Source organism: Bradyrhizobium sp. LHD-71 (genome assembly GCF_031157255.1).
In the GTDB taxonomy this organism is placed as follows: Bacteria; Pseudomonadota; Alphaproteobacteria; order Rhizobiales; family Xanthobacteraceae; genus P52-10.
Genome location: NZ_JAVIFX010000044.1, coordinates 1 through 49,068, shown reverse-complemented (window position 1 = coordinate 49,068; position 49,068 = coordinate 1). Strand labels below are relative to the sequence as shown.

Below are 49,068 nucleotides of genomic sequence, written 5' to 3'. Positions count from 1 at the left end.
GAATTTCTGATCCATAAACGACACTAGAATCATAAACTTGCTAGTGTCCTGATCGAATCCGAAGTTCGCTCTGAGCTCGCTGCAAAGTATAGCGAACTTCGGATTCGGGACACTAGTGTGCTATTGTCGGGATCAATCGCTTGATGAAGGGTGCCGTGCTTCGACATGACCTCGAAGAGTTGCGCGCACCACGCGGCGGAGTTCAAGTCGGCTGCTTATCGCCGGCTGCTCGCAGACCTGCGTCAGACATTCCGCGAGATGCCTCCAATCAGCGTCGGGCCCACCAGTTCTGAAGCCGGTGCCACCAGTGACGGAATGTCGCCACAGCAACGACCGCGGCGAGCAGCGCGATGGCGACCGGAATCCAGATCAGCGCCACGCTCAGCAGCACGATCAAGAGCAGCAGACCGATCAGAACTAGAACCGCCAGGGCGACAATGATGGTGAGCGGGCCGGGCCGCGCGATATAAACGCGGCGCGCGTCGCCATTCTCGTCGATCGAAATGAAGACATGCCCCGAATCGCGCTCCTGCCGGCCTGGCGGGATGATTTCGGGCTCAAGATGCGGCCGATCAGGCTCCTGGTCGCGGCGGTCGGTCATGCGTGAAGATGTATGACCGTGACGCCGAAGCGCAACACTTCTGCGGCATTGCGCCGCCGGGATCAGCGGTTCACGAACCAAGAGGACCAACGTAATCAACAAGCCCACGATCCGCGACGTCACGATTGGAACGTCGCCGCATTATGATTTCGTGGGCGTCGCGAAGTAGAGCATTTTCACGCGAAGAGCTGCAACGCTTAGGATCACGCCGATGATCGCAGGCGCAATGCCCTCGTGCAGGCATCGCGATCTCAGACGGAATCGAAACAATTGGCCAATCCGAACTGCTGTCCGCGCTCAATCAGGCGTGCGCCAGGACCGAGCTCTTCCGGACCAGCTGCTCGACCGTCTCTGCCAGCGGCACGGCGACGGCGGATTTCTGAGCGGTCCGCAAAGCGATCTCCATATCTTTGATAGACCACACCATCTTCTTGGCGTTGTCCCAGTTCTGCAGCGCCCAGTTGTTGGCGCTGCTTGTCATGAGTGCGCGGCGCAGGGCCCCTTGATCCAATTGCCAATCGGCAGCCAATCGAAGTCCCTCTTCGTTCGCCATCGCACAAGCCCAGAGGATCATGTTGTTGACCGTTTTGGCGATTTGCGCCGCACCCAGCCGTTCACCGACGATCTCGATATCCGCACTATAGGGTCGCATCAGTACGGCTGCTTCCCTGCAGTCACTTTCAGGCCCCGAAAGGAACGCGAGCAAGTTGCCGGCGATGGCGCCCATTTCCGCCCGGCAGACCGGTGCATCGACGAGGCGCAGGCCGTGGGCCGCCGTCGCTTCGCCAAGCCGTGCTACGAGATCCGGTGCCACCGTGCTGACCACCAGCACAAGTGTCCCCGGACGGCAGCGCTCAACCAGGCCGCCGGGACCGGTGACAATCTGCTCCACCTGCGCTTCGGCGCCGACCATTATGACGACGGCCTTTGCTTCCTGCAGAAAAGTGGAAGGCTCGTCGCAAGCGGTGCCGCCCTGCTCGATCAATAAGACCCGGCGGGATTCAGAAGGATCACAGCCGACGACAGCTTGGCCGGCCTTGAGAGCGTGTACGGCCATCGGCAATCCCATCCGACCTAGACCGATAAACAGAATCACCTGCGTACTCCGTGACATGAGGATCAGTAATCGACGGCTGCGTTAGTCGTGTCGGGGAAGGCCCACGCGATCATGGACAACAACACCATCAGCACGACGGCCCCGATGATCAGCGGTGGATAGCCAATGCTGGGGTAAAGCGCGCTGGCCAAAAGCGGCGCCGCGAACGTGGTTCCGCGCGCGAATTGCAGTGCGCTGGACATACCTGTTGCACGCTGCGCCACCGGAAAGATCTCGGAGAAGAGCGAGCCGAAGACCGAAGCCGTCGCACCAAATCCTGCGTAGAGCATGAAGAACGGAACCATGATCCCAGTCAGCGATTCCAATCGCGACCAGAGACTGAAGACCAGCAGTCCACCGACCGCTCCAAGGATGGCAAATGCGGACAAGGTTGCACGCCGGCCGATACGATCAATCAGCACCGCTGCGGCCACCGCGCCGGCCAACCCGGCCAGCCCAGTAAAGAAGACCCACCACGACGCTTTGCTCAGCGAGAAGCCAGCCACGCTGACGAGATACGTCGGCATCAGCGTCGTGATTCCGTAATAGGCGAAGAGTTGGAGGGTAGCCGTGACATAGCAAAGCAGCAGCGGTCGCAGAAAGGCCGGGCTGCGATATTCCGACCAGGGAACGATGTGCTCGCCGCGGCGCTTGCGCTCCTCCCACAACTTCGACTCGGGCGTGCCGGCGCGGATGAAGACGACAAGGATGATCGGAAGGGAAGCCACGATCAGCGACCAGGACCAGCCGATGACCGGTACGATCAGCCCGCCGGCGACGGCTGCCATGACAATGCCGATGAAGATGCCGCTGTACAGCATCGAACTCCACGCACCACGCCTCTTGCTGCCCACAGTCTCTGTCACCAGCGTTTGGCCGACGCCGTACTCGCCGCCGATGCCGATGCCGGCGAAGATCGTAAAGAACAGCATGAACTCGAAATTCGGTGTGAAGGCGCGCGCCAACGTCCCGATGCAGTACTGCAAGATGCAAAGCTGCAAGGCCCAGCGACGGCCGAAGCGGTCGCATAGATAGCCCCATATCACTCCACCGACAGCGATGGAGGCAAGCTGAGCGGAGAGAATGATTGAGACCTGTCCGGGTGTCCAGGCGAACTCGAGCGCCATCGGCACGATGACGATGGTCAGAAAATAGACCTCGAAATAATCGAACACCCAGCCGAGATACGCGGCGAAAAAGGCCCGCCACGCTGCACGCTTTTCGGCCGGTGTTTGCTGCTCCACCTCGGCCTCTGCGACTGCGGATATAGAAGCGATTTCAGCTTTCGTCATTTGTCCCCGCCCCGGCTTCTGGCATCTGGCCTGATGCTTCGGCCAGACTGGTTATTGCTCGCGGCGAGAGTACCAATCCCCGTCAAGCGTGATTTAGGGAGGAGACAGCAAATGATTATTGTGCATAAAGAAATAATATGGACATCCTGAAGAGTATCCAGGTGTTTGCCCGTGTCGCAGAACTCGGCAGTTTCACGCGCGCGGCCGATCTTCTATCCATATCCAATGCCGCCGCGACGCGCCATGTGAGCTTCTTGGAAGCGCGCTTCGGCGTGCGACTCTTGGAACGCACGACGCGTCGCCTGCGATTGACCGAGGCCGGACAGATCTGCCTGGATCACTGCCTGCGTGCTCTGTCGGAACTCGAGCTGGCCGAGTCTGCGGCCAGTCATGGTGTCCTGGCGCCCGAAGGGACACTCAGGGTCAGCTCGACCTCGCTATTCTGGATGTTCCGTATCGCACCGCGACTACCTGATTTTCTGCGTCGGTACCCGAAGCTGACCTTGCAGGTGAACCTGACCGAGCGTCAGCCTGATTTGGTGGAGGAGGGTTACGACGCGTCGGTGCAGTTTCTGGATCCGGTCGGCCAGACGATGATCGTGCGACGGCTACGGCGGCTGCATCGAGTGGTCTGCGCTGCGCCCGACTATCTGGCGCGACGAGGCCGGCCGGAGGAAATCGCGGACCTAACCGGTCATGACTGCCTGCTCTATGCTCAAGGCAGCGAGGTCGTCGAATGGGAGTTTGACACACCGGAAGGTCGCGTGGCCGTTGCACCGACCAGCCAGTTGCGGTCGACCGACGCCCAAACCTTGCGCCTTGCGGCACTGGCCGGTCTTGGAGTCGTCCGTAGCCCACACTTTCTCATCGAAGAGGATTTGCAGGCCGGCCGGCTCGTGCCGCTGCTGCTGCAATGGCGCTCGGTCGATCCAGACCTCTATGTCGTCTTGCCGAGCCGCAAGTTCATGCCTGCCAAACTTCGCGTCTTTCTCGACTTCCTCAGTGAAGAATTCGGCGAGCGCGACGACTCCACTCCAATCAACCCGTAGATACTGGCTGACGCAGCCCCGCGCGTTGCAGTCGCGGCAGCACTTCCTGCACAAAGAAAGGGATTTCCTTCAGGTAGTCGAGGAATGCGATCGCACTGCCTGCCAATCCTCCCTCGCTCATCGCCACCAGCTCGGCGGTGATGTCGTCGGGGGTTCCGACCAGCGGAAAGGCCCCTGGATAGGCACCGGCATAGCGCTTGCCCGTTGCCAGATGAAAGCGTGTGTCGAACGGACGGGCAACGGTGGTCTTGCCGCTGCCGGCGGTGGTGCCTCGCTTTTCGCGGTAATAGTTCTGGCCTTCCTCATCCGCCATCTCTTCGGCGAAGTAATGGAAGAATTCCTCCGCCTCGCGCCGTGTCGGGCGGCAGACGACATGCGCCATGGTGAAAACCGAGATATCTCGGTTTCGCGACGCCATGTAGTCGCGAATATCGCCGACCACTCCGGGTATCTGTCCCAGTTGCGTCACGTTGGTGAACAGAACATCGGCTGCCTGAGCCGCGAAGTCCCTCCCCTTGGGTGAAAAGCCGGCCGACATCACCGCCGGCCAAGGCCGTTGAATCGTAAGCGGGTCAGTGTGCAACCGCTTGAGGTGAAAGAACTGCCCGTCCCAATCGAATTCGGGCCCGCCTTCCAGCAGTTTGGACCAGATTCGAAACCATTCCAATCCGTGATCGTAGCGTGCGTCCTGGTCGATGGTCACACCATGAAGATCAAATTCTTCCTGATTCCAGCCGCAGACGATGTTCAGGCCGGCACGCCCATTGGTAACGTGATCGATCGTCGCCATGGCCTTTGCTGCGAATGCCGGCGTAACCAGCGGCACGTGCACGGTGCAGAAGATTGCGATGTTGCGCGTCAATGCACCAAGAGCCGCTCCGTGGGTCAATGTTTCGAACGAGCGACCATAGATTTTTGCTTTACCTTGATAACCGCGCCACTTCGCAACCGGCAGGATGAATTCAAGTCCGGCGTCGTCAGCAATGCGCGTCATTGCGACGATGTCGGTCCAATCTGCCTTCCAGCGCTCGGGCGCGAGGCTCATGGTCAACCCGCCATCGCAATTGGCACTGAAGACACCCAGCTTGAAGCGATTTGGACCGAAGAGCGGATTGCGGTGACGATCTACTGCCATGGATTCCTCCGTTTGATCCGCAGTAGCAGGCCCGGTCTGGACCATCGAAAAAAGCTGCCCGAACGCAAAACAATTTTGCCACGTGGCGAAAAAATCTGACCTCGGTGGATCAGTGGCGAAGAGTCATCGCACGCGGCAAGCCGACGAAAGAAAGATGAGCATCGTAACGAAAAACAGTGTGCCTTAGCGGCAGGTCAGGTCACTAGGAAAATTCGGATGGCGGTCCCGCAAGAAAGTTGCGATTTTCCAAGTGTTTGATTTCGCTGGTGGGCCCGGCAGGACTCGAACCTGCAACCAGACCGTTATGAGCGGCCGGCTCTAACCATTGAGCTACAGGCCCTTTTCAGGAGCGCCGCCGCAGAGCGTGCGGCGAGACTGCACCCTTACAACGACGCTGCTGCGCAATCAAATGCTGGTCGGCGTCGCTTAAGGGCATATTTCAGGCGAACGCCGGCCGGCGGCGTGATCGGAACAGGAGCATCAACGCAATGCCGATGTTGAGCGCGTTCCAGCCCACGCCATTGAGAAAGGCAGCGCGGTAGGAGCCGGTGGCGTCGAAGATCAGGCCCGAGACCCAGCCGCCGAACGCCATGCCCGCCACCGAAACCATGATGACGATGCCGACGCGCGTAGCAGCTTCGTTCGCCGGCATGGTCTCGCGCACGATCAGCGCGTAGCTCGGCACGAGCCCACCCTGAAACAGGCCGAACAGGGCCGAGACGACGTAAAGCGATGTCAGCCCATTGAAGAAGATATAAAGGATCAGTGCGATCGCCTGGGCGATCGAGCCGATCAGCAGCGTCACCATCCCGCCGTAACGGTCCGCGATGAAACCTGAACCGATCCGGCTGATGATGCCGAAGGCCAGCATCAGTGCCAGCATCTCTGCGCCGCGCGCAACGCCGTAGCCGAGATCGCCGCAGTAGGCGACGATGTGCACCTGCGGCATCGCCATCGCAACACAACAGGCGAATGCGGCGATCGACAGAATCACCGTGAGCGCATTGGTGCTGATGCCCACGTTCACGCTCGGCCGCATCGCCGCCTGTGTCTGCCGCGCCGTTCCACGCATGCTGAAGCGCAGGATCAGCAGCAGGATAGCCATGGCGATCGCGCAGAAGATGCCGATGGCCACATGCGTCGCGCGCCACCCGTAGAGTGCGGTCCCGCGTTCGACGAGGGGCGGCCAGATCGCGCCGGCGAGATAGTTACCGCTCGCAGCGATGGTCACAGCAATGCCTCGCCTCTTGACGAACCAGTGCGAAGCTTCCGCCATCAACGGCGCAAACGTCGCCGAGGCGCCGAGGCCGATCAACACATGGATGATCGTGAACTGCCACAGCGCAGTCGACAGGCCCGCACCGACGTAGCCGCAAAACAGCGCTGCAATACCGATCGTAATGGCAGGCAGGATGCCGAGCCGATCGGCAAGCCTGCCCGTCGCGACACCGCCGACGCCAAAACCCAGCATTGTCATGGTGAAGGCGAGCGAGGCATCAGCCCGGCTTGCTGCGAATTCGCCCTGCACGATCGGCAGCACGACCACGACCGACCACATGCCGACGCCGCCCACCGTGCCGATCAGCAGCGCAAGCGCGAGCCGCCGCCATGCGGCGGCCGAGTCGGGCGTAAACGCGACGGGAGCTAGGGGGGAATCGAGCACGGGCATGGGCCGCGGACATTTGACCCGGGCTGCCTAAATATCAAGCACTCTAAGAACAATATTCTCTTGAAGCCGGACGTCGAAGCAAATCAGCGAGCAAACGCAGCGCTTTAACCTTTTGCTAACCATAAACTGGGCAAATTTTGCCGGGTGAAGTCGAGTGTCGTCGGCCAACTGAAGCGGGGAGCCCCGTGGACGCCAGCACGGTGCCTCACTTTCGAGCCGGCGGCCTATCGGCCGCTGCGCACATCTTTGGCGCCAAGGCGCGCCATTCGCGGGAAGATGCGGCGACGATGGTCGATGTCACGGCGGGGCAAGGCGGCGCAGCCGCAGGCGGTCTGAATCTCAAGGATATCGTTGATCTTCTCCGGCGCGGCGATATCGCGCTCGCGATCGGTGTCCTGACCATCCTCGTCGTCCTGGTCCTGCCGCTGCCACCGCTCGTTCTGGACCTGCTGCTGGCCGTCTCGATCATCCTGTCGATCCTGATCCTGATGACGTCGCTGTTCATCCAGGCGCCGCTGGAGTTCTCGTCGTTTCCGACGGTGCTGTTGATCTCGACCATGCTGCGGCTGTCGCTCAACCTCGCCTCGACACGGCTGATCCTCTCGCACGGCCACGAAGGCTCGGCCGCCGCTGGTCACGTTATTGAAGCGTTCGGCAACTTCGTGATGGCCGGCAACTTCGTGATCGGCCTCATCGTCTTCATCATCCTGGTCATCGTCAATTTCGTCGTCATCACCAAAGGCTCCGGCCGCATCGCCGAAGTGGCGGCGCGCTTCCACCTTGATGCGATGCCCGGCAAGCAGATGGCCATCGACGCCGACCTGTCGGCGGGGCTGATCGACGAAAAGACGGCGAAGGAACGACGCAAGGAGCTCGAAGACGAAAGCGGCTTCTTCGGCGCGATGGACGGCGCCTCGAAGTTCGTGCGCGGTGACGCGATCGCAGGTCTTCTGATCGTGTTCATCAACGTGATCGGCGGCATGATCATCGGCATCGCCCAGCAGAATATGGGTTTTGCGGACGCCGCGCGCGCCTACACCCTGCTGACCGTCGGCGACGGCCTCGTCACGCAGATTCCGGCGCTGATCGTCTCGACTGCTGCAGGCCTTCTGGTGTCGAAGGCTGGCGTCACCGGCGCCGCCGACAAGGCACTGATCGGCCAGCTCTCCGGCTATCCGCGCGCACTCGGCATGTCGGCCGGCGTCATGCTGATTCTCGCCGCCCTGCCCGGCATTCCGATGCTGCCGTTCCTGGCGCTTGGTGGTGGTGCGGCCTACCTGGCCTGGGCGTCGAACAAGCGTCTGCGCACAAAGGCCGCAACCGACGCGAAGGCCGCCGTCGACGCGCCGGCAGCCGCAGCAGCCCAGGCTGCGGCGGAAGAGCCGATCGCGTCCGCGCTGAAAATCGATGATCTGAAGATCGAACTCGGCTACGCGCTGCTGCCGCTGGTGAATGCGCCGGACGGAACCGACCGGCTCACCGAGCAGATCAAGGCGCTGCGGCGGTCGCTGGCGATCGAGATGGGTTTCGTGATGCCGTCCGTACGCATCCTCGACAACGTCCAGCTGGAGGCCAACACCTACATCATCAAGATCAAGGAGGTCGACGCTGGCCAGGGCCGCATCTGGCCGGCCAATTACATGGTCATGGATCCGATGGGCGGACAGGTCTCGGTTCCAGGCATTCACACCACCGAGCCGACATTTGGCCTGCCTGCAACCTGGATCGATGCCGCACTGAAGGAAGAAGCTTCGCTGAAGGGCTACACGGTCGTCGATGCCGCGACTGTCCTGTCCACGCATCTGACCGAACTGTTGAAGAACAACGTGGCCGACCTCCTGTCGTATGGCGAGGTTCAAAAACTCCTGAAAGAGCTGCCGAAAGAACAGGCCGAACTCGTCAAGGATATCGTCCCCGCGCAGATCACCGTCTCGGGCATCCAGCGCGTGTTGCAACTCCTGCTCGCGGAACGGATCTCGATCCGCGATCTGTCGACCATCCTCGAGGGCATTGCCGACGCGGTCGCGTTCTCGCGCAATCCGTCGACCATCGTCGAGCACGTCCGCGCGCGTCTGGCGCGGCAGATCTGCGCTCAACACACCTCGATGAACGGCTATCTGCCGCTGATCGCCTTGTCGGCAAAGTGGGAGCAGGCATTCGCCGAGTCGATCATCGGAACCGGCGAGGAACGCAGCCTCGCAATGCAGCCATCAAAACTGTCCGAATTCATTTCGCTCGTGCGCGAACGTTTCGAGCAGGCCGCGCGTGAAGGCGAAGCGCCAGTGCTGGTTACGTCGGCGGCGATCCGGCCCTTCGTCCGCTCGCTGGTGGAGCGGTTCCGCGCTCAAACATCTGTGATGTCGCAGTCGGAAATCCATCCGCGCGCCAGACTTAAGACTGTTGGGAGCATCTAGCCGATGGCGGTCGGCAAGGGTGCCGATCGGGTTTGGGAACCTCATCGTTGCCGGGAGCCGGTTCCGACACAAGACCGCAAGTCATTCATTTCGTTAGGCTTTTGTTTTGCGAACGTTGCGTAAATACAACACGCAAACGGCGTTCATCGAGTTTCACGAAATCTCACGTGCTTGTGAGGTCCCCTTTGGAACGTCGTCTCCTCGGCCTACGTTCATCCCCACGACAATGAACCTGCCAGGTGGCTGCGCTTACAAACCATTAACGCAGCGGCAAGGCAGCGGAGGCTCGGAATGAACCACTCGCTTTACAGTGCAGATCGAGCGACCCACTTGAAGATTGTTGTGGTTGCGCTCGTGGCGGCGACGGCGATCGCTGGCATCGGCATCACCGCGCGCTTCAACGCCGGCGAAGCCTATGCGCAGACGGACCGAATTCAGGTGATCAAGGCCGGCAAGCCGGTGATGGTGACGAAGACCGATCAGTCGGTCGTTCGCTAGCACGGAGAAAGGAATTCGAATTCCCGAGGCTTCTTGCGCCCCCCAACGGTTGCCTCGGGTGGTTAGGCGGACCCCCAACGCCTAGAAAGTAAGTAGACGACCCCCAAGTGACTCTACGGAAAACGCCCCCTCCCCCAGGGGCGTTTTCTTTTTTGGGATCAGGAAGCGAATAGGCTCGCAGATCAACGCTTCGCCGGCGGTGGTGTCGAGGCGGCAGGCACCGTCTCGATCAGCTTGCCCGCATAGATCGGCGCCGAGGTCGGCGCGCCGCTCGGTGAACCGCCTTCCGGTTCGACCGTGACAGCGTAGATCGCCGCATGGATCGTATCCTTGTCGAACGCCGACACGGGCTTGGTGGTGAAGTCGGTCGGACCGATCACGCCGAGCGAGCGTGGCTGGGCGAAGCGGTCGGACACCATCCAAAGCTCATAGGAGCGGCCTGCAGGAGCCTCTGGACCAGCTCTGCGCACAGTGAACTCTTTCGCGCCCGTATCGATCGTCATGATGAAGGCCGGCGGTCCGCCATCACGCTGCAACACGGCGACGAATTGCGCAGCCTGTGGCGCCTGGACGAACTCTGTCTTTCCTTGCGGCCGCAACCGCTCCGGCAAGAGATCGGGCCGATAGGCCTGCACCGCTATGAAGGCTGCAAGTCCGGCGGCGAGCGCCGTCGTCAACTGTGCCAGACTGCGCCAGCGCCTGGTGCGATCCGATAACGGCACGACGTTTCCGCCATCCGGCGTATTCTCATTGACCGACGGCGGCACAGCAGCCGAAACCGAGGTGACCTCCGGCAGCCGCATCGCAGCTTCGGGTTTGATCGCGGTTACCGCCGTCCTGATCTTGCGCCAAACCTCGTCAGCGGGCTCAACCGCACCGACCATCGCATGCAATTCGCCGAGCCGACGCTCCCATTGCTCGACCAGGAGCTTGAACTCCGGATCGGCGCTCATCATGGTTTCGACCTGCGCGCGCTCTTCGCCGTCCAGCGTCCCAAGGACGTATTCGGCAGCCATCGCGATATGGTCTTCGTCGTAGCTCATCATGCCAATCCCAGGCACTCGCGGATTTCAAGCATGCTCCGGCGAAGCCACGTCTTCACGGTATTCACAGGCGTGTTGAATTTCTCGGCCAGTTGCTCGCGGCTCCATCCGTTGTAGTAGGCAAGAAGCACAAGACGCTGACGTTCGGGCTCCAGCTTGCCTACGCAGCCCAACAGCCGTTTGAGCTCTTCGTTCATTTCGCGGCGCGCCAGCGGGTCGGGCGTGTCGGACGCCACCTCGATGGCTTCCGGCTCGTCTTCCAGCGAGGCCTCGCTGCGCTTGCGCACCAGATCGATCGCACGGTTGCGGGCGATCGACACCATCCAGGTGATCGGAGACGACAAGCTCGGGTTGAACTGCCCAGCGCTGCTCCAGATCTTGATATAGCACTCCTGGATGACCTCCTCGGCGAGATCCTGTCGCCGCAAGATACGCAGCACGACGCCGTAAAGTTTCGCGCGGGTCGCCACATACAGGCGCTCGAACGCCACTTCGTCACCCTTGGCGACAGCCGCGATCAGCCAGACCAATTCTGCCGGCGTCAGCATTTCGAGATCTACCCCTCCGCGGCCGCGGGCCGGCCAGCCGATTTCGCCTGCTCCCTCGAAGGAAGCGGTGAATTTTCGTTAAGCATACTGCCGCACTTCGCGAAGTCCAACCGCCAGAAACGACGAACCCGAGCTTTTCGCTCGGGTCTTGACCCTTTCGGTAGATTTTGAGGACTAGCGAGCCGTCAGGCCAGCGCGGTCATCCGCGAACGCATCAGGCCGATGTTATCCATTTCAGCCTGTTCGCGCGCACTCTCCTCGGCCCGTTCGCGCGCCTGGTCGCGCTCATCCAGCAGCTCGACTTTCTTCAATTCCTCGAAAGCCTCGGCAAGATGGTTCTTGGCATCTTCGAGCTGGCTCTTCAGTTCGTCGGCTGATCGCTGCAGGTTCTCGCGCCGCTGGATCGCAGCCTTCGCGTAAGTCGGATAGGCGAAATGCGACGGATCACTGATGCCCGCCCGCTCCTGCTCCGTCTGGATCTCTCGATCGAGTTCGTTGATCATGCGCTGAAAGTCGGCGATCATTCCCTCGATTTGGGCAACTCGCCGGCGCTTCTCATCGACCTGAAATTTCTTCAGACGGATGAGCGTTTCTCGTGACTTCATCGACTCATACTCCCCCGAAGTCCCTTGTGAAACGGGACTGTGTTGGCGGCCTTCCAAGGCCCGCCGACGCTACTTCGCGCGGGATGATGGGCCGACAAAGTTAGCGTTCCGTTTCCACAGGCCCTAGAATTTGTGCCAGCAGCTGATAACCAGCGATTAACCCGGTCGCCTCGTCCTTGGCCTGGCCAAGAAAGCCTTCCAGCGGTTTGTGCAGGCGAATCGCCTCATCGACCTCCTCGCTGGAGCCCGCACGATAGGCGCCGAGTCTGATCAACTCTTCCATGTCGGCATAGGCCGCCATGATCTGACGGGCGCGCGTGATCACCGGCCGATAGTCCGGATGCGCCGATCTCGGCATCGTGCGCGAGACCGACTTCAAGACATTGATCGCCGGATAGCGTCCACGCTCGGCGATCGCGCGCTCCATGACGATGTGACCGTCGAGAATACCACGAACAGCATCGGCAACCGGCTCGTTGTGATCGTCACCGTCGACGAGCACCGTGAAGATGCCGGTGATGGTGCCGTCGCCGGTGCCGGGGCCGGCACGCTCGAGCAGCTTCGGCAGTTCGGTGAACACCGTCGGCGTATAGCCTTTCGCGGTCGGCGGCTCGCCCGCAGACAGGCCGATCTCGCGCTGGGCCATGGCAAAGCGCGTAACCGAATCCATCAGGCACAGCACATCCTTGCCGTCGTCACGAAAGGACTCCGCGATCGCCAGCGTCAGATAGGCCGCCTGCCGCCGCATCAATGCCGGCTCATCTGACGTCGCGACGACGACCACAGAGCGCTTAAGCCCTTCTTCGCCGAGATCGTCCTGCAAGAATTCCTGCACCTCGCGGCCGCGTTCGCCGACAAGGCCGATCACGGAAACATCGGCGTCCACATTGCGGGCGAGCATCGACAGCAGCACCGACTTGCCGACGCCGGAGCCTGCGAAGATGCCCATCCGCTGGCCGCGGCAACAGGTGAGGAAGGTATTCAGCGCCCGAACACCCAGATCGAGCGGGCTCCCCACCCGCTTGCGTGCGTGCGCCGCCGGCGGCGAATTCCGGAACGGGACTGGCGAGGCGCCTTGCGGCAGCGCTCCCTTGCCGTCGATCGGCTCTCCCATGGCGTTGACGACTCGACCGAGCCAGGCTGCAGACGGCCGCACCTGACCGGCCGCCGTGGCAAGGCTCGCGCGGCAGCCGCGACGCACGCCATCGAGACTGCCGAACGGCATCAGCACGGCGTTGGCGCCGGCGAAGCCGATCACCTCACAGGGGATGTAGCGGTTCGTGCTGGTCTCGATCACCAGTCGAGCGCCGACTGACATCGCATGGATGGGTCCTGCAACCTCGACCATCAGGCCGCGCACGCCCACAACGCGGCCATAGATGTTGACGGAATCGATCTCGGCGATCTGTTCGGCCAGCGCCTTCATTGCGAAAGCCTTAAGTCTCCGACAATTGGCGCAGCTCCCTTAACCCCGTGTTTACCCGCATCGTTAATCATTGCGTCACTGTCTTTGATGACTGAAGACCCGTGCCTTCAGAACAGGGGTGCGAGTCGGGTGAATCGGTTACCGCCGAGTCCTAAAGCGGGGTCTGAATACGAGTGGGGAAGAAAAACTGGTTTGCTGCAACATCTTAGTGCGATTCGGAAGAATTAGCACGCAAGACTCTTGCGGACGGGAATCAGGATTTGTTAACCATCTCCAGTCAGGGTCCGAATCAGTTGTTTAAAGGCGTTATTCCACGGCGCGGCTTTTATTCGCGCCGACCTGACGCCCGGAGCGGCGGATAGAGGGGACTGGCATGCGCGTTCTGCTGATTGAAGACGATAGCGCCACCGCGCAGTCGATCGAGCTGATGCTCAAATCGGAGAGCTTCAACGTCTACACGACTGACCTTGGCGAAGAAGGCGTCGATCTCGGAAAGCTTTACGACTACGATATCATCCTTCTCGACTTGAACCTGCCGGACATGTCCGGCTACGACGTGCTGAAACAATTGCGCGTCTCCAAGATCAAGACGCCGATCCTGATCCTCTCCGGACTCGCCGGCATTGAGGACAAGGTCAAGGGTCTCGGCGTCGGCGCCGACGACTACATGACGAAACCCTTTCACAAGGATGAACTGATCGCCCGCATCCACGCGATCGTCCGTCGTTCCAAGGGTCACGCCCAGTCGGTCATCCAGACCGGTGATCTGGTCGTCAATCTCGACACCAAGACGGTGGAAGTCGGCGGCCAGCGCGTGCACCTGACCGGCAAGGAATACCAGATGCTGGAGCTGCTTTCGCTCCGCAAGGGCACCACCCTGACCAAGGAGATGTTCCTCAATCATCTCTATGGCGGCATGGACGAGCCTGAACTGAAGATCATCGACGTCTTCATCTGCAAGCTGCGCAAGAAGCTGGCGAATGCTTCCGAAGGCCGCAACTTCATCGAGACGGTGTGGGGCCGCGGCTACGTGCTGCGCGAGCCGCACGAGGAAGAAGAGCGCATACCCGCCTGAGCCTTCTGAAGGCTTCCTCCGAAACCCCGCCCAAACCGGCGGGGTTTATTTTTTGCCGCGGCAATACGGAAGATAGGTGCGTTGGCTGCGCAAATCGCCGCACCGTGTGCTCCCGATCCGGAGCTCAAAAACACTCAAATCCAGAACGTAACGAAAATCGTTTTATTACGAATTGGCTGCAGACCGGGGCCTGCGTCGCATCACGTAAGGAGGAGAGTATGAGGACGCTCGGGCTGGCCGCGGCCGTCGCACTCGGCTCTGTGTCCGGCGCACTGCTTGGATACGCGGCGCTCGCTGGCGGCGACAAAGTCGCGTTCCCGGAAGGCTTCGACAAGGGCGTGCGCTACGCCACCCTCGATCGTCATGACATCAAGCAATATCGTGAACTCTACGCGGCACCTGCCGCGGTCGAGGCCGTGCGCAAGGGCCGGCCCATCCCGAGCGGCGCGGTGCTGACGCTCGTCCAATACAAGGCGCAGCTGGACTCTGCGGGCAATCCGATCAGGGACGCGGACGGCCGCTTCCGAAAAGGAGACCTCGTCGCTTACGCGGTGATGGAAAAGCGCGACGGCTGGGGCGGAGGATACAGCGACGACCTTCGCAACGGCGAATGGGAATATCAGGTGTTCGGCCCGGACAGGCAGGCGAGCGTCACGGCCAACCTGACCGGCTGTTTCCAGTGTCACAAGCCGCATGCGGGGCAGGATTTTGTCATTTCGCTTGCAAGCTTGAAAGGCACGCCCGAAAGCGCGGCAGACCAGTCCGTGCCCGCTCCCAGGGACGTCTCGATCGCCGACTTCAAGTTCGGCCCCGCGACTGTCGTCGTCAACAAGGGCCAGCCCGTCACCTGGCACAACGTTGACACCTCGCCGCATCAGATCACCATCACCGGAGCCAAGCCGCAGCGTTCGTCGATCATGCTCAAGGGCCAGACAACGCAGCTGACGCTCGCCGATGCCGGCATCTACGACTACATCTGCAGCCTGCACCCGGCGATGAGGGGTAAGATCGAGGTGAAATAGCGCTGGTGTCCCGAAGCGGGCGCCTCAGAATTCGCTCCTCGGATTCGCGGCAGAGAGCGAATTTCTGAACCACACTAGCGCCCGGCCTGCGCGAACCGCGCGTTCGAGATCATTGGCACGATCGACGGCGATTTCGCTGTCGGCGCTGCCGGATGGTAGAGCCCGCGCCGTTCGGGATGGGGATTGAAGCCGGCGCTCAGGCCGACCACGGTTTCGGCCGCGCCGAGCACGAGGAAGCCGTCGGGCTCGATCACTCTGGCGAGGCGATTGAACACGTTCACCTTGGTGTCCTGATCGAAATAGATCAGCACGTTGCGGCAGAAGATGACGTCGAACGTGCCGAGATGCGAGAAATCATGCAGCAGGTTGAGCTGCCGGAACTGAACCATCGCACGGATTTCAGGCGACAACTGCCATGTCTCGTTGATCTGCGTGAAATGCTTGACCAGCATCTGGATCGGCAGGCCGCGCTGCACCTCGAACTGGCTGAAGATGCCCGATTTCGATTTCTCCAGCACTTCCTGCGACAGGTCCGTGGCAACGATCTCTGTTCGCCAGCCGTGCAGCGATGCGCTCATCTCCTTCAGGATCATCGCCAGTGAGTATGGCTCCTGCCCCGTCGAGCTCGCCGCGCACCAGATGCGGATCGTACGGCGGTGTTTGCGCGCTTGCAGCATCGCGGGCATGATGGTGTCGCGGAAATGCTCGAACGGCACCTTGTCGCGAAAAAAGAAAGTTTCGTTCGTCGTCATCGCCTCGACCACGGCGACGATCAGCGGCTCCCCGCCGAACTTCATTTTCGCCACCAGATCGCTGATGCCTGTCAGGCCCTTGCGCCGCGCGAGGGGAATCAGCCGGCTTTCAACCAGATATTGCTTGTCGGCTGAGAGAACGAGGCCGGAGCGCTCTTTCAGCAATTTCTGCAGGTACTCGTACTCGGATGGCGTCACGAACGATCTCCGGAAAACACACGCACCAGCTTCGGGCCGATCTGGCCGAGCGGTAGAACTGCCGCACAAATACCCGCCTGGGCCGCTGCACCGGGCATTCCCCACACCACGCTCGTTGCTTCATCCTGAGCGATGATGTTGCCGCCGGCCGAGACGACATCCTTGCCGCCGCGCATGCCGTCCGTGCCCATTCCCGTCAGCACCACCGCCATGACGCCTCCGCGCCAGACGGCGGCGGCGGACTGAAACAGCGGATCGACTGCCGGCTTGCAGAAATTGATCTGCGGACCGTCGTCGAGCGCGACGACGATGTCCGCGCCATGCCGGGCGACCCGCATGTGCTTGCCGCCGGGTGCGACATAGATCTGTCCGGCCTTGACGGTCTCACCGTCGACAGCCTCATGCGCGGGGCGCTTGCTTGCGCGCGCCAGATGCTCGGCGAGGATGGTCGTGAATGTCGGCGGCATGTGCTGAGTGATCAGCACCGGAAACCGATCGATCACCGGGCCAATCTCTGTAACCAGCGCCATCAATGCCTGCGGTCCGCCGGTAGACGAGCCGATCGCGAGCACGCGCGGAGCCGTCGCGCCGAACGGACGCCGGGTGAACTGCCCGGCTGACACTGGAGCCGGCGGACGGGGCGACACGTGCGCGCCACCAGGCGCCGGCACCAACGGCGGGCCGTGCGGCACGGGTTTGGCCCGGCGGCGACGGGCGCCGAGGTGGCGGATCTTCTGGATCAGGTCGCGGCGGAAGGTCTCTGCGGCGCCGATCTCGCGTGCGCTTTCCGGCTTCGGGATATAGTCGGCCGCGCCGAGCGACAGCGCCTTGAAACTGATCTCTGCGTTACGGCGGGTCAGCGTCGAAGCCATGATGACGACCAGGTCGCGTTTCTTCGCCAGCATCAGTGGCAGCGCTGAGATGCCGTCGAGTTCAGGCATCTCGATATCGAGCACGCCGACATCGGGATCGACCCTCGCAACGTGCTCGACGGCCTCGCGCCCCGTGCGCAGGGACGCCACGACGAACATGTCAGGCTCCGCCTCGATCCAGCGCGAGATCAGGCCGCGTATCACAGCCGAGTCGTCGACCACCATGACGCGCAGACGCTCGTCCCGCGCATCGATGGCGCCGTTCGGCGCCGCTAACGCTACACTCATTACTCACCAACACAACGCGATTGCGTGACGCCGGAACGGGACGTCCCGGCCACCTTGGGCCAGCTAGATCAGGCCGACTTCATGAAACTTGGCGGTGACAATGTCCTTGTCGAACGGCTTCATGATGTACTCGTTGGCGCCGGCATGCAGAGCGCGTGCGATGTGGGCAACGTCGTTCTCGGTCGTACAGAAGACCACCTTGGGCGTGTTGCCGCCCGGCATCTGCCGCAGATTGCGGAGGAAGTCATAGCCGTCCATCACAGGCATGTTCCAGTCGAGCAGAACCGCATCGGGCAGCACATGGCGGCAGGCTTCCAGTGCCTTTTCGCCATTCTCGGCCTCAGTGATCTGAAACTCGAGGCCTTCGAGAATCCGGCGCGCGACCTTTCTGATCACGCTTGAGTCGTCGACAACCAGACATGTCTTCATTGCACTGCCTCTGCTTCTTCTCGAAATTTCCGGCAACTCCTTCTAAGTGCCGGTTGCTTGCTTCGTTGTGACGCACGTGCGCGCTTCAAGCTGCCATAGCGTCCGACGACATCTCCAGGATCTGGTCGACATCGAGAACGACCATCAGGTGCCCGTCCAACCGATGCACGCCGGCGCTCATTTTCGCCATGCGCGGATCCATGTTGACGGGATTTACCTCACAGCCGTCGTCGGGCAGCTTCAGCACTTCGCCGATCGAATCGATCAGGAGCCCGTACGACTCGCCGCGCAGATCGACGCCCACGGCCATGGACTGCGCACCGTCGCTACGTTTCGGCAGGCCGAGGCGGGCGCGCATGTCGATCGCCGTGACGATCCGTCCGCGCAGATTGAGCACACCGGCGACTTCGGCGGAGGCAAGCGGGACGCGCGTCAGCCGCTCAGGCATGAACACATCCTGCACGCGCGAGATCGGCAAGCCGAACAATTGTCCGCCGATCATCGTGGTGACGTATTCGGTGGTGTTGGCCACAGCGCCCGTATCGTTGGCAGTCATATCTCAAGTCCTCAGGCGGCGCGATGAAGCTCGGTTGTCTGTTCTTTTAACGCGGCAATCAGCCCCGGTCGGTCGAACTTGGCGACATAGTCATGGAAACCGGCCTGCCGGCCGCGCTCGATCGCCGCCGGTGAAACCATCGACGAAAGTGCGATAATCGGCACTTGGCCGAACTTCTGGTCGGCGCGGATCGTCTCGGCGAATTCGAAGCCGTTCATTTCCGGCATTTCGATATCGGTGAGGATCGCGTCGAACTGGTTGCCAGCCCGCAATGCGCCAAGGCCTTCCCTCGCATTGGTCGCGATCGAGACGCGATACCCCGCAGCCTTCAGCACCGGCGCCAACATGTTGCGGAAGAACGCCGAGTCGTCGACCAGCAGCACCGATTGCGCCTGCATCGACGGCCGCATCTCCTTGCGGCTGAACCAGTCGGCGAACGCCATCGGCAAGAAGTGGCCGATATCGATGACTTCCGTCGCCTGCCCCTTGATCACGGCCGAGCCGAGGATGCCGTCGCGGCCGCTCGCGACTTCGATGTTGAGTCGCTCCTCGACGATGTCGACGATCTCGTCGACCACAAGGCCCATCGAACGCCCGTCGTCGGCAAACACCAGGATCGGTTGAACGCCGTCCTTGCGGACGCTGACACCCTCCATTTCGACTAGCGGCATGAGCTGGTCACGGTACTGCACCATGTACCGACCGTTCGAAAGCTCGATCTTGCTCGCTTCGATTTCCTCCAGCCGGGTAACCAGCGCCAGCGGCACCGCCTTTGGCTGAGTTGATCCGGCCCGGAACACCAGAAGCGACGTCATCTGATCGCTCGACGCGTTGCGCATCGCCTCATGTTCATCGGACAGATCGCGGGCTGCATTGGCGACTGAGGTGCCGATCGCTTGCACGATACCGTTCGGATCGATGATCATGATCACCGAACCGTCACCGAGGATCGTGTTGCCCGAGAACATCGTAATGTGACGCAGCTTGCTCGACATCGGCTTGACGACGATTTCCTCGGTGTGGAAGACGCCGTCGACGACGATGCCAAAGGTTTGGCTGCCAACCTGGGTCACCACGATGAAGCCGTTCTCGTGATCGATCTCCGCGCCGTCGTCGATCCTCAGCAGTTTCTTCAGATGAATCAGCGGCAACAGCTTGTTGCGCAGTCGCAGCACCGGCGTGTCTTTGATGCGCTCGATGCGATGCTCCGAGTTCGCGCGCGCCCGAACAAGCTCGACCACCGAAAGCTGCGGAACGGCGAAACGGTCGCCGGCCGCCTCGACGATCAGCGCCGAGACGATGGCGAGTGTCAGCGGGATCTTGATGATGAAGCTCGAGCCTTCGCCCAACACCGACTTCACCTCGATCGTGCCGCCGATCTGGTCAATATTGGTGCGCACCACGTCCATGCCGACGCCGCGGCCGGACACGTTCGTCACCTTGGCCGCCGTCGAGAAGCCCGGCGCAAAGATGAATTTGTGGATCTGCGCTTCCGTCATCTTCTCGAGCTCGACCTCGGAGACGATGCCGTTGGCTAGCGCTTTGGCCTTGATCGCCTCGGTATTCAGCCCGCGGCCGTCGTCGGCGATGCAGATGATGATGTGGCCGCCTTCATGATAGGCGGACAGGCGAATCGTGCCCTGCTCCGGCTTGCCGGCATTGACGCGATCGGCCGGACTCTCGAGCCCGTGATCGGCCGAGTTACGGACCATATGCGTCAGCGGATCCTTGATCAGGTCGAGCACTTGGCGGTCGAGTTCGGTGTCGGCCCCATGCATCTCGAGCTCGATCTGCTTGCCGAGTTCGGCTGACAGGTCGCGCACGATGCGCGGCAGCTTCTGCCAGGCGTTGCCGATCGGCTGCATCCGCGTCTTCATCACGCCTTCCTGTAACTCGGCGGTGACATTCGACAGGCGCTGCAACGGCACCTTGAATTCGGAATCCTCGTGACGGCGGACGATTTCAAGAAGTTGATTCCGCGTGAGCACCAGCTCCGACACCATCGTCATCAGGTGCTCGAGCGTGTCGACGTTCACGCGGATCGACTGGTTCGCGATCTTGTCGGCGTCGCTCATCGGCGCATCCATCTCGATGACGGACTTCTTCGCGGCCGGCCTGGCGGCGGCTTTGGCGGCCTGCGGCTCGGCCTTTGCCGGCCCGGCCGCGACGACAACGTCCGGCACCGTCTCGCGAAAGGCCCGCTCCAGTTCATCGAGCGAAACCTCTCCGGGCCGCAGCGCGCGTTCGAGGGTTTGCGAAACGAGCATGCCTTGCGTTGCGTTAACGACCGCGTCCAGCACCGCGGCCACCGCCGCTTCGCCCTGTTGCACCATGCGCTCGAGTTCATCGATCAGATCGCGATCGCTTCCTTCGGGCTCGGCTTCAGTCTGCTCGAGCCTTGCGAGAATGTCCTTGAGCCGATCGATCGTCGACAGGATGAGTGTAACGGCGTCCCCGGTCACCGCCTTGCCGTCACGAAACCTGCCCATCAGCGTTTCGGCGGCATGCGCCAGCGCCTCGAGGCGTGGCAGCCCAAGAAAGCCGCAGGTGCCTTTGATGGTGTGAACGAGACGGAAGATGTTATCGAGAATCTTCGCGTTGTTGGGGTCCTGTTCGAACTTGACCAGTTGAACGTCCACGAGATCGAGGCTCTCGTGGGTTTCGGTCAGGAATTCGCGGAGAAGATCGTCCATGTAACACGTGCCCCGGAAACGCGCGCGAGATGCCGCTGGCGCGGCTCTCTGCAATTCGGGCAGTTTGTGGGCAAAGCATTTATATTTGGTTGAGTTAAGCGTCGCCCGACCGCGAAACCGCGGTTATCCCAATAGGATGCAGTCGGGCGCGAGTGTCGCCTGCGAGAGCCCTCAGTTAAGAGAGCTTAAACGACGGCCAGCAGCACGCCTATTCGGCCGTCACGACCACCGCGTCGCCGTCCATTGCCAGCGACGCGCGCAGGCCCGATGCCTGCGCCAGCAGGCGCGTGTAATAGGGCTGGACCGCATGCGCGTCGACCGTGCCCTGATGAACGCCTGCCAACTGGTCGGCAATGTTTTGTGGCAGCCGCGCGTTGAGCCCGGCCGCACGAATACGAAGACCTCCGGTGTCGCCCTGACCCAGGGCGTCGATCGTCAAGACGCCCCCGCGCGGAATCGTCTGCTGGGCAATAATCAGCATGTTCAGCAGAAGCTTGACGCGGTTCTTCGGCTGCAGGGTTCGCGGCAGGTTCCAGGTGATCCGTGTCTTTTCGTCTTCAAGGAAGCCGCGCGCCATGCTTTCGGCGTCGCCGGTGTCGATCTGCGCCCCGGCCGATCCGGCGGCACCGAATGCAAGCCGACAAAACTGCAGCCTCGCGGACGCATTTCTGGCGCTCTTGCGGATCAGATCGAGGGCGAAATCCCGATCATCGGCGTTCTTCGCGTCATCCAGCACTTCGAGCCCGTTGACGATAGCCCCGACCGGGCTGATCAGATCATGACAGACCCGCGAGCACAGCAGCGCCGCAAGATCGAGCGCGTCTACCGCAACTGGAGTTGCGCCGGAATCAAGGCTGGCAGACGAGGACGAGCCGGACATGAAGGGTTGTTCCTCGCAAGAATGAGCCGCATAGAACAGGAACGGCGAATCAGGGCATCCAGATGCGATTCATAGCAGGATACCGCGATCCCGAAACCGCCACCGTCCGCAAGCCGGAAGATAACGTGCGAGGTATCTCGAAGATGCAGGCGAACAGCAACAACAAAATGCCGGCAATCGGCATTGCCCGACGCCCATGAGCGGTTCCGCAAACGGATTCGTGATTGATCGCGCGGCCGCGGAAACGCTGCTCGAGCCGCTGACCGATCTCGTGGCGCGCGCATCCATGGCCATCCTCGACGTCAAGCGGATCAAGACCGTGGACAAGCCGGATGGCTCCCCGGTGACGCAGGCGGATCTGGCGGCCGATGCGATCATCGTTGATGGCTTGAAGGCGTTGCTGCCGAACATCCCGGTCGTGTCCGAAGAACGGGTCGATCGCGCGACGGGGCCCTATCTTGCGAGCTTCTTCATTGTCGATCCGCTCGATGGCACCCGGGAATTCATCGCCGGGCATAACGACTACACGGTGAACGTCGCATTGGTCACTGCCGGCCGGCCACTGCTCGGCGTCATCGCCGCACCCGCACTCGGCCTTATCTGGCGCGGTGTCGTCGGATCCGGCGCCGTGCGGATGAAGCTCTCGCTGGACCCCAGCGAACGCAGCGCGAGCCAGACGCCGATCGGCGTCAGACGATGGCCGGACGGACCGTGGATCGCGGCCGTCAGCCGCTCCCACCTCGACAGCCGGACGGATGCTTTCATCAGGCAACACGCCGGTGCGACGCGCCTGCCGATCGGTTCGGCGCTGAAATTCTGCCGCGTCGCCGAAGGCACTGCCGACATCTACCCGCGCCTGTCGGCGATCTCCGAGTGGGATATCGCCGCAGGCCACGCCATCCTGGAAGCAGCCGGCGGCCTTGTCGCCGACAGCCGCGGCCAGCCACTGCGCTTTGGTGAACGGAAAGGAGATTTTTCCGTGACGGAATTTATCGCCTGGGGCGATGCCTCCAAGGCGGCGCCCTGACTATTGCGAAAGCTCCTGCTTCAGTTTCGGCCAGCGGCGGCCAGCCGAAGCCGCGAAGCCGTCCGGATCGGCGGCGAAGGCAGCCTTGCTGGTCGTGCTCGCAAACAGATAGAGCCGCCGGCCATAGACCGTCCAAAGCTGAGGCAGGCCTTCAACCGCCTTGCCGCGGCCGACATCGACCGGGTCGTAGCCGCCGAATTGCGGCGCGTAGACCTCCGGATGACCGAGGAAGGCCGCGCGATTGCCCTCGTTGCGGAAACGCCAGACCGCGCCGTCCTGCACCGCTTCGAAACGTTCGAAGCCACGCGCGGCCGCCGCCTCGGTGAAGTAAGCGACCGGGTCGAACCCGGAGATCGCCAGTCCGGTAAAGCGGTTGACCACCACCCGCTCGGTCGTCGCCTGCGCATGGACCGTACCAGGCGCGCAGAGTGCGACCAGCAAGGCGACCGCCCGCAGAAGCCCGTATCCGGAACCTTTTCTTTCCTGCCGCCGTAACGTCATAGTTGACGCTGATAAAAGCTCGATTCGGGACGTTTTGTGCATTGTAGACGGGGCGACGTCAGCATCCGGTTAAACGCCGGGTCTTTGGCTGGTATGTTACACGGGGGAACCCCTATGAGAGTCGTCATGCGCCTTGCCGCGGTATTGCTTCTCGCAATCATCGCCGGGACGCTGCCTGCTGCGGCCCAAGGAGCGCCGCGGCCAGGCCAGAATCCAAACCAGACGTTTTCGCCGGACGAGATCGTCAACGCGGGTCACCGCTTCTTCGGCAACGTTTCACGCGGACTGGCTTCCGTCGTCGAGCGCGCGGTCAGCACCTGGGGCCTGCCGAACGGCTATATCCTCGGCGAGGAAGGCAGCGGCGCCTTCGTCGCCGGCCTGCGCTATGGCGAGGGCACACTCTACACCAAGAACGCCGGCGACCTTCGCGTCTTCTGGCAGGGACCGTCGGTCGGCTTCGACTGGGGCGGTGATGGCGCCCGTACCATGATGCTCGTCTACAACCTGCCGGCGACCCGGGCGATCTATCAGCGTTTTGCCGGCATCGATGGATCGGCCTATTTCGTCGGCGGCTTCGGCATGACGGCGCTGACCGCCAACAATGTCGTCGTTGTGCCGATTCGGTCCGGGGTAGGGTTAAGGCTCGGGGCGAATATCGGCTACCTGAAGTTCACGCCTACCGCGACCTGGAATCCGTTCTAATCGGCTCGGCCGCTCCGCCGGAATGCCCCTGGCCGCGAACACCGCGGATTCAGGTTAACGCGCCGTGCTGCTGGCGTTCGGGGCGTGCTCCATGGCATGGTAACGAAGTTCTTAATTGTCGGAGTGCGCCATGGTCGAGCCGATCATGTATTTCGCGATCGGTTTTCTGGTCTCCACCCTGCTTGGGCTCGCGATCATGCCACTGGTCCACAACAGGGCTGTGCGGCTGACCACCAAGCGGCTGGAGGCGTCGACGCCGCTGTCAATGGCGGAGATCCAGGCAGACAAGGATCAGCTTCGCGCAGAATTCGCCATGTCGGCGCGCCGCCTCGAGCTCAACGTCGATCAGCTCAAGGCCAAAACCACAAGCCAGCTTGCTGAGCTCGGCAAGAAGTCCGACGCCATCAATCGGATGAAGTTCGAACTCGGTGAGAAGAATGCGGCGATCTTCCAGCTCGAGGCGCGCGAAAAGGCCGCCAAGGAGCAGTTGGGCGCAATCGAGGACGAATTCGCAGTGAAGACCCAGTCGCTCCGCGACGCCGAGGCGAAGCTCCTGGAGAAGCAGAACGAGCTTGCAAAGCTCAGCCAGGCATTGTCGGACCGCTCGCACCTCGCCGAAACGCGGCAGGTCGAGCTTTCGACCGTCAACACCCAGGTCATCGCCCTGCAGCACCGTGTCAACGACGCCGAGCGTGAGTTCACCGAGACGCAGCAGAAGCTTTCGCTGACACGCGATGAATCGAGCAGCGCGACCCGCGATCTGAAAGCCGCGCGCGAACGCGTCGACAATCTCGCACAGCGTGTCAGCGACCTCGAACAGCAGCTGGCCACACAGACAAAGGAGGCCGAGACGCTCAGCGCGCGCGCCACCGATCTGGAAAACCGTCTCGCCGTGCAAGGCAAGATGTTGGCCGAACGAGGCATGGAGAACCACGAGCTTCGCCAGCAGCTCGAGAGCCTGCAGACGCCCGGACTTAATCCGCGTCCGCTGTCCGCCGTCGCGGCGGATCCGCCAGCCCTGTTGCGCGCAGAGAAGGCAGTGCTGGAACAGCAACTTGCGGCAGCGCGCGAGGAACGCGCGGCCATGCAGCGCGAGCTGAACGCGATCAAGGGCCAGACGGAATCGTCGTGGGCTACCGAGCGCATGGAAAACGCGGTGCTGCGCGAGCGCATCAACGATATCGCCGCTGAGGTCGCCAAGCTCGCGATCGCGCTCGAGGGGCCGGACTCGCCGATCGAGGCGATCCTGGCAGTCGAGGCGCGCTCGCCGGAGGAAAGTTACGCGCAAGGGAAGCCCGCAGCCGCGAACGGCACCGTCCCGAACGCTGCGAACGCCAACAAGCCGGCCGCGCCGGAGCCGGCACCGAGTATCGCGCCGACCGCGACCAAGGGGACGCTGGCAGACCGGATCCGCGCCCTGCAGAACCAGGCTTCGCGCGCGCAGCAGGCGCGGTGAGGCAGCCTTTTGCGGCTCTTCCTTGCTTGACACCCCACCCTGCGCTTCGTAAATCGCGGACCATGCGTCCGGGCGCTTAGCTCAGCGGGAGAGCGTCCCCTTCACACGGAGAGTTCCATATTTGGAACTTTCGTCTTGGCGCATTTTCCGTCTCATAATCAAAGCGTTAGCGAAATCAGCTTAGCGGTTATGTGCATCAACGTGCAGGACAAAGCATGAACCTGCGTGAAAAAATGTGAAAAATGTGTGAGGTTTAGCCGCGCCATAAGCCACCGCTGCACCTAGCCTACTCACACGATCCCGGTAATCGTGTTTGCCGTTTCTGTTTGGCACCATTGGCTTTGAAGGCTAGATATTTTGTACGTACGGATCTGGCGATTTGGGCAAGAGCTTTAAACTTCGATACGAAGGGGCACGCTTTAACGGCACGCGCTTGCCTGTTGACGTGCTTACGGATTTGCCAGCATTCCGAGATTTGCTCGTTGCCTATGCGAAAGACGAGTGGCGAGCACTACACGCTGATCGGCAGCGCGTTCCAAAGGGCTTCGACAAAAGCATTTCGCTCGACCTAATCGCAATTGAAGACGGTAGTGCGATCCCCAATCTGGACTGGGACCGATCTACCGCGCAGGCGGCGCTTCCAGGCTTTGTCGATCAGCTTGAGTCCATCGTCGACAGTTCTTTCGGTCAACTGGTCGCCCTCATTGACGGAGCAGGTCATGGACAGTTCCCAAAATCTTTGGGATCGGAACACATTCGCGCTCTCAACAAACTCGGCTCAGGTTTACGCAACAGCGAACGCATCGAGTTTGTTGGCACCAAAGGTGCCGATGGCGGCGTCGTCTATCTGGATAGCGTTCGTCGCAAGGCCCTGATCACTCGCGTCAGAGAAACGTATCAATCTCGGATTGAAAGTGTCGGCACCTTGCGGGGTACCCAAATCGACGATGTTGGCGTTGGGGGGCACATACTCGTTTCGACAAGCACTTACAAAGAAATCAAGATCCCGCTTGAAGCCGATCGGGTCAAAGATGAGTTTGATGGAAACATAGAATCAGAAGTCCAGTTCGATCTTCAAGTCGAGATGGACAACAACGATCAGCTCAGGAGTATCGTCGAGGTTTTTGACGTCGGCCTAATTGACGCAGAGATCGGCGCACACGTTCAACGGTGCCGGACGCGGATTGAGGAAATTGGCAGATTGGAGCCGGGCTGGCACGACGGTTCAGGCGACAAGATCGCGCCAGCTGCGCTTGAGAATGCCTTCCGGTTTCTCTCGAGAAGACCAAGTCTATCGAGGACGTACAAGGTCTACCCGACGCTGGAGGGCGGGATCACCTTTGAGTTTGAGGTTGAAGGTTGGGATCTCACTGTCGAGTTTCTCGGCAGTGGAGGAGTCGAGCTGTACGGTGTCGAGATTGAAGGCAATAGAGAGATTGCACCAACGCCGTTTATTGATTTGAGCGCCGACTTTCTCAATGAATTTGATAACAGAGTAAAAGGCCAAAACTGATGCAGCCTTTGTCGGACCATGACGAGGTCTTGTTTCGGCAGATCCATCCTGGATTCGTTGAGGATGGAGTGCCGTCAAGCCAGCCCTTCAGGCCCACGCCCAAGGACCAGAACAAATTATCGGTTGACCGATCCAGTGCCATAACGCCCGAGGCGTCGTTCACCCTGTTCCAGGAAAATGGCGGGGCAACGATAGCTGTATACGGACTAAGCGTCGGAGACTTTGCGAGCGAGGCGATCATCTGTCACCCAGACCCGCTGCCCGAGCTTAATAATCCAGCCCATGCAATCGCCGACTATTCCCCACACAAGACCAGTCAGCATAAGACGATCGCGAAAAGGTTGAAGCGCCTCGCGATTGCCCGAGGGTGCTTTCACCCGCGTGCTTCAACCAAAGCCGAGGAAAAAACTTGAGCTTGCGCCGAGGCTGGGCTAGACCTCCGAAAAGTGCATAGAGGCTCAGGGCGCATAGCTCAGCGGGAGAGCGTTCGCTTCACACGCGAAAGGTCCATGGTTCGATCCCATGTGCGCCCACCACGCCCGGCATTGAGCAATCCGCTGGACCACCCGCGGCTTTTCCATCGCTTGGGCGTGTACTCATAAATTGAGGCGATGCGGGTCAAGGCGCGTCCGTTAAGCCCGAACAGCGGCGCGAAACCGGATAGAGTCACGAGCGAACGATTAACGAGCAGCAGTCCAAAAACTGTCCCGATCATCGGAGACTGCTCCTTGATCAGCGCCATCTCGGTATCTTGAATCGGCGATCTCGATCGCGCCCTGCCCTTCGATGAACTTGACTTCTGCCTCCTCGCTAACGGTCAATAGTAAGAGGTGAATTGGCCACCGCGAGCAAGCAGGGCCGAGTTCCGAGCGGACAAAGGCACACCCATCGCTCGTCTCGCAAACCACCAGAAGGTCGATGTCGCCGACTGGCCGCCTAGCCGTCGTGATCGATCCAAATAGGAACCACCGGCTGCCGGGCACCAAGGTTCTGAGCCGATGCACCTCCTCAAGCAAAACGTTGAAAGCGGCGTGTTCTGGCATTCAGTCATTTCTTGTTGATGCGTCCGAAGAACGGACCCCACTTGAGGATTTCGATGCCCATGGCATTCGCAGCATCTAAGGCAGAACGAGTGATCGTACCGTTCGGATTGGTGTTCACGGCAACGTCGAACTTTCCGTAACGGTCACGCGCGGTGCGGATATGATCCGTTGTCAGTTCGTATTCGTTCAGCATCGCGGCCGTCAGATCAGGCAACCCTCCCTTGCGGCTGAGGCGATAGACCTTGTCGTAGTCGCGCTCGAAACTCGTGACACGGTCGTGCTGGCGTAGCCCACGCTCGATGAACGCGATCTCCCTCTGCTGAAAGCCTCGCACGTTCGACTCTCCGAGCACGCGGTAAAGATCACCGAACACGCCGGTCGCGACGCTATTGTTCTGAGCCAGGCGAATTGCGTCTCCGGTCCAGACGGCCTCCTTCGGAACGTTGGCGATGATCTCCACACCGTGCGTAGACTCGACCAATGGTCTGATATCGTCGGCGTGCACGCGGGTCTTCGAGACAATGCCCGCAACGAAGGGCGCGTATTTCGTGCGCTCGACGCGCAGCACCTGGTCATCCAACACATCGACATTGGACACTTCATCAGTTTTTCGCAGAGCCTCAGCGACCCATTGGGTCGTCTCGACTGGGGTGTGATTGGCCATGCTAAGCGCCCGACAAAATGGTATTCATGCCGGCAGGAAACTGGCTGGCGACATCGCCAGTCCCTTCGCCGATGTGCTTTGCTTCCAAGTCGTCTATGTGCTGGCGAAAAGCTTCAAGGGTCTTCCGCTCATCGCCGGTGAGATGACGGCTGTTGGCGTCCAGAACGGTCAATACCTTGCGGTTGTTGGGCAGTATGATCGCACGCATCTTCCGCTGCCAGACCTTCGCCAGCTCGCTCTCCGGGTCTGCGCGATAGTCATTGTTTGGGCCGTACTGATCGAACACGGCACGGTTCTCGGCAAGCGCGGGCTCAATCGCCCCACGCGCCGAAACGCGGTCAGCGTACTCCATCGCGCCGAATAGCGACGCGATGCGGTCGACGTGTTTGCGTTTCCAATCTCTGACCACCACGTCAGGGAAATCTTTAGCGGCCTTGTCGATCGTCGTGTGGCAATTGGCGCAGAGCAGGATCAGGTTATCGTATGAGCCTCTGTCCACTGCCGAGACCTTGGCGTCGGCGCGAGGTCCACTATCGCTAGCCGCGATGATGTGGGCCATTTCCGCGACATGGACGTTCTCGGTGCCGGTATCGACAAACAGCCGATTGCTGCACTTCGGATTCTGGCAGTAACCGCCGGAATCCGCAAACAATCTCAACGTCGTATGACGATTGGGGTTTGCTGGCCCACGACTGCAGGACATTGGAGGATAATATGCGAAAAGAATTAGAGTGAAAGGAATGCAAACAACGTACTACTCGGGCTGCGCCTGTTCAAGGAACCGACGGGGACAGTCCTATTTGGAAAAGCAAACGATCTCAATACGATAATTGTGAAGAGCTTCCCCTTCTCTAAATAATTGATTTTGCTTGCGGTCTCTGAAGTACGCGCATCATCTGGTGGTGTGAAAAATGTGTGAGGTCAGATGTGAGAATGCAGAAAAGCCTATAAAAATAGGGGTCGCAGAATAAGGGCCAAGCCTTCACACGGGGAAGGTCGAAGGTTCGATCCCTTCAGTGCCCACCAGTCTCCCGCTTGATTTCCTGCGGTTTTTGGCCAGGCGGCACTGCCTCATCCGGCAGCTCAGAACAGAACAAAACGCAAAGACGACGCTATGATCCGTGGAAAATCCGTGGACCTTGTTCGTGCCATGTTCCCGATAGTATTACCCGCGGCCCGCGTTTGATTACGCAGCGATTGGTCTTGACCGCCCCCCTCAGGCACCGACGCTTGGCAAGACGCCCGGACCAGTGGGACCGCGCGGCAGGCGATGTTCCGATACGGCAACGACACGATCCGCACAGTGAATATTTCGAACGATCCAGAAAGCGGCGGTCGCCCGGCTAATCGTGTGATGCTGTCGCCGGGCGCGCCGAATTGGCGTTCTTGAAGCGCGCTGAGCAGCAAACGACGTGCGTCAACCTATTCACGAATATGGGAGGTCGCGTGGAGCTCGGCGGCCTAGCGGAAAGTTGTCAGATCGCTCAATGGTTGCTCGCCCGGCATTTGCACGAAGAACGGAATGAAAACTTCTTCCGCTCTAGGCGCGCCTCGAACCTCTAAGACTTGGTCGCAAATCATCTCCTGACCGAATTTACGCAGCCAAATCGCCTTAGTGAACGCCGCAGAAAATCCTTTGATGTCGTTTGCGGCACGCGTCACTTCGTCCATGATTTTTTGCTGTCCGTTCTCCCAATCAGTTTCGCCAAGCTCCTTAAAGATGCCGTGGACTACGACAATGTCCGAGATGAGATATAGCGAATTGTAGCTGGCTAACCTGCGGCGAACTTCCCCGGTCGGGAAGTTCGTTGTTGTGCTTTTGGCGACGAGTTGGTCGTGGACCCATGCCGGTTACTCTGCCGCGATGGCGACGGACTCACGCACCTCCGTGCGGTTCTCCGGTTTGCGGATGGACCAGATGCTGTCGGCAGGGCCGAGCTTGACGCGTCGCGCGGTGGAGATCGCCATCCAGGCCAAGCAGAGCGCGCCGATGAAAGCGACGACATCGACGCCGATCGTTGCGGCGCTGCCATGCGCCCACATGCCGAGCGCCGGGGGCAGCAGCGCGGTGAGCGTGGTCAGCGGGATCGCCATCGTGGCGGCTGCGCAGAGCCACAGCAGATGCACCGCCGAGCGCGCCACACCCCATGCAAAGGCCCATGCGACCGAACCGAGGAACACCGCATAGTAGATATATGCGTGCCATGCATTGAGATCGGCGACGCGGCCGTGCAGCCACTTGGCCGCCACGATGGTAAGCGAGATGCCCGCGACGCAGCCGAGGCAAACGCCTACGGTCGCGCTGCCCAAAAGGCGCGTGGAGCGCGATTGCTCGACCTCGCCGCCTTTGCGAGCCTTCCTCCGCCGCGTCTCGATCCACAGCAGGTTGCCGCTATAGAACAGCCATGCGCCGGAGAGGCCCAGGAAGAAGTAGGCCCACCTGATCGTTGCGCCGTCATACTGCCCGGTGTGCAGGCCGTAGAACGTCTCCGACGCGCGCCGATCCGGGTCCTGACGCGATGGACGTGTGCCGTCCTTGAGCAACTCGCCAGTCACGGCGCTGAGCATGACGCTTCCGAGATGAGAATCTCCGACATAGCCACGCTCGGCTCCGGCGACTCTCACCACAGCGGCTCTGTCTCCAAAATTCCTGAAGATCATGACCCTGGGCTCATAATCGGGTGCCTGCATCTTGAGCTTTTGAAGCAACTGCGAAGGGGCCATCATTGCACCCGCCTCGCCGATCGGCTTTGGCGACTCAAATAGCTCATCATCGCCTGCCATCAGGATCGCTTGCTTGCCGCCAAAAACAACACTTTCCTGCACGGACCAGAGTGGGCCGGTGAAACTCAATGAGGTCGCCGTTATTGCCATCGCAATGTGAAACGGGAGCGCTGTAACGCCGACGACGTTGTGCGCGTCCAGCCACATGCGTTTGAGGCTCTTGCCGACACGCAGCGCAAGGAAATCCTTGGCGAGCGACGGCAGTAGCACGATCACTCCAGCGATCAGCGCCACGCCGTAGAGCAGCGAGACCACCCCCATAAAATACGATCCCCACGATCCTGGAATCCCGGCGCGCATGTGGATTGCATTGATGAATTCCGCCAGTTCGGACGGCTCCTGCTGCTTGGCCAGCAGCGTGCCATCAAGTTTTAGCGTCGCCCACCAATGGACGTGCTCATGCGCCTGGCCTTCTTGATACGGCGCGTCCTCGAGCCACGTTACCCGCGCGGGCTCGTTCTCGTGTCCCCACAGATGCAGCGTGATGCCTTCCTCCCGCGCTTCAGGATGGGCGGCGGCTACTAATTCGAGAAGACGAAGCGCATCGTCCAGCGGCACGGCCGCCACGCCCACGGCGGGCGGTGACGCCCAGCGTGCGATCGGCTCCTGAAACATGGTGAGCGCCCCCGCATAGAAGGCGATGAACAGCGCGAAACCACAACTGATGCCAATCCAGCTATGGACGGCTTTGTAGAGTTTGACGATATCGGCGCGGATCATGTCGCCCTCACGCGAAAAAATAGAAGCGGCAGGCAAACAGCGCCGCGAAGGCGATCAGGTTCGCCGCGCCGAGCCATGTCCAGGCAGCGCGACCGCTGCGAAACAGGAAGCAGAAGCCGAACACCGCGATCCAGATGATAGCTTCCAGATGGCGCATCAGCGAGTAGCGCCCGCCCGGCGCATTGATGCCGCCCGGTCCCAAATATGCGTAGAGGCCGACCAGCGAGAGCGCCAGGCCCAAGCCAAGGACTGCGCCCGCACTGGCCTTGCCCCACCAGTCAGGACGCATCTCGCCCGGCATGTCAGTTCCTCCGCCCGAAGCTGCGGAGGGCGGCCGAACAGGGAAAGACGAAGAGACAAACCATCGCCACATGCAGGGCTACGAAGAACCCGGACAACGGCTGCAATGCCGCAATCCATGCAGCAAGGCCGGCCGCCAGCAGCAAACCACCGGCAGCCCATAGTGGCGTTCGGGGGAGAGGCCGCGAACGCCATTTTTGATTCGGGCTGGCGAGGTAGAGGCACAAACAACCGGCTATGGTCAGTGCCAGTGGCAGAACCACGACCATGGCTCAAAAGTTGAATGTCGTGGAGAGCCGGTAGGTGCGCGGCACGCCGGCATACATGTAGTTGCCTTCTGCGGTCTTCCAGTAGCTCTTGTTGAAGACGTTATCGACATTGAAGCGGATGGTGATCGGTGTGTCATTCCACGGCGAGGCGAAGGTATAGCGCGCCCCGAGATCGACAGTCGTCCATGAGGGAATTGCAAGGTCCGGCTTGGAATTGTTGATCACCTGACTGCTCGTGTAAGTGAAGCGGCCGGCCAACGTCAGCCCGTCGATGAAAGGCGTATCCCATTCGCCGCCAATCACCGTCCGGACCCTGGGCGCCCCATGCGCTCTCTCTCCGTCATTGATCCCATTGGCAGTTTGGGTTTGGCGAGCGTCGAGAAAAGTGACGCCACCGAGCAGGCGCACGCCCGGCATGAGTTCGCCATAGGCGTTCAGCTCGATACCGCGATTCCGCTGCTCGCCGTCGAGCGCAAGCGTCGGGAGTCCGCCCGACGTAGAGGCAATATCGACTGTGCTTGGCTGAGCGATCTGGAACACCGCCAGGGTCGTCGTCACCGTGCCCCAATCAACTTTGACTCCAGTTTCATACTGCCTGCTGACATAGGGCGGAAACACTTCGCCAGCATTGGCGTAAGTAACCGGAACCGTCGTTCCTATCTCCAGCCCCTCAATATAGCTCGCATACAGCGACACGTTCTGCCACGGCTTGACGACAAGGCCGAAGGCCGGGGTCCATGCGTTGCTGTTGTATTCCGAGGTGAAAAGATTGGTGTTCCTGCTGTAGTTTGTGGAATCTATTGTCTGGTAGCGAACTCCGGCAATAAATTGAAAACGATCGTCAAACATGGAGATGATGTCTGCGATACCAATGCTGGAGGTTGTTGTATCGCTACGTCTATTGAGTGGTCCAAAATCGGATCGCGCGGGCTCCGCGCCAAAAACCGGATTATATATAGAACCCGGGAATAGCTCTGCCTCTGTGAAGGGATTTTGGAAACGCTCATATCGGCCGCGGGAAACATTCAGATTGAGGTCGTGTTTGACCAGGTCGGTCGTTACCTTCGCCCTGAGGCCGCCTTGCATCGACAAGACGTCGGTCATCCCGTGTTCCCGCCACGTTTCTACTCTGTAATTTCCGGTGGAGTCCAACAGAGCTGCCGGGCCGATGCCGCGTGATTTGAACTCGCTTCGCTGAGCGCCGATTGCACCATAGGCCATGATGTCGTCGGTAATATCGAGCTCGCCGCGTATCATACCGACAGTGGATTTCACCGAGCTTTCGGCCCAATACGGAAGGAGGCTCCTTGCGGAATTCGGCGCCTTGACAGGGAAACCATCAGCGGCGGGCCGCAGGTAATTTGGCCCCGCGCCGGCATCCCGAGACACATGCGCAATGTCGGCGGACAGACGGAAACGTTCGCCGCGATAGTCGAGATTGAGTGCCGCCGTGCCATTTTGCGCATGCTCCGGACTGATCGGCGTATCCCCCTTGTCGAATGATCCGTTGAAGCGAAGGCCAAACTCCTTGTCGACGCCAAAACGCCGGCCGACATCGACATGTGCGCCAGGTTGCGACCTGGACATGTAGCGCGTCGTCAATTGCGTCAGCGGCTCATCATAGGCTTGTTTGGTGACGAGATTGATCGTGCCTCCGATGTTGCCGGACGCCACCGCCATGGCGTTCACCAAAGCGCTCGGCCCCTTGAATATTTCGACGCGCTCAATGAAATCAATCGAGGGCGAGAACTGTGGTGCCAGGCCGGGCAAACCATTCAGACTTCGGCCCGCAGAATACGACCAGGTTCGAAAGCCTCGAATAGAATCATTCTCCCACAGGTGTGTGGTGCCGCTTGCCGTCGCCATGACCGATGGATCATTGTCCATGACTTCCTGCACCGTCCGGGCCTGCTGGTTCTGGATTGTCTTGTTCGTGTAGCTGGTCTGACTGAACGGCGTGTCCATGACGTCGCGATTGCCGAGCATGCCGATCTGTCCGCCGGTCGCAACCTGCCCGCCTGCATAAGGCGGCATCGGCGTCATCGTCGAATTCGGATTGTTATGCGCCGGCGCGTTGACCGTAATCTCCGGCAGCTCTGTCGCCTGGGCGCGGGTGTTTCCCGGATCGAACACGCTGACCGTTTGCGCGCCGGTCACGGCGTATTTCAGGTTCGTCGAATCCAGCAGCTTTGCCAGCGCCTGCTCCGCCGTGAATGCCCCCGACACTGCTTCCACCGCAATCGACCGGACGTCGTCGGCCGATGCGAGGATCTTCAGTCTGGTCGTCGCCGACCACGCCTGCAGCGCGTCCTGCAGCGATCCGGCCGGAATCTCGAACTGATGTTTTGCGGACGTGAATGCACGCTGCGCCTGCTTTGACGGCTTCGGCGAGCCGGACGCCGCGGCGGGATGGCCGTGCAACGTGGCCAGCGCCGCGGTCCCGCACAGCAGAAACGCCCTGGCGCAACCCCAGAGCGACGAACGCGCACCATTCCCCACTATCTTGCAACCCCCATCTCGCGGTCGACGCGACATTGCGTGCACCCCTCGTCTGGAGAAACGGACGGGAATGCGGTTGCATCGGCCGGCACCGGAATTTTTCTACGGATGGCGGGAAGCGTCCCTCCGGATCACCACCAGACCCGGCAACTGCGTCACGCTGACAGGCAGGACGATCTCGAGCGAGGCCAGAAATTCGCCGGTCTGCGCGAGGTTCACGGTGCCGGTGACGGGCAGCTTCCGGACGGCCTCCTCGAGAATGAGAATCCTGCCGCGGCGATAGCGCTCCACCTCAGCGACGACCTGCTCAAGCGGACGATCCTTGAACACCAGCCCGCCCTGCCGCCAGGCGGTCAGTCCGGTCACATCGGCCCGCTGCGGGATGCCGACGCCCTCGGTGGGCGTGCCGCGCACCAGCCAGCCGGCATCGACCCGAACCGGAGTTCCGTCGGCTCGCATTGTGTCCGTCACCTGGACAGAGCTTTCGGTCACGATCACCGTCGCGGCATCTTCGTCGCGCCGCACCGCGTAGGCGGTGCCGAGCGCCCGGGCGTGCACGTTCCCGGCGATCACCTGGAACGGCCGGCCTTGCCCCTGTTTGACATTGACGAAAACCTGTCCGGTGTAGAGCGTGATCGTCCGGCCACCATCGCTGACGTCGAAGCTCGTGCCGGTGTCGAGATCGACCGTCGAGCCGTCGCGCAGCACGACCTGGCGCACTTCGCCCGTCGCCGACCGGTAGTCGGCAAGGTAGGAGCGCGGCGGACCAAACAGGCCGAGCGCAAACGCCATCATCGACAGAGCGATCGCCAGGAGAATGACGACCGGCAGCTTCGGGGTCTTCGGTTTGGGGGGCGGCACCAGCGAGGTGCCGATCTGCCGCCAGATCTTCCTGGCTTCTCCGGCGGCGCGCCGGTGCTCCGGCGAACTGTCCTGCCATTGATCGAAGGCAGCCCGGTCTTCTGGCCTTTCCTGACCGGAATGAAGGTGCGCCAGCCACAGCAGCGCCTCCCGCGTCAGCGGGTCGTCGATCTGCTCCTCGGACTCCGGGATTTCAAACGGCGGCTTGGGTGGTGTCGGCATGGACCCGGCGTGGTCTGTCGGCTCTCATCGATATAACGAGTGAGCCGCGCCTTGCATCGGAGCGCCCGCCCTTCGAACATAAAAATTCTCAGCGGGGGCCCGCGGCAAGACGCACGAGGCAGCGATCCAGCACCTTGACGATGTACCGCGAGACCTGTTGCGGGGACAGGCCCAGCTTCACCGCGATCTCGGCGTGGGTCAGGCCTCCGATGCGATTGAGCAGGAGAGCTGCGCGCTGCAACGGAGGCGACGCGTCGAGCGCTTCCTTGACGAGGCGATACGCCTCGCGGCCTTCGAGGAAGCGGTCCTGTGTGGGATAGGGATCGGCGATGGGGCCGGCCAGGTCGAGCGGATCGTGGAAGCCGCGCGACTTCTTCTGACGTACCAGGTCGATGGTCAGGTTGCTGATCACGGTGCGCAGGACATTGCGGGCATCGGCCACTCCGACCGGCTGCGGGCGGGACCTGTTCCAGACCAGGAAGCGAAGAAAGCCGTCCTGGACGACGTCGGCCGCAGCTTCACGATCCCTCAGCCGGCGGAACGCGAAACTGTTGAGATCGCACGCATAGGCGCGAAACAACGCATCGAGATCGACCGGCAGGTCCTGCTGGTTCCCACCTTCTGAAACAACGGCAGCCCGAACCGACACCCCAATCCCCATTACATGGTACAACCCGGCGTACCGTTGTTAGCGGAGCAGGCAACGGGGGCCAAAGCCTATATTTTAGAGGAGTTATAAGGCGGCGGCGGCAAGGTGGCGCCAAAGGCGCGGTGGACAACCTCAGAGCACGTCAATCGTCGACCCACATCCGCAACAGATGAAGCGGCGCGCAGTTGTTCGCGCACGGGCTTTCCGAGATTGATGCCGTCATGGAAGACTTGTTCAAGAAGCTGGAGGTGGCGTCGCTCGGCCCGAGCCTTGAGGCAACCGTGGCCGATGCTGCCGCCATCAAGCCCCTCAAGGACCCGTCGAACTCATCGAGCGCACCGCGGCACAGTACTCAGCGGCATTGAAGGCCGATGCTGGCGTTCCATTTCTCAAGCGTTCGCCTAATGCAAGGCTATTCCGGTTCACCCCGAGCGGCCACCTTCGCGACATGCTGGGTGAGGCAATGCGCCGGGCGAGCCTGTCATTCCTGCGGCGTGAAGGCGGCTTCCACATCTTCTGTCACACCTACGGCACATGGATGACCCGCTACGGCAAACTCGACACTGAGGGGCTGGTCCGAACGAAGCGATGGAAGAATGCCGAATCGGCCGCTCGCTACGCGCACACTGTCGCCAGCAGTGAGGCCAGACGGGCCGACGAACTGCCAACGCCAACCCGTGGAAAATCCGCGGAAAACACCCACTCAAAGAAGAAAGCATAAACAAATCAAACAGCAAAATTTCCTTCACACGGGGAAGGTCACAGGTTCAATCCCTGTAGCGCCCACCACGCTTCGCCTTCGTGGCGCGGGCTTCACGACCTCTAACGAACGCCCTAGCGCGAAGGCGGGCCGCTTCGCCGAAGCGCGTGGTGCCGCTGCAGCCGAAAGCGCAAGACGGATCGCCTTCAAATCGGCACTTCAATTCGGCACTTCAATTCGGCACTTGGCGACTATCCAAAAATCGCGGAAGTTAGAACTCCGATCGGCCTGGCGTCCGAGATCTGACGCTGCTGTCGAAGCTGGACCCTTATCGGAGGAGCCGCGCAGGCGGCGTCGCTCCGCGCTTGGAGCAGCCTGGTGCATGGCGATTCCCGCCCGTCCGCGGCGTCTATTCAAGGTGGCCTGACGTGGCCCGCTGCGGCTTCGCCGGGCGCGGAGCGCATCGGCTGCTTTGATCTGCTGCGATTGATCGCGGCGCTTCTTGTGCTCGGCTCGCATCAACTCGCTGTCGCGGGATTACCCGAAATCGGAATAGCCGGGATCGGGACGTTCGGCGCGCTCGGCGTTGGCATCTTCTTCGCGATCAGCGGATACCTGAATACGCTGAGCATCATGCGCTCCAAATCGGCCACCTCTTTCTTGATCAACCGGCTCTTTCGCATCTATCCAGCCTTGTTCGTGTGCGTATGCGCCTGCATCGTTCTCGGGGCATTTCTGACGAGCAGGCCGATTGAAAACTATCTGTTTGCGGCGGGCGATGGTCCCTGGCGCTTCTTCTGGAAGAACGCCATCGCCATGCGAACTGAGTATGTTCTGGCCGATGTCTTCGATGCGAACCACCTCAAGGGAATAGTCAACGCATCGCTTTGGACGCTGCCGATCGAAATCAAGCTCTATATCTGCTTCGCAGCCCTAGCCTGGCTGGCCCGCTTCAAAATGGCAGTTGTTTGCGTGGCGGTCGTCGGACTGCTGGTTGGCGCAGCGCTGTCCACGACGGTCCGGGACATGGTGAGCCCTCTCGTCTCGGGCGAAGCTTTGCGCTTGACGACCCTGTTCGCTGTCGGTGCGACTGTCGCTGTCATCGAGGCCAGATTTGGCTTTTCGCGTGCCACGATCGCCGTCAGTCTGATCGCCTTGCTGCTTCTGTGCTTCTCCAGTCTGAACTGGGCGCTCACATTTGCGATCCCGGTTGCGGCGATCGCCGCGGGCAAGCTCAAGATCCCGCTTTTGACACCGAAGATGGACATCTCCTACGGGATGTATCTGTACGCATTTCCGGTCCAGCAACTGTCGGTGCTCCTGCTCGGGAGCCTTTGGGCCAGTTCGGCTTTTGCAGTGGCCGTGACGACAATGGCGGCAGTTCTGTCCGCGCTGTTCGTCGAGCAACCGGCGATGACCCTCCGGCGCAGCTTCCCGCAAACTGCGAGAGGCGCTTCGGCCAGGCCGTCGCTCGGATGAACGCGATCGCCGGAGCCGGCACGGGCTTCAGCTAGAAAGCAGAAGGGCCGGATCACTCCGGCCCTTCGTTACTCAGCTATTCACCCCAAGCAAATCAGAAGCGGTAGTTGATGCCGACCTTGCCGGTGTGGATGCCCGGATCGCTGTGAGCGTTGGTCCAGGTGAAGCCCGCCGCCGGACCCGTGCCGCCTGCGATCGCGGACTGGGTCGTGTCGTCGCGCGTGGCGAGATACAGGTATTCGCCCTTCAGGCTCCAGTTCGGCGCGAAGGCCCACTCGACACCGCCACCGACGGCCCAGGTCGTCTGCGTGTCGCTGTTGGAGAGGAGCAGCGTCGAGGCGCCGCAAGGCGCGACCACGCAGCCGTCCACGTAGCTGTATTCCTTGTCGACGAAGGCCACGCCGCCCTTGGCGTACACGAGCACGCGATCGAACGAATAGCCGAGGCGGCCCGCGATCACGGCGTACCAGTCGCCCAGATGGGTGCTGTCGAAGCCGTTCGCCGCACCGATCGGCGCGTTGATGTCGAGCACGCTATCCTTCATCTGCAGATAGCCTGCCTCGGCCTCGATACCGATCACCCACTGGGAGCCAACCGGTTGCCAGTTGTAGCCGATCGTGCCACCGCCGATGAAGCTGGTGCCCAGCTCGTAGCTGTTGACCAGGCCGGTGCCGTTGTAGAACGCGCCGCCGCTGGCGGGTGCGGTGGACTCTGCATCGCGATCGGCCACAGCGCCACCAACGAAGCCGCCGATGTAGAAGCCGGTCCAGTTGAAGACCTGCACGACTGGCGGCGGCGGCAGCGCCCTGACCGGCATGCGCATGTCGGCGGCAACGGCCGGTGCCGAAACCGCGACCACTGCTGCGGCAGCACAGAGGAAGGTGGAAATCTTGTTCATGAAGCGACCTCGAAGTTCAGTTCACTCGTCAGTTGACTGGCGCGATTACTAATCCCTGTGCGTCGCTGCCGCTATTGCGTGCAGGCCACAGTCGGGGCCTTTCGAAAAAGCAAAAAATGGACTCCCGTCGCGGCGCGAAAATTCGGAGGTCGAAAAATTTTTCTAATAGATCAATAGCTTGCCCGGGGAAAACGAACGCTCGCAGTCGTCGAATACGGCGATAATTAGGCAGGATTTTTCACCTAATCTTTACCGTATTTGAAAGCCTCCCGATTCAGGTTGCCGGGAGCATGGGCAAGTCTGAACTCTTTACGCGAGAGCAACGCGTTGCGCTCGCTCGGCGCAACGCGTCAGAGCTGCATCCGCAGCTTTACATCTGCACTTCGATCAGCCGAGGCCCCGGCGTTGCCACCGAGTTGGCCAGCTCCTTGTAAAAATCCTCAGCGTTCGAAACGGATACCCCTGGCACCCCCATGCCCTTCGCCATCGCCAGCCAGTCGAGCGCAGGCCGGTCGAGGTTGAGCATGTCGACCGCCTTCTTGCCTGGCGCACCGGCCTCCACGTTGGCGAATTCGCCCTTCAGGATCTCATAGGTGCGATTGGCGAAAATAACGGTCGTGACGTCGAGTTCCTCTCGCGCCTGTGTCCACAGCGACTGGATCGTGTACATCGCGCTGCCGTCACCCTCGAGCGCGATCACGCGCCGGTCCGGGCATGCAACGGCGGCGCCGGTCGCCACCGGTGTGCCATAGCCGATCGATCCGCCCATGTTCTGCAGCCAGTCATGCGGCTTTGCAGCTGCGGTCGGCGCAAAGAACGCACGGCCGGTGGTGATCGCCTCATCGACCACAATGGCGTTCTCCGGAATCGCCGCTGCGATGGCCGCCGCGATGGACGCATGTGTCAGCGCCCCCGTCGGCTTGACGATCTCTGCAAGCTTCTGCGGCTTGACGTCGCCGGGCTTCGCGCCGACGGCGTCGGCCAGCGCCTGCAGGCTGCCGATGCAATCGCCGCCGATGTCACACAGCGTATGCATCTTGGCGCCGTCGGCCTTCAGGAGGCTCGGCTTGTTCGGATAGGCGAAGAATGCAACTGGTTCGTCCGCCTCGACCAGGATGATGTTGCGGAAGTCCTTGAGGGTATTGACCGCCAGGTCGACCACGTAAGGCACCCGGTCGATCGAATAACGACCTGCACCGCGCGCAAGGCGCGGGTTCGACCCTTGAGCCATCACCTTGCAGCCGGTCTTACCGGCAATCTGCTGGGCCAGCGCCAGACCGTCTTCGCGCAGCGCGCGATGCGACATCAGGATCAGCGTCGGTTCGCCGCTCTTCAGAACGTTCGCGGCATTGTCGACCGCGGAAGCCGACATCGCCGCGCGTTGCGAGATCGCACCGACCTCCGCAATGCCATCCGCTTCGTTCCAGGCGGTATCAGCCGGCAAGATCAGCGTCGCGATCTGCCCTGGTGATGCGCTTGCGGCAGCGATAGCCGCAGCGCCGTCACGCGCCACTGATTTGGCGTTCGGCGAGGTGCGAACCCAGGACGAGACCGGTCGCGCCAGACCCTCGATATCGGAGGTCAGCGGCGCGTTGAAATCGATGTGGTAGGTTGCGTGCTGGCCGACGATATTGACGATGCCGGATGACGCTTTCTTGGCGTTGTGCAGGTTGGCGATGCCATTGCCGAGACCCGGTCCAAGATGGAGCAGTGTCGAGGCTGGCGTACCCTTCATGCGGTAGTAACCATCAGCGGCGCCAGTGACTACGCCCTCGAACAGACCAAGCACGCAGCGCATGCCGTCGACGCGGTCAAGCGCGGAAACGAAATGCATTTCCGATGTACCAGGATTGGTGAAACAGACATCGACCTTGCCCGCGACCAGCGTTCGCACCAGACTTTCTGCACCATTCATGGCTGCACCGTTGCTTTCATTTGTTGTTAAGGCTTCCACTCGCGAAAAGATCATCCTTCGAAAGCTCCGTCAAACGCTTTGCCCGACTTGAACATCCGAATTCATGGCGTTTTAACCGAAGGATCGCGCGCCGCGCGACCAAGCGAAGCAGTTGGCGTAAGGAGGTCTCGCGCTTCTTGCGAAACGTGGCAAATTGTGGCCTTTCTCACCGGCAACTTTGCCGGAACCGACGATATCGAAAGAGGATCGAATGAGGGGGCTGCTGCGCGTTCTGACGATTTCAATTGGCTCCATCGCACTTGCACAAGCTGCGCAAGCTCAGGTGGATGACCCCGACCTGCTTTTCGGTGGCTCACCGGTCAACAAGCGGTACCAGTTCTTCTCGGGCGGCTATTCTGGCGGGTACTCTGGCGGCTATTCCGGTGCAGCCACGCGAACCACCGTTACCATTCCCGGCAGCTACAAGCCGGGCAGCATCTTCATCAACACGAGCGAACGCCGGCTGTACTTCATGCTCGGTAACGGCCAGGCGGTTCGCTACGGCATTGGCGTCGGCCGCGATGGCTTCCGCTGGTCCGGCGTGCACCGGGTCACAGCCAAGAAGGAATGGCCGAACTGGACACCGCCCGCGCAGATGCTGCGCCGGCGTCCCGATCTGCCGCGCCACATGAAGGGCGGCGAAGACAACCCGCTCGGCGCGCGTGCACTGTATCTTGGCTCCACGCTCTATCGCATCCATGGCTCGAACGAGCCGGAAACAATCGGGCAGGCCGTGTCGTCGGGCTGTTTCCGCATGACCAACGCGGACGTGATCGACCTCTACGATCGGGTGCAGGTGGGAGCCACGGTCATCGTCAAAAACTGACCTGTTGCTCGATCCTGGAGAATGGAAGGCCGGCGGTAAGCCGGCCTTTTTTGTCTGGCTCCGCGAATGGGTTAAGGTAGCGCATGCGCAGCAGACAAACATGCATCGTCCTGGCGGCAGCGCTGCTTCTTGCGCCGGCCGCCGAGATCGCGTGCGCCCAGAACGTCATTACAGCGAAGCGCGAGAGGAAACAGTTCACCGACGCCGAGATCGCCGACGGTTTCTTCAAGGTCGCGTTCGGTGCCGAGTTTCACCTTGCCGGCCACGTCGATCGGATCCGCAAGTACGATCGCCCGGTGCGCGTCTTCATCGACAACAAGGCACGCCCGGACCGCAGCAAGCAAATGCGCGAAGTCGTCGCCGACATCGGCCGACGGATCGAGCATCTCGACCTCGCAGTAACCGATCAGCGCGAGACCGCCAACGTCGTGGTGACGCTGGTGCGCGACCGCGACATCCACCGGACCATCTCGGCCTTCTATGGCAGTGACCGCGCCAGGGAAATCCGCGACGCGATCGATCCGCAATGCCTGTCGAGCTTCACCAAGAACGACAACTTCGCCATCGCAAATTCGAACGTCATCCTCGCGGTCGATGCAGGAAACTTCGTTTTCGCAGACTGTGCCTACGAGGAATTGTTGCAGGCGCTAGGGCCGATCAACGATACGGATTCTGTGCCGTGGACAACCTTCAATGACGACGTCAGCATGGGGCATTTCGGCATCTACGATCAATATCTGCTCAACATCCTCTACCATCCCCGGGTGCGGCCCGGCATGTCGGCGGCGGATGTCAGACTGCTGCTGCCCGAGATACTTCCCGAGGTGAAGAGCTGGGTCACAAGGAGCAACGAGCTGCCGAACTGATGCACCGCGATCAACTCTTATCCGGCGTCTTGCAGATCGATTTCAGTGCTGCCCATTCTGCCGCCGTCAGCAATGGCGGCGCGGACGGCGAGATATCCTGCTCGCTCATCCGCACCAGGCGATCTTCCGACAGTGGATGGCTCGAGATCAGCGCGAGCCCCTTGCCCTTTTCCTTGCCCGTCACGCGCAGCAAAAATTCTCCCATCGGCTTCGGCGACCTGCCGAGCTTGCGCATCACCTCGATGGTGGTGGTATCGGCGTTGCGCTCCGCCTCCCGTGAATGCGACGCCTGGAACAGCTCACGGCTGGTAAAGATGATCGCGCTCGAACCGGTGATATCGCCGAACAGGAGACCGATCAGGAACGACGTGCCGCCGTTGTAGATCAGGTTCCGCAGGCCATCGCGGTTCTTCACATGGCCAAGTTCGTGGGCGAGCACGCCGGCAAGTTCGTCGACGCTTTCCGCCTTCGCGAGCAGGCCCTCGAACACGTAGATCTTGCCGCCCGGCAGCGCGACGGCGTTGGCGATATCGTTGGAGATCACCGCGGCATCTGCCGTGACATCGACCCCACCTGCGCGACGCAGCGTGTCCATCAGCTTGGCGAAAGCGGCCGTTCCGTCGGGGCTTGCACACGTCTTGCCGTCAAAGACGACGTTCACCTGCTTGTCTGCGACCTCACCGATGCGCTTCTCGATCGAATAGGGAATGAGCGGCGTCAGCCGGTCGGCTGCGAACGGCACGACGAACAGCACCATCAGCACGATCGAGACGAGCGCCGCAACCGACCATCCGACGATGGACATGACGCCCTTCGCGCCCGGCAGATCCGCATCGAGCGAGGGACAACGGCGTTCGAGCTCAGCCGCCAGCGTTGCGTCGCGAATCTCCAGCCGCGCCAGCACCGGCGCGGACACACACATGGCCCGCAGGATGCCGGAAGGACCATCAGCGCGCCGGATGTCCGCATAAGGCCAGGAGGCGACGACCGCGTCGTCCTGGAGGATTTCGCAGCGGTCGGCGAGCCGCAGCATGACATTGCGTCTGCGGCTCGACGTGCCGTCGAGGTAGGTAACAGGCGCGCGGGCCGGCGGCACCGCCTCGATCGACGCGTCCGCCTGCGTGGAATTCGCCGGATCGGTCAAGCGTCAGAATCCTCCGACGTCCAGGCCATCAGCGAACCCTTCGCCGATGGCGCTCGCCAGATCGCCTTTGGCGGAAACGTTCGCCGCGGTCTCGATGCCATGGACAGTGATCGACGATACAGCCCGCTGCCAAAGGTCGCGCATAAGGTAGAGACGAATGAAGATATTCAGGACCATTGCCCAAGCCAGGTAACCGACGACAGCGAACGCGATGAACGGCACACTGGTGAGGAGGTCAAGATTGCTGAACAGCGTTGTGTCCAGTGGATGACCGGTCATCGTCGCGGCCATCACGGCAGCAAAAGCCATGTAGGCAATCAGCCCGATCGATATCAACAAGGTCCAGCCGATCGTCTTCCAGTAAAGGCCCATGAGTTGGCCGGCACCGAGATTCGACTCCAACCGCACGCCGCCGAGACGCAATCCGCTCAGCCACCAACGCATCTGGATCGCTTTGAATGCACCGTAGACGAAAGGAATGCCGACGTATGTGACCAGGGCAACCGGCGTTAGCAGCCACAACCACCAGCCGCGCTTGAAGAACTCCCACCCACGACCCTCGAAGCTGCCCTGCAGGTCGCCATAATGCGTATTACGCATCTTGTAGCGCTCGAGGGCGGCGTCGCGCCACGGCAGGATGAGACCGAGTGTAAGCACCATGGCCGCCCCCCAGAGGGTGGCGCGGAGCGCGTAGCTCCAGCCGGAGCCGGTCATCCAGAATCGGACGCCACGCCAAACGGTACGCGTCATGCGGTAACGCCGCGCGCGATAGATTGCGAACTGCGTGAACACGTAGAGCAGGAGCACCAGCGGAATGCTCGCGAACGCCTGCAGCCGCTCCGCCTCGAGGCCTAGGATGAAGTAGGCGATGTAGATCGGTACCAGGATCGCCATGGCGACCAGGAAGCCGATCAGAAGCTCCCTGCCCCGGCCGGTGTATTCGGCGCCATCACCATCGACCACAGTGTGCGACCAAAGATGACGGCGGATGTCGGTGGTCAGCCAGAACCGGTAGAAGCCGGCGGTGATCATTTCGAGCCCTGCGCCGCGCGCGACGAGCCCGAGGAAACTGCGACGATCGCCGGTAAACGCCACCCTGGCGCTGATCGGCGCCGGTTGCAGCGGTGCGGTGGTCATCTGGTTCATGGGATTGCCCGAGTGTTGGAGAACGTCCGATTTGAGCCTTAGTCGCACGGGTCCTTACACGGGTTCGACCGCTGCAAGTGTGACCCAGGTCGCTGAAGCCGCTGCTTTCTCCACGACGCCTGTGCGCCGACAGCCTTACGCCTGCTTTTCGAACAATTCCCGGCCAATCAGCATCCGGCGGATCTCGCTCGTCCCGGCGCCGATCTCATACAATTTCGCGTCCCGCAACAATCTGCCGGTCGGATAGTCGTTAATGTACCCGTTGCCGCCGAGCAGCTGGATCGCATCGAGCGCGCATTGCGTCGCCCGCTCCGCAGCATAGAGGATGGCACCCGCCGCATCCTCGCGGGTGGTTTCGCTGCGGTCACAGGCCTTGGCCACCGCATATACGTAGGCGCGCGCCGCATTCATCGTCACATACATGTCGGCGACCTTGCCCTGCACGAGCTGGAACGTACCGATCGGCTGACCGAACTGCTTGCGCTCATGCACGTAAGGCATCACCACATCCATACAGGCCTGCATGATACCGAGCGGACCTGCCGCCAGCACCGCGCGCTCGTAATCGAGACCCGACATCAGCACGTTGACGCCGTTGCCGACCTTGCCCAGCACGTTGCCTTCAGGCACCTCGCAGTCCTCGAACACGAGTTCGCAAGTATCCGAGCCGCGCATGCCGAGCTTGTCGAGCTTCTGCGCGGTCGAAAATCCTTTCATGCCCTTTTCGATGATGAAGGCGGTCATACCGCGCGGACCAGCATCGGGATCAGTCTTGGCATAAACAACGAGCGTCTCGGCGACGGGACCGTTTGTGATCCACATCTTGCCGCCGTTGACGATATAGCGGTCCCCTTTCTTATCGGCGCGCGTGCGCATCGACACGACGTCGGAGCCCGCGCCCGGCTCGGACATCGCAAGTGCGCCGACGTGCTCGCCGGAGATCAGCTTCGGCAGGTACTTCCGCTTCTGCTCATCCGACCCGTTGCGACGGATCTGGTTCACGCAGAGGTTCGAGTGGGCGCCGTAGGACAGTCCAACCGCCGCGGATGCGCGCGAAATCTCCTCCATGGCCACGCAATGTTCCAGGTAGCCGAGGCCGGCGCCGCCATATTCCTCTTCCACCGTGATGCCATGCAAGCCGAGCGCGCCGATCTTCGGCCACAGGTCGCGTGGAAAGGTGTTGCTCTTGTCGATCTCGTCGGCCCGCGGTGCGATCTCGTCGGAGGCAAAACTCCAGACGGTGTCCCGGATCGCATCGGCGGTCTCGCCGAGGTCGAAGTTGAAGGCCCGTGGGGTGTTGGCGGTCATGAATGTACCTCCGGCACGGTCGGTCTCAGGCGACCAGATCGAGCCCGGTCAGCATATCATAAGCCAGCAGGTCGTCGGCGCCGTGCGACACCATGATCCGCTTGCCGATCAGGTCGCGCAAGGTTTCTGAGGTACCCCCGCCCAGTGTCCCATAGCGCGCACCGCGGTAGAGGCGCGACACCGCATACTCGTCGGTGAAGCCGAAACCGCCATGCATCTGCACGGCATCGTTGGTTACGCGCAACGCCATCTCGTTGCAGAACACCTTCGCCACCGCCGCCATGAACGGATCGGGGAACGGATCGGCGGTCATGCAGGCCCGGTAGAGGATGCTGCGGCCAGTCTCGATATCTTTGTACATATCGGCAAGCTTCCAGCGATTTCCTTGAAAATCACCGATCGCCTTGCCGAAGATCTCGCGCTCGCGCGCATATTTGACCGCCTCGGCAAACGCCCCTTCGGCGAGCCCCAGCGAAATGCTGGGATTGAGACAACGCTGGGTGTTGAAGGCGGTCAGGAGTTTGCGAAAGCCGTCCTCACGGATGACGAGGTTCTCCAGCGGCAATTCGCAGTTGTTGAACTGGATCTCGTGCAGATTCTCGCCACCCATGGTGTGGTAGGTTCCGGTCACTTCGAAACCGGGCGTGTCGGGCTCGAGCAGGACGCAGCCGATGCCTTCACGCCCCGGCTTCTTGTCGATGCGGCTGAAAATGACGAACATGCCGGCCTCCTTGGCTCGGCTGATGAGCGTCTTGACGCCATTGAGGATGATGCGGTCGCCCTTGATGTCGGCGTTTGTCCGGTAATTGGCGACGTCCGTGCCGGCGTGCGGCTCAGTCATGCAGACGGCGAGGATGCAGTCACCGCTCACCACTTTCGGCAGGATACGCTGCTTGATCGATTTCGGCGCGTAGGTGGAGATGACCCGCGTCTGCACGCCAGCCTCACCCAACGTTGCCATCGCCGTGACGTAGCATCCCTTGGCGATTTCCTCGAGGATCAGCGCGGTCTCGAATATCGACAAGCCGAGGCCGCCGTACTCTTCCGGAACCGACATGCCGAGCACGCCGATTTCGGCGAGCTTCTTCATGTTCGGCCACGGGAAGGTACCGTCCATGTATTTCTGCGCGTTCGGCCTGAACTCCCCTTCGACGAGGTCGCGCACGGTAGAAACCATGCTGCGTTGTTGTTCTGTCAGCTTGAAGTCCATCGCCGCGGCGTCTCCCTGTCGCGTTGCCACTCTTGCATCTTCACAATGGCACGGCAGAGCCGCCAAATGAAGAGCGGCCGACATGGCCGGCCGCTCCCTATCGTTCCGAATATTGGACTAGTGTCGTGGATCAGAAATTCGCGCCATCGTTGCCGCGAGTCCATCGTGCGAATTTCTGATCCATAA

At 61.2% G+C, this 49,068-nt stretch carries 45 protein-coding genes and 2 tRNA genes; 16 read left to right on the top strand and 31 right to left on the bottom strand.

The window, feature by feature from the left end:
• Positions 1 to 268: 268 nt before the first annotated feature.
• The 3 genes from RCO31_RS32305 to RCO31_RS32295 form a co-directional block, all read right to left on the bottom strand.
• Positions 269 to 601 (bottom strand): hypothetical protein, encoded by a 333-nt coding sequence (locus RCO31_RS32305; RefSeq protein ID WP_308972485.1) that lies wholly within the window; start codon positions 599 to 601, stop codon positions 269 to 271.
• A gap of 301 nt (positions 602 to 902) precedes the next feature.
• Entirely contained in the window at positions 903 to 1,697 is a 795-nt protein-coding gene (locus tag RCO31_RS32300; protein ID WP_308972484.1) for an NAD(P)-dependent oxidoreductase, read from the bottom strand.
• A 23-nt stretch (positions 1,698 to 1,720) separates the two neighbouring features.
• Positions 1,721 to 2,989 (bottom strand): MFS transporter, encoded by a 1,269-nt coding sequence (locus RCO31_RS32295; RefSeq protein ID WP_308972483.1) that lies wholly within the window; start codon positions 2,987 to 2,989, stop codon positions 1,721 to 1,723.
• A 137-nt stretch (positions 2,990 to 3,126) separates the two neighbouring features.
• Here RCO31_RS32295 and RCO31_RS32290 point away from each other — a divergent pair, with 137 nt between their 5' ends.
• Positions 3,127 to 4,038 (top strand): LysR family transcriptional regulator, encoded by a 912-nt coding sequence (locus RCO31_RS32290; RefSeq protein ID WP_308972482.1) that lies wholly within the window; start codon positions 3,127 to 3,129, stop codon positions 4,036 to 4,038.
• Here RCO31_RS32290 and RCO31_RS32285 read toward each other — a convergent pair.
• From RCO31_RS32285 to RCO31_RS32275, 3 genes are all read right to left on the bottom strand, one after another.
• On the bottom strand, positions 4,028 to 5,218 hold the full coding sequence (locus RCO31_RS32285) for an LLM class flavin-dependent oxidoreductase (protein ID WP_308972481.1): 1,191 nt from the start codon (positions 5,216 to 5,218) through the stop codon (positions 4,028 to 4,030). The genes RCO31_RS32290 and RCO31_RS32285 overlap by 11 nt on opposite strands.
• Positions 5,219 to 5,437: 219 nt before the next feature.
• Positions 5,438 to 5,513 (bottom strand) — tRNA-Ile (locus tag RCO31_RS32280).
• 99 nt (positions 5,514 to 5,612) lie between these two features.
• Entirely contained in the window at positions 5,613 to 6,842 is a 1,230-nt protein-coding gene (locus tag RCO31_RS32275) for an MFS transporter (protein ID WP_308972480.1), read from the bottom strand.
• A gap of 185 nt (positions 6,843 to 7,027) precedes the next feature.
• On the opposite strand from RCO31_RS32275, the gene flhA reads away from it, so the two are divergent.
• Complete coding sequence (flhA, locus tag RCO31_RS32270; RefSeq protein ID WP_308972479.1) at positions 7,028 to 9,256, top strand: flagellar biosynthesis protein FlhA; 2,229 nt, start codon at positions 7,028 to 7,030, stop codon at positions 9,254 to 9,256.
• 291 nt (positions 9,257 to 9,547) lie between these two features.
• A complete protein-coding gene (locus RCO31_RS32265; protein WP_308972478.1) occupies positions 9,548 to 9,754 on the top strand; it encodes a hypothetical protein in 207 nt (68 codons plus the stop codon).
• A gap of 182 nt (positions 9,755 to 9,936) precedes the next feature.
• On the opposite strand, the gene RCO31_RS32260 is transcribed toward RCO31_RS32265, so the two are convergent.
• The 4 genes from RCO31_RS32260 to fliI all read right to left on the bottom strand — a co-directional run bounded on the left by RCO31_RS32260 (position 9,937) and on the right by fliI (position 13,376).
• On the bottom strand, positions 9,937 to 10,797 hold the full coding sequence (locus tag RCO31_RS32260) for an anti-sigma factor domain-containing protein (RefSeq protein WP_308972477.1): 861 nt from the start codon (positions 10,795 to 10,797) through the stop codon (positions 9,937 to 9,939).
• Positions 10,797 to 11,345, bottom strand: a complete 549-nt coding sequence (locus RCO31_RS32255; protein ID WP_308972476.1) for a sigma-70 family RNA polymerase sigma factor — start codon at positions 11,343 to 11,345, stop codon at positions 10,797 to 10,799. Before RCO31_RS32255 ends, RCO31_RS32260 begins: the two co-directional genes overlap by 1 nt.
• Before the next feature lie 185 nt (positions 11,346 to 11,530).
• Entirely contained in the window at positions 11,531 to 11,950 is a 420-nt protein-coding gene (gene fliJ / locus RCO31_RS32250; protein WP_308972475.1) for a flagellar export protein FliJ, read from the bottom strand.
• 100 nt (positions 11,951 to 12,050) lie between these two features.
• Complete coding sequence (fliI, locus tag RCO31_RS32245) at positions 12,051 to 13,376, bottom strand: flagellar protein export ATPase FliI (protein WP_308972473.1); 1,326 nt, start codon at positions 13,374 to 13,376, stop codon at positions 12,051 to 12,053.
• A gap of 373 nt (positions 13,377 to 13,749) precedes the next feature.
• Between fliI and ctrA the strand changes: the two genes are divergently transcribed.
• Positions 13,750 to 14,451 (top strand): response regulator transcription factor CtrA, encoded by a 702-nt coding sequence (gene ctrA, locus RCO31_RS32240; RefSeq protein ID WP_308972472.1) that lies wholly within the window; start codon positions 13,750 to 13,752, stop codon positions 14,449 to 14,451.
• 218 nt (positions 14,452 to 14,669) lie between these two features.
• Positions 14,670 to 15,473, top strand: coding sequence for a cytochrome P460 family protein (locus RCO31_RS32235; protein ID WP_308972471.1), 804 nt, complete (start codon positions 14,670 to 14,672; stop codon positions 15,471 to 15,473).
• 74 nt (positions 15,474 to 15,547) lie between these two features.
• On the opposite strand, the gene RCO31_RS32230 is transcribed toward RCO31_RS32235, so the two are convergent.
• The 6 genes from RCO31_RS32230 to chpT all read right to left on the bottom strand — a co-directional run bounded on the left by RCO31_RS32230 (position 15,548) and on the right by chpT (position 22,141).
• A complete protein-coding gene (locus RCO31_RS32230) occupies positions 15,548 to 16,423 on the bottom strand; it encodes a protein-glutamate O-methyltransferase CheR (RefSeq protein WP_308972469.1) in 876 nt (291 codons plus the stop codon).
• Complete coding sequence (locus RCO31_RS32225; protein WP_308972468.1) at positions 16,420 to 17,583, bottom strand: chemotaxis response regulator protein-glutamate methylesterase; 1,164 nt, start codon at positions 17,581 to 17,583, stop codon at positions 16,420 to 16,422. Before RCO31_RS32225 ends, RCO31_RS32230 begins: the two co-directional genes overlap by 4 nt.
• Before the next feature lie 63 nt (positions 17,584 to 17,646).
• Positions 17,647 to 18,012, bottom strand: a complete 366-nt coding sequence (locus tag RCO31_RS32220) for a response regulator (protein WP_308972467.1) — start codon at positions 18,010 to 18,012, stop codon at positions 17,647 to 17,649.
• Positions 18,013 to 18,097: 85 nt separating this feature from the next.
• Positions 18,098 to 18,568, bottom strand: a complete 471-nt coding sequence (locus RCO31_RS32215) for a chemotaxis protein CheW (protein ID WP_308972465.1) — start codon at positions 18,566 to 18,568, stop codon at positions 18,098 to 18,100.
• Positions 18,569 to 18,579: 11 nt separating this feature from the next.
• Entirely contained in the window at positions 18,580 to 21,261 is a 2,682-nt protein-coding gene (locus RCO31_RS32210; RefSeq protein WP_308972464.1) for a hybrid sensor histidine kinase/response regulator, read from the bottom strand.
• Between the two features lie 208 nt (positions 21,262 to 21,469).
• Entirely contained in the window at positions 21,470 to 22,141 is a 672-nt protein-coding gene (gene chpT / locus RCO31_RS32205) for a histidine phosphotransferase ChpT (RefSeq protein WP_308972463.1), read from the bottom strand.
• Positions 22,142 to 22,337: 196 nt separating this feature from the next.
• Here chpT and cysQ point away from each other — a divergent pair, with 196 nt between their 5' ends.
• On the top strand, positions 22,338 to 23,168 hold the full coding sequence (cysQ, locus tag RCO31_RS32200) for a 3'(2'),5'-bisphosphate nucleotidase CysQ (protein WP_308972462.1): 831 nt from the start codon (positions 22,338 to 22,340) through the stop codon (positions 23,166 to 23,168).
• Here the strand turns inward: cysQ and RCO31_RS32195 are convergent, their stop codons facing one another.
• Positions 23,169 to 23,669, bottom strand: coding sequence for a YHS domain-containing (seleno)protein (locus RCO31_RS32195; protein ID WP_374991565.1), 501 nt, complete (start codon positions 23,667 to 23,669; stop codon positions 23,169 to 23,171).
• 114 nt (positions 23,670 to 23,783) lie between these two features.
• On the opposite strand from RCO31_RS32195, the gene RCO31_RS32190 reads away from it, so the two are divergent.
• The 5 genes from RCO31_RS32190 to RCO31_RS32170 all read left to right on the top strand — a co-directional run bounded on the left by RCO31_RS32190 (position 23,784) and on the right by RCO31_RS32170 (position 27,876).
• Entirely contained in the window at positions 23,784 to 24,371 is a 588-nt protein-coding gene (locus RCO31_RS32190; RefSeq protein WP_308972460.1) for a DUF1134 domain-containing protein, read from the top strand.
• 130 nt (positions 24,372 to 24,501) lie between these two features.
• Positions 24,502 to 25,827: a hypothetical protein gene (locus RCO31_RS32185; RefSeq protein ID WP_308972458.1), complete on the top strand. Its 1,326-nt coding sequence runs from the start codon at positions 24,502 to 24,504 to the stop codon at positions 25,825 to 25,827.
• A 379-nt stretch (positions 25,828 to 26,206) separates the two neighbouring features.
• Positions 26,207 to 27,340 (top strand): hypothetical protein, encoded by a 1,134-nt coding sequence (locus tag RCO31_RS32180; protein WP_308972456.1) that lies wholly within the window; start codon positions 26,207 to 26,209, stop codon positions 27,338 to 27,340.
• Positions 27,340 to 27,753, top strand: coding sequence for a hypothetical protein (locus tag RCO31_RS32175; protein ID WP_308972455.1), 414 nt, complete (start codon positions 27,340 to 27,342; stop codon positions 27,751 to 27,753). Before RCO31_RS32180 ends, RCO31_RS32175 begins: the two co-directional genes overlap by 1 nt.
• A 48-nt stretch (positions 27,754 to 27,801) precedes the next feature.
• Positions 27,802 to 27,876, top strand: a tRNA-Val gene (locus RCO31_RS32170).
• 511 nt (positions 27,877 to 28,387) lie between these two features.
• Here the strand turns inward: RCO31_RS32170 and RCO31_RS32165 are convergent.
• The 8 genes from RCO31_RS32165 to RCO31_RS32130 form a co-directional block, all read right to left on the bottom strand.
• Positions 28,388 to 29,047 carry a hypothetical protein gene (locus RCO31_RS32165; protein WP_308972454.1) on the bottom strand — a complete coding sequence of 220 codons (660 nt, stop codon included), beginning with the start codon at positions 29,045 to 29,047 and terminating at the stop codon, positions 28,388 to 28,390.
• A 1-nt stretch (position 29,048) separates the two neighbouring features.
• A complete protein-coding gene (locus tag RCO31_RS32160) occupies positions 29,049 to 29,699 on the bottom strand; it encodes an HNH endonuclease (RefSeq protein WP_308972453.1) in 651 nt (216 codons plus the stop codon).
• 809 nt (positions 29,700 to 30,508) lie between these two features.
• Positions 30,509 to 30,718 carry a hypothetical protein gene (locus tag RCO31_RS32155; RefSeq protein WP_308972452.1) on the bottom strand — a complete coding sequence of 70 codons (210 nt, stop codon included), beginning with the start codon at positions 30,716 to 30,718 and terminating at the stop codon, positions 30,509 to 30,511.
• Between the two features lie 180 nt (positions 30,719 to 30,898).
• A complete protein-coding gene (locus RCO31_RS32150) occupies positions 30,899 to 32,551 on the bottom strand; it encodes a PepSY-associated TM helix domain-containing protein (protein WP_308972451.1) in 1,653 nt (550 codons plus the stop codon).
• A 7-nt stretch (positions 32,552 to 32,558) separates the two neighbouring features.
• Positions 32,559 to 32,852, bottom strand: a complete 294-nt coding sequence (locus tag RCO31_RS32145; protein ID WP_308972450.1) for a hypothetical protein — start codon at positions 32,850 to 32,852, stop codon at positions 32,559 to 32,561.
• Between the two features lie 271 nt (positions 32,853 to 33,123).
• A complete protein-coding gene (locus RCO31_RS32140; RefSeq protein ID WP_308972449.1) occupies positions 33,124 to 35,253 on the bottom strand; it encodes a TonB-dependent siderophore receptor in 2,130 nt (709 codons plus the stop codon).
• Between the two features lie 468 nt (positions 35,254 to 35,721).
• Positions 35,722 to 36,702: a FecR domain-containing protein gene (locus RCO31_RS32135; RefSeq protein WP_308972448.1), complete on the bottom strand. Its 981-nt coding sequence runs from the start codon at positions 36,700 to 36,702 to the stop codon at positions 35,722 to 35,724.
• Positions 36,703 to 36,790: 88 nt separating this feature from the next.
• On the bottom strand, positions 36,791 to 37,351 hold the full coding sequence (locus RCO31_RS32130; protein WP_308972447.1) for a sigma-70 family RNA polymerase sigma factor: 561 nt from the start codon (positions 37,349 to 37,351) through the stop codon (positions 36,791 to 36,793).
• Positions 37,352 to 37,572: 221 nt separating this feature from the next.
• On the opposite strand from RCO31_RS32130, the gene RCO31_RS32125 reads away from it, so the two are divergent.
• From RCO31_RS32125 to RCO31_RS32115, 3 genes are all read left to right on the top strand, one after another.
• Positions 37,573 to 37,716 (top strand): hypothetical protein, encoded by a 144-nt coding sequence (locus RCO31_RS32125; RefSeq protein WP_308972446.1) that lies wholly within the window; start codon positions 37,573 to 37,575, stop codon positions 37,714 to 37,716.
• Positions 37,713 to 38,072: a hypothetical protein gene (locus RCO31_RS32120; protein WP_308972445.1), complete on the top strand. Its 360-nt coding sequence runs from the start codon at positions 37,713 to 37,715 to the stop codon at positions 38,070 to 38,072. Before RCO31_RS32125 ends, RCO31_RS32120 begins: the two co-directional genes overlap by 4 nt.
• A 357-nt stretch (positions 38,073 to 38,429) precedes the next feature.
• Entirely contained in the window at positions 38,430 to 39,530 is a 1,101-nt protein-coding gene (locus RCO31_RS32115) for an acyltransferase (RefSeq protein ID WP_308972444.1), read from the top strand.
• 94 nt (positions 39,531 to 39,624) lie between these two features.
• On the opposite strand, the gene RCO31_RS32110 is transcribed toward RCO31_RS32115, so the two are convergent.
• Together RCO31_RS32110 and RCO31_RS32105 are read right to left on the bottom strand one after the other, a co-directional pair.
• On the bottom strand, positions 39,625 to 40,428 hold the full coding sequence (locus RCO31_RS32110; RefSeq protein WP_308972443.1) for an outer membrane beta-barrel protein: 804 nt from the start codon (positions 40,426 to 40,428) through the stop codon (positions 39,625 to 39,627).
• A 370-nt stretch (positions 40,429 to 40,798) separates the two neighbouring features.
• Positions 40,799 to 42,343 (bottom strand): acetolactate synthase large subunit, encoded by a 1,545-nt coding sequence (locus RCO31_RS32105; protein ID WP_308972442.1) that lies wholly within the window; start codon positions 42,341 to 42,343, stop codon positions 40,799 to 40,801.
• Positions 42,344 to 42,602: 259 nt separating this feature from the next.
• Here RCO31_RS32105 and RCO31_RS32100 point away from each other — a divergent pair, with 259 nt between their 5' ends.
• Together RCO31_RS32100 and RCO31_RS32095 are read left to right on the top strand one after the other, a co-directional pair.
• Entirely contained in the window at positions 42,603 to 43,208 is a 606-nt protein-coding gene (locus RCO31_RS32100; RefSeq protein WP_374991566.1) for a L,D-transpeptidase, read from the top strand.
• An 83-nt stretch (positions 43,209 to 43,291) separates the two neighbouring features.
• A complete protein-coding gene (locus RCO31_RS32095; protein ID WP_308972439.1) occupies positions 43,292 to 44,074 on the top strand; it encodes a DUF2927 domain-containing protein in 783 nt (260 codons plus the stop codon).
• 10 nt (positions 44,075 to 44,084) lie between these two features.
• On the opposite strand, the gene RCO31_RS32090 is transcribed toward RCO31_RS32095, so the two are convergent.
• From RCO31_RS32090 to RCO31_RS32075, 4 genes are all read right to left on the bottom strand, one after another.
• Positions 44,085 to 45,218, bottom strand: coding sequence for a M48 family metallopeptidase (locus tag RCO31_RS32090; RefSeq protein WP_308972438.1), 1,134 nt, complete (start codon positions 45,216 to 45,218; stop codon positions 44,085 to 44,087).
• Positions 45,219 to 45,221: 3 nt separating this feature from the next.
• Complete coding sequence (locus tag RCO31_RS32085) at positions 45,222 to 46,364, bottom strand: DUF898 family protein (RefSeq protein ID WP_308972437.1); 1,143 nt, start codon at positions 46,362 to 46,364, stop codon at positions 45,222 to 45,224.
• A 135-nt stretch (positions 46,365 to 46,499) separates the two neighbouring features.
• Positions 46,500 to 47,672 carry an isovaleryl-CoA dehydrogenase gene (locus tag RCO31_RS32080; RefSeq protein WP_308972436.1) on the bottom strand — a complete coding sequence of 391 codons (1,173 nt, stop codon included), beginning with the start codon at positions 47,670 to 47,672 and terminating at the stop codon, positions 46,500 to 46,502.
• Between the two features lie 25 nt (positions 47,673 to 47,697).
• The gene (locus RCO31_RS32075; RefSeq protein WP_308972434.1) at positions 47,698 to 48,912 is read right to left on the bottom strand and encodes an acyl-CoA dehydrogenase family protein; all 1,215 of its coding nucleotides are present in this window, start codon (positions 48,910 to 48,912) and stop codon (positions 47,698 to 47,700) included.
• Between the last annotated feature and the right edge of the window lie 156 nt (positions 48,913 to 49,068).

What these genes read in the sequence shown, in the direction of transcription:
- ctrA (WP_308972472.1), top strand. Translation starts at nt 13,750, where the DNA reads ATGCGCGTTCTGCTGATTGAAGACGATAGCGCCACCGCGCAGTCGATC.
- RCO31_RS32135 (WP_308972448.1), bottom strand. Translation starts at nt 36,702, where the DNA reads ATGCCGACACCACCCAAGCCGCCGTTTGAAATCCCGGAGTCCGAGGAG.
- RCO31_RS32215 (WP_308972465.1), bottom strand. Translation starts at nt 18,568, where the DNA reads ATGACTGCCAACGATACGGGCGCTGTGGCCAACACCACCGAATACGTC.
- RCO31_RS32185 (WP_308972458.1), top strand. Translation starts at nt 24,502, where the DNA reads ATGGTCGAGCCGATCATGTATTTCGCGATCGGTTTTCTGGTCTCCACC.
- RCO31_RS32285 (WP_308972481.1), bottom strand. Translation starts at nt 5,218, where the DNA reads ATGGTCCAGACCGGGCCTGCTACTGCGGATCAAACGGAGGAATCCATG.
- RCO31_RS32290 (WP_308972482.1), top strand. Translation starts at nt 3,127, where the DNA reads ATGGACATCCTGAAGAGTATCCAGGTGTTTGCCCGTGTCGCAGAACTC.
- RCO31_RS32225 (WP_308972468.1), bottom strand. Translation starts at nt 17,583, where the DNA reads ATGAGTGTAGCGTTAGCGGCGCCGAACGGCGCCATCGATGCGCGGGAC.
- RCO31_RS32155 (WP_308972452.1), bottom strand. Translation starts at nt 30,718, where the DNA reads ATGGACGAAGTGACGCGTGCCGCAAACGACATCAAAGGATTTTCTGCG.
- RCO31_RS32220 (WP_308972467.1), bottom strand. Translation starts at nt 18,012, where the DNA reads ATGAAGACATGTCTGGTTGTCGACGACTCAAGCGTGATCAGAAAGGTC.
- RCO31_RS32275 (WP_308972480.1), bottom strand. Translation starts at nt 6,842, where the DNA reads ATGCCCGTGCTCGATTCCCCCCTAGCTCCCGTCGCGTTTACGCCCGAC.
- fliI (WP_308972473.1), bottom strand. Translation starts at nt 13,376, where the DNA reads ATGAAGGCGCTGGCCGAACAGATCGCCGAGATCGATTCCGTCAACATC.
- RCO31_RS32085 (WP_308972437.1), bottom strand. Translation starts at nt 46,364, where the DNA reads ATGAACCAGATGACCACCGCACCGCTGCAACCGGCGCCGATCAGCGCC.
- RCO31_RS32265 (WP_308972478.1), top strand. Translation starts at nt 9,548, where the DNA reads ATGAACCACTCGCTTTACAGTGCAGATCGAGCGACCCACTTGAAGATT.
- RCO31_RS32260 (WP_308972477.1), bottom strand. Translation starts at nt 10,797, where the DNA reads ATGAGCTACGACGAAGACCATATCGCGATGGCTGCCGAATACGTCCTT.
- RCO31_RS32080 (WP_308972436.1), bottom strand. Translation starts at nt 47,672, where the DNA reads ATGACCGCCAACACCCCACGGGCCTTCAACTTCGACCTCGGCGAGACC.
- RCO31_RS32210 (WP_308972464.1), bottom strand. Translation starts at nt 21,261, where the DNA reads ATGGACGATCTTCTCCGCGAATTCCTGACCGAAACCCACGAGAGCCTC.
- RCO31_RS32235 (WP_308972471.1), top strand. Translation starts at nt 14,670, where the DNA reads ATGAGGACGCTCGGGCTGGCCGCGGCCGTCGCACTCGGCTCTGTGTCC.
- RCO31_RS32105 (WP_308972442.1), bottom strand. Translation starts at nt 42,343, where the DNA reads ATGAATGGTGCAGAAAGTCTGGTGCGAACGCTGGTCGCGGGCAAGGTC.
- chpT (WP_308972463.1), bottom strand. Translation starts at nt 22,141, where the DNA reads ATGTCCGGCTCGTCCTCGTCTGCCAGCCTTGATTCCGGCGCAACTCCA.
- RCO31_RS32125 (WP_308972446.1), top strand. Translation starts at nt 37,573, where the DNA reads ATGGAAGACTTGTTCAAGAAGCTGGAGGTGGCGTCGCTCGGCCCGAGC.
- RCO31_RS32295 (WP_308972483.1), bottom strand. Translation starts at nt 2,989, where the DNA reads ATGACGAAAGCTGAAATCGCTTCTATATCCGCAGTCGCAGAGGCCGAG.
- RCO31_RS32190 (WP_308972460.1), top strand. Translation starts at nt 23,784, where the DNA reads ATGAGAGTCGTCATGCGCCTTGCCGCGGTATTGCTTCTCGCAATCATC.
- RCO31_RS32175 (WP_308972455.1), top strand. Translation starts at nt 27,340, where the DNA reads ATGCAGCCTTTGTCGGACCATGACGAGGTCTTGTTTCGGCAGATCCAT.
- cysQ (WP_308972462.1), top strand. Translation starts at nt 22,338, where the DNA reads ATGAGCGGTTCCGCAAACGGATTCGTGATTGATCGCGCGGCCGCGGAA.
- RCO31_RS32165 (WP_308972454.1), bottom strand. Translation starts at nt 29,047, where the DNA reads ATGGCCAATCACACCCCAGTCGAGACGACCCAATGGGTCGCTGAGGCT.
- RCO31_RS32095 (WP_308972439.1), top strand. Translation starts at nt 43,292, where the DNA reads ATGCGCAGCAGACAAACATGCATCGTCCTGGCGGCAGCGCTGCTTCTT.
- RCO31_RS32255 (WP_308972476.1), bottom strand. Translation starts at nt 11,345, where the DNA reads ATGCTGACGCCGGCAGAATTGGTCTGGCTGATCGCGGCTGTCGCCAAG.
- RCO31_RS32150 (WP_308972451.1), bottom strand. Translation starts at nt 32,551, where the DNA reads ATGATCCGCGCCGATATCGTCAAACTCTACAAAGCCGTCCATAGCTGG.
- RCO31_RS32145 (WP_308972450.1), bottom strand. Translation starts at nt 32,852, where the DNA reads ATGCCGGGCGAGATGCGTCCTGACTGGTGGGGCAAGGCCAGTGCGGGC.
- fliJ (WP_308972475.1), bottom strand. Translation starts at nt 11,950, where the DNA reads ATGAAGTCACGAGAAACGCTCATCCGTCTGAAGAAATTTCAGGTCGAT.
- RCO31_RS32110 (WP_308972443.1), bottom strand. Translation starts at nt 40,428, where the DNA reads ATGAACAAGATTTCCACCTTCCTCTGTGCTGCCGCAGCAGTGGTCGCG.
- RCO31_RS32305 (WP_308972485.1), bottom strand. Translation starts at nt 601, where the DNA reads ATGACCGACCGCCGCGACCAGGAGCCTGATCGGCCGCATCTTGAGCCC.
- RCO31_RS32195 (WP_374991565.1), bottom strand. Translation starts at nt 23,669, where the DNA reads ATGACGTTACGGCGGCAGGAAAGAAAAGGTTCCGGATACGGGCTTCTG.